Annotated in this window: 54 protein-coding genes (2 of these 54 cut by a window edge); 20 read left to right on the forward strand and 34 right to left on the reverse strand. The window is 61.0% G+C overall.

The features are described 5' to 3' along the window. Positions 1-2,911, reverse strand: partial view of a TonB-dependent receptor gene (locus AC1RTP_RS14460; protein WP_498608316.1) — the 5' portion only. 134 nt of this gene lie to the left of the window's left edge; the window shows 2,911 of its 3,045 coding nt (coding positions 1-2,911); it begins with the start codon at positions 2,909-2,911; its stop codon lies beyond the left edge, outside the window. Between the two features lie 327 nt (positions 2,912-3,238). Between AC1RTP_RS14460 and AC1RTP_RS14465 the strand changes: the two genes are divergently transcribed. Next, positions 3,239-3,769 carry a hypothetical protein gene (locus tag AC1RTP_RS14465; RefSeq protein ID WP_498608317.1) on the forward strand — a complete coding sequence of 177 codons (531 nt, stop codon included), beginning with the start codon at positions 3,239-3,241 and terminating at the stop codon, positions 3,767-3,769. Here the strand turns inward: AC1RTP_RS14465 and AC1RTP_RS14470 are convergent. Then, positions 3,766-6,069 (reverse strand): DNA polymerase II, encoded by a 2,304-nt coding sequence (locus tag AC1RTP_RS14470; RefSeq protein WP_498608318.1) that lies wholly within the window; start codon positions 6,067-6,069, stop codon positions 3,766-3,768. The genes AC1RTP_RS14465 and AC1RTP_RS14470 overlap by 4 nt on opposite strands. A gap of 115 nt (positions 6,070-6,184) precedes the next feature. Between AC1RTP_RS14470 and AC1RTP_RS14475 the strand changes: the two genes are divergently transcribed. Next, complete coding sequence (locus AC1RTP_RS14475) at positions 6,185-6,634, forward strand: outer membrane beta-barrel protein (protein ID WP_498608319.1); 450 nt, start codon at positions 6,185-6,187, stop codon at positions 6,632-6,634. 51 nt (positions 6,635-6,685) lie between these two features. Here the strand turns inward: AC1RTP_RS14475 and AC1RTP_RS14480 are convergent, their stop codons facing one another. Beyond that, the gene (locus AC1RTP_RS14480; RefSeq protein WP_498608320.1) at positions 6,686-8,026 is read right to left on the reverse strand and encodes a S41 family peptidase; all 1,341 of its coding nucleotides are present in this window, start codon (positions 8,024-8,026) and stop codon (positions 6,686-6,688) included. A gap of 152 nt (positions 8,027-8,178) precedes the next feature. Here AC1RTP_RS14480 and AC1RTP_RS14485 point away from each other — a divergent pair, with 152 nt between their 5' ends. Continuing rightward, positions 8,179-10,536, forward strand: coding sequence for a S9 family peptidase (locus tag AC1RTP_RS14485; protein WP_498608321.1), 2,358 nt, complete (start codon positions 8,179-8,181; stop codon positions 10,534-10,536). A gap of 100 nt (positions 10,537-10,636) precedes the next feature. Here AC1RTP_RS14485 and AC1RTP_RS14490 read toward each other — a convergent pair whose 3' ends face one another. Genes AC1RTP_RS14490 through AC1RTP_RS14500 form a run of 3 tightly spaced genes read right to left on the reverse strand, consistent with a single transcriptional unit; the run spans position 10,637 to position 13,531 of the window. Continuing rightward, positions 10,637-11,086, reverse strand: a complete 450-nt coding sequence (locus AC1RTP_RS14490; RefSeq protein WP_498608322.1) for an acyl-CoA thioesterase — start codon at positions 11,084-11,086, stop codon at positions 10,637-10,639. A 10-nt stretch (positions 11,087-11,096) separates the two neighbouring features. Continuing rightward, entirely contained in the window at positions 11,097-12,323 is a 1,227-nt protein-coding gene (locus tag AC1RTP_RS14495) for a M20/M25/M40 family metallo-hydrolase (RefSeq protein ID WP_498608323.1), read from the reverse strand. Continuing rightward, positions 12,323-13,531: a urate hydroxylase PuuD gene (locus AC1RTP_RS14500; protein ID WP_498608324.1), complete on the reverse strand. Its 1,209-nt coding sequence runs from the start codon at positions 13,529-13,531 to the stop codon at positions 12,323-12,325. The genes AC1RTP_RS14495 and AC1RTP_RS14500 overlap by 1 nt, the downstream gene beginning before the upstream one ends. A gap of 113 nt (positions 13,532-13,644) precedes the next feature. Between AC1RTP_RS14500 and AC1RTP_RS14505 the strand changes: the two genes are divergently transcribed. Both AC1RTP_RS14505 and AC1RTP_RS14510 read left to right on the forward strand, forming a co-directional pair. Next, entirely contained in the window at positions 13,645-14,574 is a 930-nt protein-coding gene (locus AC1RTP_RS14505; RefSeq protein ID WP_498608325.1) for a LysR family transcriptional regulator, read from the forward strand. A gap of 162 nt (positions 14,575-14,736) precedes the next feature. After that, positions 14,737-16,494 carry an allantoate amidohydrolase gene (locus AC1RTP_RS14510; protein WP_498608326.1) on the forward strand — a complete coding sequence of 586 codons (1,758 nt, stop codon included), beginning with the start codon at positions 14,737-14,739 and terminating at the stop codon, positions 16,492-16,494. On the opposite strand, the gene AC1RTP_RS14515 is transcribed toward AC1RTP_RS14510, so the two are convergent. From AC1RTP_RS14515 to AC1RTP_RS14540, 6 genes are all read right to left on the reverse strand, one after another. After that, positions 16,478-16,660 (reverse strand): helix-turn-helix transcriptional regulator, encoded by a 183-nt coding sequence (locus AC1RTP_RS14515; RefSeq protein ID WP_498608327.1) that lies wholly within the window; start codon positions 16,658-16,660, stop codon positions 16,478-16,480. The two genes, AC1RTP_RS14510 and AC1RTP_RS14515, sit on opposite strands and share 17 nt — an antisense overlap. A 28-nt stretch (positions 16,661-16,688) precedes the next feature. Continuing rightward, the gene (locus tag AC1RTP_RS14520; protein WP_498608328.1) at positions 16,689-17,087 is read right to left on the reverse strand and encodes a hypothetical protein; all 399 of its coding nucleotides are present in this window, start codon (positions 17,085-17,087) and stop codon (positions 16,689-16,691) included. Between the two features lie 119 nt (positions 17,088-17,206). Continuing rightward, positions 17,207-18,247 carry a CaiB/BaiF CoA transferase family protein gene (locus AC1RTP_RS14525; RefSeq protein WP_498608329.1) on the reverse strand — a complete coding sequence of 347 codons (1,041 nt, stop codon included), beginning with the start codon at positions 18,245-18,247 and terminating at the stop codon, positions 17,207-17,209. A 1-nt stretch (position 18,248) separates the two neighbouring features. Next, positions 18,249-20,381: a 3-hydroxyacyl-CoA dehydrogenase NAD-binding domain-containing protein gene (locus AC1RTP_RS14530; RefSeq protein WP_498608330.1), complete on the reverse strand. Its 2,133-nt coding sequence runs from the start codon at positions 20,379-20,381 to the stop codon at positions 18,249-18,251. A 12-nt stretch (positions 20,382-20,393) separates the two neighbouring features. After that, positions 20,394-21,599: an acetyl-CoA C-acetyltransferase gene (locus AC1RTP_RS14535; protein WP_498608331.1), complete on the reverse strand. Its 1,206-nt coding sequence runs from the start codon at positions 21,597-21,599 to the stop codon at positions 20,394-20,396. Positions 21,600-21,609: 10 nt separating this feature from the next. Continuing rightward, entirely contained in the window at positions 21,610-22,746 is a 1,137-nt protein-coding gene (locus AC1RTP_RS14540; protein WP_498608332.1) for an acyl-CoA dehydrogenase family protein, read from the reverse strand. Between the two features lie 96 nt (positions 22,747-22,842). Here AC1RTP_RS14540 and AC1RTP_RS14545 point away from each other — a divergent pair, with 96 nt between their 5' ends. Further along, positions 22,843-23,478 (forward strand): TetR/AcrR family transcriptional regulator, encoded by a 636-nt coding sequence (locus AC1RTP_RS14545; protein WP_498608333.1) that lies wholly within the window; start codon positions 22,843-22,845, stop codon positions 23,476-23,478. Positions 23,479-23,481: 3 nt separating this feature from the next. On the opposite strand, the gene AC1RTP_RS14550 is transcribed toward AC1RTP_RS14545, so the two are convergent. The 9 genes from AC1RTP_RS14550 to aptA all read right to left on the reverse strand — a co-directional run bounded on the left by AC1RTP_RS14550 (position 23,482) and on the right by aptA (position 35,087). Further along, positions 23,482-24,117 carry a phosphatase PAP2 family protein gene (locus AC1RTP_RS14550; RefSeq protein WP_498608334.1) on the reverse strand — a complete coding sequence of 212 codons (636 nt, stop codon included), beginning with the start codon at positions 24,115-24,117 and terminating at the stop codon, positions 23,482-23,484. An 84-nt stretch (positions 24,118-24,201) separates the two neighbouring features. Further along, the gene (locus AC1RTP_RS14555) at positions 24,202-25,437 is read right to left on the reverse strand and encodes a Zn-dependent hydrolase (RefSeq protein ID WP_498608335.1); all 1,236 of its coding nucleotides are present in this window, start codon (positions 25,435-25,437) and stop codon (positions 24,202-24,204) included. Between the two features lie 13 nt (positions 25,438-25,450). Further along, positions 25,451-26,845: a dihydropyrimidinase gene (gene hydA / locus AC1RTP_RS14560; protein ID WP_498608336.1), complete on the reverse strand. Its 1,395-nt coding sequence runs from the start codon at positions 26,843-26,845 to the stop codon at positions 25,451-25,453. Further along, positions 26,846-28,324 (reverse strand): NCS1 family nucleobase:cation symporter-1, encoded by a 1,479-nt coding sequence (locus AC1RTP_RS14565; protein WP_498608337.1) that lies wholly within the window; start codon positions 28,322-28,324, stop codon positions 26,846-26,848. Continuing rightward, positions 28,321-29,607: an NAD-dependent dihydropyrimidine dehydrogenase subunit PreA gene (preA, locus tag AC1RTP_RS14570; RefSeq protein ID WP_498608338.1), complete on the reverse strand. Its 1,287-nt coding sequence runs from the start codon at positions 29,605-29,607 to the stop codon at positions 28,321-28,323. Before preA ends, AC1RTP_RS14565 begins: the two co-directional genes overlap by 4 nt. Beyond that, positions 29,607-30,974, reverse strand: a complete 1,368-nt coding sequence (locus tag AC1RTP_RS14575) for an NAD(P)-dependent oxidoreductase (RefSeq protein WP_498608339.1) — start codon at positions 30,972-30,974, stop codon at positions 29,607-29,609. The genes preA and AC1RTP_RS14575 overlap by 1 nt, the downstream gene beginning before the upstream one ends. Positions 30,975-30,981: 7 nt before the next feature. Next, the gene (locus tag AC1RTP_RS14580) at positions 30,982-32,484 is read right to left on the reverse strand and encodes a CoA-acylating methylmalonate-semialdehyde dehydrogenase (protein ID WP_498608340.1); all 1,503 of its coding nucleotides are present in this window, start codon (positions 32,482-32,484) and stop codon (positions 30,982-30,984) included. 15 nt (positions 32,485-32,499) lie between these two features. Next, positions 32,500-33,615: an alanine dehydrogenase gene (gene ald, locus AC1RTP_RS14585; RefSeq protein ID WP_498608341.1), complete on the reverse strand. Its 1,116-nt coding sequence runs from the start codon at positions 33,613-33,615 to the stop codon at positions 32,500-32,502. Between the two features lie 155 nt (positions 33,616-33,770). Beyond that, positions 33,771-35,087, reverse strand: coding sequence for an omega-aminotransferase AptA (gene aptA / locus AC1RTP_RS14590; RefSeq protein WP_498608342.1), 1,317 nt, complete (start codon positions 35,085-35,087; stop codon positions 33,771-33,773). Positions 35,088-35,351: 264 nt separating this feature from the next. Here aptA and AC1RTP_RS14595 point away from each other — a divergent pair, with 264 nt between their 5' ends. The 4 genes from AC1RTP_RS14595 (at position 35,352) to AC1RTP_RS14610 (ending at position 39,453) form a co-directional block, all read left to right on the forward strand. After that, the gene (locus AC1RTP_RS14595; RefSeq protein ID WP_498608343.1) at positions 35,352-36,791 is read left to right on the forward strand and encodes an aminotransferase-like domain-containing protein; all 1,440 of its coding nucleotides are present in this window, start codon (positions 35,352-35,354) and stop codon (positions 36,789-36,791) included. After that, positions 36,778-37,413, forward strand: a complete 636-nt coding sequence (locus AC1RTP_RS14600) for a TetR/AcrR family transcriptional regulator (protein WP_498608344.1) — start codon at positions 36,778-36,780, stop codon at positions 37,411-37,413. The genes AC1RTP_RS14595 and AC1RTP_RS14600 overlap by 14 nt, the downstream gene beginning before the upstream one ends. Positions 37,414-37,512: 99 nt before the next feature. Further along, on the forward strand, positions 37,513-38,631 hold the full coding sequence (locus tag AC1RTP_RS14605) for a glycoside hydrolase family 5 protein (protein ID WP_498608345.1): 1,119 nt from the start codon (positions 37,513-37,515) through the stop codon (positions 38,629-38,631). Positions 38,632-38,973: 342 nt separating this feature from the next. After that, the gene (locus AC1RTP_RS14610; RefSeq protein ID WP_498608346.1) at positions 38,974-39,453 is read left to right on the forward strand and encodes a hypothetical protein; all 480 of its coding nucleotides are present in this window, start codon (positions 38,974-38,976) and stop codon (positions 39,451-39,453) included. Positions 39,454-39,661: 208 nt separating this feature from the next. Here AC1RTP_RS14610 and AC1RTP_RS14615 read toward each other — a convergent pair whose 3' ends face one another. The 9 genes from AC1RTP_RS14615 to AC1RTP_RS14655 form a co-directional block, all read right to left on the reverse strand. Continuing rightward, positions 39,662-39,994, reverse strand: coding sequence for a hypothetical protein (locus AC1RTP_RS14615; RefSeq protein WP_498608347.1), 333 nt, complete (start codon positions 39,992-39,994; stop codon positions 39,662-39,664). Between the two features lie 37 nt (positions 39,995-40,031). Continuing rightward, positions 40,032-40,550: a hypothetical protein gene (locus AC1RTP_RS14620; RefSeq protein ID WP_498608348.1), complete on the reverse strand. Its 519-nt coding sequence runs from the start codon at positions 40,548-40,550 to the stop codon at positions 40,032-40,034. Positions 40,551-40,604: 54 nt separating this feature from the next. Beyond that, on the reverse strand, positions 40,605-41,105 hold the full coding sequence (locus tag AC1RTP_RS14625; protein ID WP_498608349.1) for an Imm44 family immunity protein: 501 nt from the start codon (positions 41,103-41,105) through the stop codon (positions 40,605-40,607). A 72-nt stretch (positions 41,106-41,177) separates the two neighbouring features. Beyond that, positions 41,178-41,429, reverse strand: a complete 252-nt coding sequence (locus AC1RTP_RS14630) for a hypothetical protein (protein ID WP_498608350.1) — start codon at positions 41,427-41,429, stop codon at positions 41,178-41,180. Positions 41,430-41,646: 217 nt separating this feature from the next. Beyond that, a complete protein-coding gene (locus AC1RTP_RS14635; RefSeq protein ID WP_498608351.1) occupies positions 41,647-41,892 on the reverse strand; it encodes a hypothetical protein in 246 nt (81 codons plus the stop codon). Between the two features lie 71 nt (positions 41,893-41,963). Continuing rightward, positions 41,964-42,908, reverse strand: coding sequence for a sensor domain-containing diguanylate cyclase (locus tag AC1RTP_RS14640; RefSeq protein ID WP_498608352.1), 945 nt, complete (start codon positions 42,906-42,908; stop codon positions 41,964-41,966). A 3-nt stretch (positions 42,909-42,911) separates the two neighbouring features. Then, a complete protein-coding gene (locus tag AC1RTP_RS14645) occupies positions 42,912-43,343 on the reverse strand; it encodes a nuclear transport factor 2 family protein (RefSeq protein ID WP_498608353.1) in 432 nt (143 codons plus the stop codon). Further along, positions 43,340-44,023, reverse strand: a complete 684-nt coding sequence (locus AC1RTP_RS14650; RefSeq protein WP_498608354.1) for a hypothetical protein — start codon at positions 44,021-44,023, stop codon at positions 43,340-43,342. The genes AC1RTP_RS14645 and AC1RTP_RS14650 overlap by 4 nt, the downstream gene beginning before the upstream one ends. Next, on the reverse strand, positions 44,023-44,394 hold the full coding sequence (locus AC1RTP_RS14655) for a VOC family protein (protein ID WP_498608355.1): 372 nt from the start codon (positions 44,392-44,394) through the stop codon (positions 44,023-44,025). The genes AC1RTP_RS14650 and AC1RTP_RS14655 overlap by 1 nt, the downstream gene beginning before the upstream one ends. Positions 44,395-44,474: 80 nt before the next feature. Here AC1RTP_RS14655 and AC1RTP_RS14660 point away from each other — a divergent pair, with 80 nt between their 5' ends. From AC1RTP_RS14660 to AC1RTP_RS14705, 10 genes are all read left to right on the forward strand, one after another. Beyond that, complete coding sequence (locus AC1RTP_RS14660) at positions 44,475-45,026, forward strand: GNAT family N-acetyltransferase (protein ID WP_498608356.1); 552 nt, start codon at positions 44,475-44,477, stop codon at positions 45,024-45,026. 115 nt (positions 45,027-45,141) lie between these two features. Next, positions 45,142-45,381, forward strand: coding sequence for a hypothetical protein (locus AC1RTP_RS14665; RefSeq protein ID WP_498608357.1), 240 nt, complete (start codon positions 45,142-45,144; stop codon positions 45,379-45,381). Then, positions 45,374-46,270 carry a sensor histidine kinase gene (locus AC1RTP_RS14670; protein WP_498608358.1) on the forward strand — a complete coding sequence of 299 codons (897 nt, stop codon included), beginning with the start codon at positions 45,374-45,376 and terminating at the stop codon, positions 46,268-46,270. Before AC1RTP_RS14665 ends, AC1RTP_RS14670 begins: the two co-directional genes overlap by 8 nt. Before the next feature lie 3 nt (positions 46,271-46,273). Continuing rightward, positions 46,274-47,056, forward strand: coding sequence for a LytR/AlgR family response regulator transcription factor (locus AC1RTP_RS14675; protein ID WP_498608359.1), 783 nt, complete (start codon positions 46,274-46,276; stop codon positions 47,054-47,056). Between the two features lie 78 nt (positions 47,057-47,134). Further along, positions 47,135-47,560, forward strand: a complete 426-nt coding sequence (locus AC1RTP_RS14680; protein WP_498608360.1) for a VOC family protein — start codon at positions 47,135-47,137, stop codon at positions 47,558-47,560. Beyond that, positions 47,560-47,958 (forward strand): VOC family protein, encoded by a 399-nt coding sequence (locus tag AC1RTP_RS14685; protein WP_498608361.1) that lies wholly within the window; start codon positions 47,560-47,562, stop codon positions 47,956-47,958. Before AC1RTP_RS14680 ends, AC1RTP_RS14685 begins: the two co-directional genes overlap by 1 nt. Further along, positions 47,959-48,339 (forward strand): YybH family protein, encoded by a 381-nt coding sequence (locus AC1RTP_RS14690; protein ID WP_498608362.1) that lies wholly within the window; start codon positions 47,959-47,961, stop codon positions 48,337-48,339. 131 nt (positions 48,340-48,470) lie between these two features. After that, positions 48,471-50,444, forward strand: coding sequence for a phosphocholine-specific phospholipase C (locus tag AC1RTP_RS14695; protein WP_498608363.1), 1,974 nt, complete (start codon positions 48,471-48,473; stop codon positions 50,442-50,444). A 2-nt stretch (positions 50,445-50,446) separates the two neighbouring features. Further along, positions 50,447-50,938, forward strand: a complete 492-nt coding sequence (locus tag AC1RTP_RS14700; protein WP_498608364.1) for a hypothetical protein — start codon at positions 50,447-50,449, stop codon at positions 50,936-50,938. Positions 50,939-50,949: 11 nt separating this feature from the next. After that, complete coding sequence (locus AC1RTP_RS14705; RefSeq protein ID WP_498608365.1) at positions 50,950-51,306, forward strand: hypothetical protein; 357 nt, start codon at positions 50,950-50,952, stop codon at positions 51,304-51,306. On the opposite strand, the gene AC1RTP_RS14710 is transcribed toward AC1RTP_RS14705, so the two are convergent. The 4 genes from AC1RTP_RS14710 to AC1RTP_RS14725 form a co-directional block, all read right to left on the reverse strand. Continuing rightward, positions 51,303-52,517, reverse strand: coding sequence for a nucleoside deaminase (locus AC1RTP_RS14710; RefSeq protein ID WP_498608366.1), 1,215 nt, complete (start codon positions 52,515-52,517; stop codon positions 51,303-51,305). The genes AC1RTP_RS14705 and AC1RTP_RS14710 overlap by 4 nt on opposite strands. Positions 52,518-52,528: 11 nt before the next feature. Next, positions 52,529-52,933: a cytidine deaminase gene (locus AC1RTP_RS14715; RefSeq protein WP_498608367.1), complete on the reverse strand. Its 405-nt coding sequence runs from the start codon at positions 52,931-52,933 to the stop codon at positions 52,529-52,531. Positions 52,934-52,995: 62 nt separating this feature from the next. Continuing rightward, positions 52,996-54,318 carry a thymidine phosphorylase gene (gene deoA / locus AC1RTP_RS14720; RefSeq protein ID WP_498608368.1) on the reverse strand — a complete coding sequence of 441 codons (1,323 nt, stop codon included), beginning with the start codon at positions 54,316-54,318 and terminating at the stop codon, positions 52,996-52,998. 127 nt (positions 54,319-54,445) lie between these two features. Continuing rightward, positions 54,446-56,559, reverse strand: partial view of an aldehyde dehydrogenase family protein gene (locus AC1RTP_RS14725; protein WP_498608369.1) — the 3' portion only. The gene runs 274 nt beyond the window's last position; the window shows 2,114 of its 2,388 coding nt (coding positions 275-2,388); the start codon falls outside the window, past its right edge; its stop codon occupies positions 54,446-54,448.

The raw sequence follows: 56,559 nt of genomic DNA on the forward strand, positions 1-56,559 counted from the left end.
TCAATTCCTTGGTGATGTTGTAGGCCACGTTCAGGTCGATCTGGCTGTAAGGCTCTTCATACACGTTCAAGCCGTTGACCAGGCCATCCACCACCACGCCGCGGCGGTTGTAGGAAGCGCGCGCCAGGAAGTCGGCGGTTTCGTAGAACACAGTCAGGTTAGCCTGGTTCTTGGCGCTGCCCACCAGCGGCGACTTGCCGATTTCGGTGCCGTCGGCCAGGCTGATCGCTGCCTGGTTGGTCTTGTTGTACGTGTAGTTGAACTGGAAGCCCACGCCGGACGAGAAGGTGTGCTGCGCATACAGCTCAACGCCCTTCGACACGCCGTCACGGCCGCCGGCAGTGGTCGAGTAGCTCTGCACCACAACGCTCTGGCCACCGACGTCCATGGTCACGTCGCGCACCACAGGCACCGAGAAGTTGCTGACGTTCTTGCGGAAGAAGTCCACACCCAGCACGGAACCGCGCTGGAAGTACCACTCCAGGCCCAGGTCCATCTGCTTGGCCTTGTACGGCTCCAGCTGCTTGTTGCTGCCGGCGCCGAACCAGCCCACCTTGTCGCCGCCACCGATCAGACGGCGGTCGTTGACGTATTCCTGGCTGAAGTTCTGCAGGCCGCCAGGCGAAGCAATATCGCCGTAGCTTGGACGCGCCACCACTTTCGAAGCAGCCGCACGCAGCACCAGGTCCTGGTTCAGGTCATAGGCCAGGTTCAGGCTTGGCAGCACGTCGTTGTAGGTGCGGTCGAGCGAGCTGACCACGAACGACGAGGTGTGCGACAGGCGCTCCGGCAGGCGGGTGAAGCCGCTGGTGCAACCGGAACCGGCTGGTGCGCCTACTGCTGGTGCGCCGCCTGCCTGGCAAGGAGCCGGGCTGCCATTGGCGCCGTTGAAGAAGTAGTCGCTGTAGTAGTCAACCTGGTCGGTCGAATCGGCGTGCTGCTTGGTCTTCACGAAACGCAGGCCAACGTTACCACGCAGGCGGTCTGCCTTGATATTGCCCTGCAGGTAGGCGGCCGAAATCTTCTCGCTGACATTGAAGATAAAGTTGTCTTCGTTACGCGTCTGCATCTGGCCGTATGTCTGGTCCAGGTGCGAGATGTAGGCCGGGTAATTAATCGCAGGGAAGGCGCTGGCATTGATGCCGCCAGCCAGGTTGCCCAGCGATTCGCCGTACAGGAACTGCGACTGGAACTTGTTGGCAGTCGAATCGCAGCCGTTCTGGAAGCGCTGGTCGTAGTTGGACGGATCGGCGCCTTTGCAAACCCAGTAGTTGTTGCCGGTGGCGCGATGGGTGCCGCCATCACGATACTTGGCGCCAAACTGCAGGGAATCCAGCCACTTGGTGTCGGTGTGCCAGGTGAAGTCGGCCTGGCCGTACTTCTGCTGGGTGCTGTTCTTGGTCCACGACGAAGAAGTGGAACCCAGGTCGATCTCGCCGATGCCTTTTGCCAGGTTGTCCATCAGCTGCGGCGAGAAGGTCATGCTCGGCGTGCCTACTGTGTTCCAGGCGCTGGCGTAGTTACCCAGGGTCCAGCTGCCGTCCGCGTTTTGCATGCGTGGCTTGATCGGCATCGTCATCTGCATTTCAGGACCGCCCGAAGCCCAGGTACGTCCCAGCTTGAAGGTCGCGTCCAGGTCCTGGCCCTTCCAGTTTGCTTCGAAGTCGGCGGTCTGCGACAGCGCTTTTTCGCGGTTGTAGCTGCCGGTGATCTGCGGCGTAGGAATGGTGCAGTCGTCAGGACCCCAACCGCCTGGTTGCTGGCCGCCGGCAGCAGCCTGCGCTTCGCTGCAGTAGTAGGTCTTGCCGGCATGCGCGCTGTACTGGGCGCCGGTGACGATGGTCTTGCTTGGGTCGAAGGTCAGGCCGTCGAGCATGCGGCCACCCGGCCAGTTACCGTCGCCGTCATAACGCGCCAGGTTCCACTCAGGGATCTTCAGCGTATTGGTCTGGGAATTCTGCTTCAGGTCAAAGCGGAAGTAGTTGGCAGTCAGGGTCAGGTTGCGCACTGGCTTGAACTGCAGGGTCAACTGGCCGCCCTTGCGCTCGCGCTCTTCGCTCTTCACGTTGAAGTTGACCGAAGTCGGCATCATGAAGTTGGTGTAGTACTTGCCGTTCTGGTCGTGGAAACCAGACTGGCCCCACCAGTAGCTGTCCAGGTTCGACTCTTTGCCATTGACGTCGGTCGCCGGGTGGCCTTTGTAGTCGTCACCGTACCACTGCCAGTTTTCAGTGCTGGCGCCCATGGTGCGGGTGGTGCGCTTTTGCGAGGTCAGGCCGACCAGGACGCCAAAGCGGTTGCTCTCGTCGTGCCAGGCGTATTGGCCGGCAAACTGGCCGTTGGCCTTCTTGGTGGTGTCGGCCCAGGTGCCTTCTGCGGATACAAAACCGCTGCCGGACTTCACGTCCAGCGGACGGCGGGTGTGCAGGATCACGGTGCCGCCGATGCCGCCTTCGTCGATGCGCGCTTCAGGAGACTTGAACAGCTCCGCGCTGGAGAGCATATTCGACGGCATCAGCATGTAGTTGAAGGAACGGGTCGGGTCGCCGTTCGATTCGGCGGTGGCGATGTAGTTGCCATTCAACTGCGTGAGGGTCAACTCCGAGGACAGGCCGCGCACACTGACGTTCTTGCCTTCGCCGCCGCTGCGGTCGATGATCACGCCCGGTACGCGCTGCAGCGCATCGGCCACGTTCTTGTCTGGGAATTTACCGATATCTTCAGCGGTCACCACCTCGATGATCGAGTTGGATTCGCGTTTCTGGTCAAGGCTTTTCTCGATCGAGTAGCGGTAACCGGTCACCACCACCGTATTCGGGTCTTGCGCGGTCTGCGCTTGGGCGTTGGCAAGTGTCAGCAGGGCTGCGCTGACCGCCATGGTGATCGGCGCAAGGTTGGTTCTTAACGTCATATAGGTCTCCTGGTTATGCCCAGCGGCGGGGCTCTATGTGAGACGGCGATTTACTAAACGGCGGGGGTTGTCGCCTGTCTCCTGGTGGGAATCGCATTCCACTAGGGATAGTTAAACAAGGAACCTTGACCACTTCAACAAACTTTCTGCGTTTAGAAGAAGTTTAGTTTTGTTTTAGTAAACAGGAATGAGGCTAATTCGCCACACTTTTAGCGGCCCGATGCCTGCGCTGCACACAGCGTCCACCAGGCCAGTGGCGCGCGCGGCGGCGCCCGGCCAGTGACAGGCGGTGTCCGATTCGTACTACCTTTCTGATAAGACCCCCTCATGCCGAGCCTCCGCCAAAACCTTTTCATGATCCTCACCACGATGATCATGTTCGGCGCGGCGCTGCTGATTAATGAACTCCTGTTCAAGCAGTTCGAATTCGCGGAAGGCATCAACTGGATCTACCTCCCCGCCGGCGTGCGACTGCTGGCTACCCTGCTCTTTGCCGAAGCGGGCGCGGTCGGCTTGCTGCTGATCTCCTGGATTTACTGCTTCTTCCTGCTATTCCCGAATGAACCCGTGCGCGACTTTGCCGGCGGCATCCTGGCCAGCGCGGCGCCTTACCTGGTCTACCTTGGCGCCCGGCGCTGGCTGGACTTGCAAGGCTCGCTGGCCAACCTGGCAGCATGGCAGGTGCTGGCCTGTGCCGTTGCTTATTCGCTGGCCAGCCCCTTCCTGCACCATCTCTGGTTCGCCGTGTATGAAGGCCGCGTCCATTTGCTGAACAGCTTTGCCGTCATGGCGCTGGGCGACTTTGTCGGCACCGTGCTGCTGCTCTTCTTCACAAAATGGCTGATGCCGCGCACCTAAAACAGTGCCTGCTGCGTCGTGGTCAGGGCTGAGAAGCTGTCGTGCAGCGGCAGCAGGATGGCGTCTGCAATGGGCTGCAACTGCTTGTCCAGATAATGCTGGTAGTCGATCGGTGAGCGCTGCACTTCCAGCGGCTCTGGCCCGCTGGTGGTGATCACATAGCTGATACGGCCGCCGTTCTGGTAGCGCAGCGGACGACCCTGCGATTTGTTGAATTCATCGGCCAGGCGCGCGGCCCGCACTTGCGGCGGCACGTTGACCTGGTATTCGTCCAGGCGGTGGCGCAAGCGCTTGCGATAAACCAGCAGATCGTCATGTTCGCCGGACACCGTCTTGCGGGCATATTCACGCACAAAGTCCTGGTATGGCTCGTTGCGGAAAATGCGGGCGAAAAGGCCTTGCTGGAATTGCTGCGCCAGCGGCGTCCAATCGCTGCGCGCAACTTCAAGGCCGCGATAGATGATGTCGCCGTCGCTCGTCAGGCCCGCGTAGCGCTTCTTGCTGCCCATTTCCGTGCCGCGAATGGTGGGCATGAAGAACTTCTGGTAGTAGGTATCGAACTCGATTTCCAGGAAGCTCTCCAGTTTGTATTTGCGCTTAAGCCGATCGCGCCACCACTTGTTGATCTTGGCCACCAGGGCGCGGGCAATGGCCAACGCTTCTTCCGTTTCGTGCGGGCGTTTGAGCCAGATGAAGATGGAATCCGTGTCCCCGTAAATCGCTTCGTAGCCCTCCTTCTCCACCAATTCGCGCGTGAGCTTGAGCAATTCGTGGCCGCGCAGTGTGACGGAAGAAATCAGCTGCGGGTGGTAGAAGCGGCAGTCGGTGGAACCCAGCACGCCGACAAAAGAGTTCATCAGCAGCTTGAGAGCGGTCGACAGAGCATCGTTCTTTTCGCGCTTGGCGCCATCGCGGCCTTGCCATAATTGAGTGGTGATGGCGGGCAGGCAGTGGCGCGTGCGCGAGAACTGGGCTCCGCGCATGCCCGGTACCGGATCATCCTCGACTTCACCTTCGACCATGCCGACCGGGTCGACCAGGAAGGAGCGGATAATCGACGGGTACAGGCTCTTGAAGTCAAGCACCACCACAGAGTCGTACAAGCCGGGGCGCGAGTCCATCACAAAGCCGCCCGGCGAGGCCACGGCGGGAACCTCGCCCACATTCGGCGCCACATAGCCTTCGCGGTGCATGCGCGGCAAGTACTGGTGGCTGAAGGCGGCAATCGATCCGCCCATGTGGTCGGGCACCAGTCCGGTCACGTGCGAACGTTCCAGGATAAAGTCCATCACGCGCGTCTTTTCGAAGATGCGCGTCACCAGTTCGCAGTCTTTCAGGTTGTAGGTGGCCAGGGCCGGCTTGTCCTCGCGGAAGCGGCGCTCGATTTCGGCCATCTTGTCGTAATCGCTGCCGATATCCTTGCCCTCCCCCAACAGCTGCTGCGACACGGTCTCCAGGCTGAAGGAAGGGAAATTCCAGGACGCGGCGCGCAGGGCTTCGATGCCGTCGATCGCAATGCGGCCGGGGATGGAGGCAAACACATAGCCGTCGCGCGCCTGGTGGGTGCGCCAATCGACGGGGCGGCCTTCGCGGCCAAGCAGCAGCGGCACCTTGTACTTCTCGGCGTTCTTTTGCAGTGTTTGCAGGTCGAACTGCACCACGCTCCAGCCGATGATGGCGTCCGGGTCGTGCACGCGGAACCATTCGTTGAGCTTTTCGATCACGCGGCGCGGCGTTGGACAGTATTCCAGGTCGAAGTCGACGTCGGGCGCCACAGCGGGTTGTTCGCCCAGCATATATACCTGACGCTGGCCGCAGCCTTCCAGCGCAATCGAATACAGGTCGCCGAAAGCGCTGGTCTCGATATCCAGCGACACCATGCGCAGGCGCGGACGAAACTCCGGTGCGGGCCGCAGCTTGCCGCCGTCGAACTCAACGCCGGCGGTAATGAAGCGCTCCATCAGGTAGCGCTCCGGCGGTTTGATATCCGCCTCGAACAGGCGGATGCCGCGTTCGCCCAGTTTGCGCTCCAGCGCCAGCAGCTGCTTGTAATGGCTTGCGTAGATGCCGACCACCGGCTCGCGCTGGAAAGTCTTGAGCGCCACTTCCCGGATGTCGATGCCCGGCATGCCGGCAACCAGGGTGGCAATGGTGTCGCGCAGCGAAGCCTCGGCGAAAGCCACCGAGGCTTGCTCCGTCAGGAGGATTTTGCGAGGGCCGTCATCGGTGGCGAGCCAGAACTCGATTTCCGTGCCATCGCGGGCGTCGCGCCAGGCGCGGGTGAGGATAAAACCAGGCATGGCGAAATTATACTGTACGCACGAACAGTGGATTTGCAGTGTTTAAAGGCGTTCGCTAAAATTCAATGTTGCCTTGCATCAAGCAAGTCAATCTAGTTAAAGAATAGGAAACTTAATGATCAAGAAATTCACCGTTGCTGCCCTGCTGGCTGCTACCTCTTTCGCTGCTTCCGCGGCACAAGGCAACTTCTACGTCGGCGGCGACATCGGCTCGACCAAGTTCAAACACTACTCCAGCGACACCAGCGTTGGCGTGTTCGGCGGCTACAACTTCAACCAGAACGTGGCTGTGGAACTGGGCTACCGTGACCTGGGCGATTTCGGCGGCAGCATCAAGCAGACCTCCATCTCCGTACTGGGCTCCATGCCAGTGGCTAACCGCGTTGCCATCTACGGCCGCCTGGGCTTCAACACCCTGAGCGGTTCGGGCGATGACGTCACCCGCGGCCTGTTCGGCGCAGGCGTGAGCTACGAGTTCACCAAACAGGTTACCGGCCGCATTGAACTGCAACGCCCATACAACAACGCCCACAACCTGAGCGTAGGCGTGGCGTACAACTTCTAAGCACTTGCTTGGGAAAGAAAGGCCGCCGGATCAAGGTCCGGCGGCCTTTTTTTATTTCGCCTGCAGCGTGGCCAGGGCGGCTTCCAGCACCTCATCGCGGCCGGCGCGTACGCCATCCACGGTTTGCTTGACGATATGCTGCGGCTGCACGCCAACGCCGACGAAGGCGCGGCCGTCCGGATAGCTATCCTGCTTGGTGCAAATGCGAGCAGTGCCGCCGCCCGGGAGCTTGATGAACAGCGGCTGGCCGGTGCTGCCGCCGGTTGCTTCGCCCACCAGGGCGCCGCGCTGCATGCCGTCGAAGGCGACCGCGAAATCCTCGGCCGCCGAGAAGGTGGCGGCGCTGGTCAGGACCAGCACGGGCTTCTTGTACTGGCGCTTGGGATCCGGTTGCACGGCGTCCGGCGCTTCCGCATACATCGGCTGCTCCTTGCTCCAGGCGCGCCAGGTCGGTTTGTAGTCGCGAGTCGCCCAGCGGCTGGTCAGGAAAGCCTTCTCGTCCAGCGTAGCCAGAATCTTGTAGCCCACGTCGGAATTGCCGCCGCCGTTGCGGCGCACGTCGATCACCAGTGCGGTCGACTTGGCAATTTCGTCGAAGGCGGCCAGCCAGGCATCGGCGGCGCTATTGTCTTCAAAACTGTTCAGGGAAACGTAGGCGACATCGCCAGGCAGCATGCTGAATTCGAACGATGGCGAATTAGCCATGGCGGCCTTGCGCGCCTCGCCATTCACGCGCGGCACCTGCTGCTCGAATTGCTTGCCGGCGGCGTCGCGGAAAGATACGCGCGGAGAGCTGCCGACGGCGCCGCGCAGGAACTGGTAGCCGAAGGTCCGCAGCTCTTCGTCCTGGGGTGTGGAGGCACTCACATACGGCGCAAGCTCGCGTGCAGCGTAAGTCTTCACTTCCACACCATCCACGGCCGTTACTTCGAGGCCCGGCATGACGCCCTTGGCGCGCAGGCCCGGGTCAAGCACCTCGGTCACGATCACGCGGCCTTCTACCGGGCGGGTTTTCAGGAGCGGCAATCCCATCATGCGCTCCGACAGTTCTTGCGGCGGATAGACATTGGTGTGGCCGTCTTTGAGCTTGGCCACCGTCTCGATGAGAACGCGGTAATAGTCTTCGGTGCTGCGGGTAGCGCGCACGCGCGGCAGCGCTTCCAGATACAGCTTGTCCCAATCCAGCTTTTCCAGCGTCGCGGTATCGACGAAGTTGTATTTCACTTCCGACCACAGCTTGGACAGGCCTGCGATTTTTTCGTCCTCGCTGATGTTTTCTTTATAAGACCCGGCCAGGGCCGCGGTCTCCCACTGCATGGCAGTCTGCTGCTGCGCCATCGCGCCGGTGGCCGCCAGGGCCAGGACCAGCGCCGCTACATGGCTTTTTGCCATCTTGTCTCCTGAATGTACTGAATTTACTAAGTTTGCTGAATGAGCGACATTCTAGAGGCCCAACGAAAAGGACGCTACCCTGTTACAAGCCTGATACTTTTTGGGCAGGGGGCGGCTGCTAGAATGTTTGCTCGAATTCTCTTGAGCACTCTATGCGTCGACTATCCCTTCCCGCGCTGGCAGCCCTGCTGGCCGCCCCGGCATTTGCAGCCACCCCAATCACCCTCGACCAGGCCATGGCCAACCCGGACTGGATCGGCACACCCGTGGAAAGCGCGTGGTGGAGCTGGGACAGCAAACAGGTGTTCTATAAACAGAAGCGCGCCGGCTCGTCGCTGCGCGACACCTTCCAGGCAGGCGACAAACCACGCCTGGTGGCCGATTCCGAGCAGGCCAGCCAGGACAGCCCGAACCTGGTGTTCAACCGCGAACGCACCCGCGCCATCTTGCTGCGCAACGGCGACCTGTTCGAGCGCGACATGAAGTCCGGCGCCCTCGTGCAAATCAGCCGCGGCACCGCGAATGCCTCCACGCCGCAGTATTCGGCCGACGGCCACAGCGTGCAATTCAAAGTCGGCAACGACTGGTTCAGCTGGAGCCGCGCCGACCATCTGGTTTCGCCAGTGGCCCTGCCGCGCGCAGCCAAAGACCCTGCCGCAGCACCGGACGAGGACTATCTGCGCGATTTGCAGTTGCGCCTGATCACCACCCTCAAGCGCCAGAAGGATGAACGCGACGAAACACGCGCCCGCGCCAAGGAATTGCGCGACGCCGACGGCACTCGCGCACCGGCGCCGCTCTACTTCGGCGAAAAAGTCTCCATCGATGCCTCCTCGCTGTCGCCGGATGGCCGCTGGCTGCTGGTCGCCACCTCGCCAAAGTCCAGCGACAGTGGCCGGGTCGGAAAAATGCCGCGCTACGTGACCGAATCCGGTTACGAAGAATTCGACGACCAGCGCGCGCGCGTCGGCCGCAACCTCCCGCTGGCCCAGTCCCTGAAACTGGTGGACCTGCGCACGGGCACGATCAAGGACCTGCCGTTCGACACCTTGCCAGGCATCGCTACAGATCCGCTGGCCAGCCTGCGTGAAGCGGCCAAGCAGCCAGCCCTGAAAGGCAACCGCGCCACCCGCCTGGATGATGACGAAGGCGACGGCATCGGCTGGAGCAGCAATGGCGGCAAGCTCGCCGTTATGCTACGCGCGGTGGACAACAAGGACCGCTGGCTTGCGACGGTCGACCTCGAAGGCGCAAAACTGAAGTCCGTGCATCGACTGACGGACAATGCCTGGGTCAATAACAGCTACAACGAATTCGGCTGGCTGCCGGACAACAGCACGCTGTGGTTCATGTCCGAAGAAAGCGGCTACTCCCACCTGTACACGCTCGGCGCGGACGGCAAGCAGCGCACCCTGACCAGCGGCCAATGGGAAGCGACGCAAGTCAAATGGAATGCCGACGGCAGCCTGGCTTATATGCTGTGCAACCGCCGCAATCCCGGCGAATACGAGGTGTGCTCCGCTTCGGCCAAGGATGCGACGGTACGCGAAGTCAGCCATCTCGATGGCGGCGTCGAGCATTTCGCCCTGTCGCCGGACCAGCGCAAGCTGCTGGTGCACTATTCCAGCGCTTACACGCCATCGCAGCTGGCCACTGTGCCTGCTGCCGGAGGCGCTGCAACGAAACTGACTGATACCCGCACCGCCGACTACAAGGCGCGCGAGTGGATACAGCCGCAACTGGTGGCCGTGCCATCGACCCACGGCGCGGGTTTGCCAATCTGGTCCAAGCTGTATCGCCCTGCCACGCTGGAACCCGGCAAGAAGTACCCGATCGTGATGTTCGTGCACGGCGCGGGCTACCTGCAAAACTCGCACAAACGCTTCCCCAACTACTTCCGCGAGCAGATGTTCCACAACCTTCTGGTGGAAAAAGGCTACATCGTGCTGGACATGGACTACCGCGCGTCCAAGGGCTATGGCCGCAACTGGCGCACGGCGATCTACCGCCAGATGGGGCATCCTGAACTGGACGACTATGTCGATGGCGCCAAATGGATGGTGGCGAACCAGCAAGGCGATGGCGACAAGGTCGGCATCTACGGCGGCAGCTACGGCGGCTTCATGACCTTTATGGCGCTGCTGCGCGAGCCGGCGCTGTTCAAGTCCGGTGCGGCTCTGCGGCCGGTGACTGACTGGACTACCTATAACCACGGCTACACCGCCAATATCCTCAACACGCCGGATATCGATCCGGAGGCTTATCGTGTTTCGTCACCGATTGAATATGCGGACAAGCTGCAAGGCCACCTGCTGATTGCGCATGGCATGGTGGATGACAATGTGTTCTTCCAGGATTCGGTGCGCATGGCGCAGCGCTTCATTGAGCTGAAGAAGGATCACTGGGAGCTGGCGGCGTATCCGCTGGAGCGGCATGGGTTTGTGCAGCCGGAGAGCTGGTATGACGAGTATCGCCGGATTTACCAACTGTTTGAGCGGACTTTGAAGTAAAACCGGCACTTCGGTGTCTGACCCGCAGGGTCAGACACCCGGCAAGCGGCCGTCGCGGGACAAGTGTCTGACCCTGCGGGTCAGACACCGTATTACCGGTTCAGGGTTTCGCAATACTACTAGGCAGCACCTGAAAATCATCCGTCTGATACAACGACCGCCAAGCCGCCAGCAACGCCGGCGGCGGCGTCACCAGCTTCCGCACCGTCAGATCCAACCACCCGCCCGAGCTGTTAATCCTCGCCGACAGCTTCCCATCGCTGCGATAAACATCACTCCGCAGCATCCACCGGCTCCCATCCTGCGACATCCCGGCCAGCGCCAGCGTCACAGTAATCTGGTCCATCAGCAGCACTTCCTTGAAATACGCAATATCGTCCTTCATCACAACAGGACCAATATTCAGCCGCTTGAACTCCGCCATCGGAAACCCATGCTCGCCCAGGAACATCATGCGGACATCCCCAGCCTTGTTCAGGTAAGCCGTATTGGCCATATGGCTGTTGAAATCCATATCGCCCCAGCCGGCCAGCATCTTCCTCTCAAACATCACCACTCCCTTATTTGTCCGCGAGGAAGTCCAGCAAAGTCAGGGCCACAATCTTGGTCGCCTTGCGCAAATCTTCCAGCAGCAGTTTCTCATCCGCCTTCTTGGCATTCGATTCGGGCACGCTTCGCGGCCCAGCGCCATATAGTACTGCGGGAATGCCATGCTCGCCATACAGGCGCGCGTCTGCGTAAAGCGGCGTGCCGACGGCCGGAATATCCTCCCCCAGCACCTCGCGCGCATTCTTTTGCAGGTTCGCCACCAGCTGCGCACCAGCCGGCAGCGGACGCAAAGCGTGCGACAGCAGCAGGCGCTTGATCTCAAGGTGGATGCCGGGCACGCCCTGCACCGCATCCTCGATCAGTTTGCGTACCTGCGCCTCCACCGCGACCGGGTCTTCTTCCGGAATCATGCGGCGATCCATCTTCATGACCACTTTGCCCGGCACCACATTGGTATTGGTGCCGCCGTCGATGCGGCCCACCAGCATAGTCGGCGAATCGATGCCAGGTACTTTCGACTTGACCTTCTTCAGCTCCGGCAGCTGGCCATAAATCGCGTTCAGGATCTTCGTCGCCGCCTGCAGCGCATCGTGCCCCGTCTCCGGCATGGCGCCGTGGCCGGATTTACCGTGCACCGTGATCTCCAATTGCAGGCAAGCGTTATGCGCCGTGACGATGTTGTAGCTGAAGCCTGCCGCAATCACAAAATCCGGCTTGGTCAATTTTTCGCGCAGCAGGAAGCCTGGGCCCAGCAGGCCCCCGAATTCCTCGTCATACGTGAAGTGCAGCTCGACGCCGCCTTTCAGCTTCACGCCCAGCGCCTCCAGGGCGCGCACCGCGAAGATGTAGGTCGCAAAGTCGCATTTCGACACGGCGGCCGCGCGGCCATAGATATATCCGTTGTCGATCACGCCGCCATACGGCGGGTAAGTCCAGCCCTCCCCCGGCGGCACCACGTCGCCGTGGGCATTCAGGGCGATGGTCGGGCCGCCCGCCGCATAAGGGCGGCGGATAATCAGGTTGGTGATGGACTCCATGCCATAGTCGCGCACCTCCTGCTCCCGAACGGCATGCTTCTCGGCCGTCCAGCCATAAGCCTTCACCAGTTCCGCCACGGTTTCCGCGTGCGGCGTGTTGTTGCCCGGCGGAGTATCGGTTGGGACGCGCAGCACTTGCTGCATCAGCGCCACTTCTTCGTCGAAGTGCGCATCGATCCATTGGGTCAGTTTCTCGTTCATCACTTTGCTCCTGTGGCGAACCAGGCGCCCAGCTCGGCGCGTTCGGCCTCGGTCATATTGGTCAGGTTCCCGATCGGCATATCCTTCTGCTCCACCGCGCGCTTCTGGATTTGGGCAGCACGCTGGCGTACCTGGTCGGCAGTATCAAACATCACACCTGCCGGTGCTGTCGCAAAACCCGGCTGCGTTGGCGTCGCCGAATGGCAGGCCACGCAGCGGGTTTCAATGATCGCCTTCACCTTCGCAAATTGCGCGGCAGGATCAGCGGCAGGCTTCACGGCAGCAGGCTTGGGCGGCGCGATCGCCACGGCCACCGCCAGCAGCAGCGCCACACCAATCGCCGGATAGCGCCATTCAACGCGGCCCTTATGGCGCAGGTTGAAGAAGTGGCGGATGAAGACACCGGCGGCCATGATGAAGCCCAGCACCAGCCAGGCATACTTGCCCTGGTATGTCATCGCGTAATGGTTGCTGATCATGATGAACAGCACCGGCAACGTGAAGTAGTTGTTATGCACGCTGCGCTGCTTCGCCTTGATACCGTGAATCGGATCCGGCAGGCTGCCAGCCTGCATCGCATCAACCATCTTGCGCTGGCCGGGGATGATCAGCATCGCCACGTTCGCCACCATGATGGTGCCGATCATCGCGCCGATGTGGATGAAGGCAGCGCGACCGCTCAGCAGATGCGTCAACGCATAGGCCGCACCCACCAGCAGCGCGAACACCACTAGGCCCAGCCACTTCTCGCTCTTGCCAAGCGGGGAGCGGCACAGGGCGTCGTACACAACCCAGCCCGCGACCAGGAACCCGATGCCGATGCCCACGGCCTGCAGGCTGGAGAGGTCGGCCACCTGCTTATCCACCATCATCGCCTGCGCGTTGAAGTAATAGGCGATGGTCAGCAAGGCGATACCGGACAGCCAGGTGGTGTAAGCCTCCCATTTAAACCAATGCAGCTCCTTCGGCAGTTCGGCTGGCGCCACGAGATACTTCTGCGGGTTATAGAAACCGCCGCCATGCACCGCCCACAGTTCACCGGAGACGCCCTTCTTCGCCAAGTCAGAACCCGGTGCAGGAGGGCGAATCGAATTATCCAGCCACACGAAATAGAACGAAGCGCCGATCCAGGCAATGCCCGTGATGATGTGCAGCCAGCGCACCAGCAGGTTTGCCCATTCCAGGCCGTAGGGCAGCAGGTATTCCATGTAAATCCTTGAGTTGAAGAAGTGGCAATCTATCGAAGATACGCGCTTTCGAGCCCCAGCAACATGAAATATGTCGTATATTCAAGATATTCGAATTCATATACGTACGCAAGATGTCCGGCCTGCCGCAACACCTCGATATTCACCTCATTCGCATTCTCTACCTGCTGCTGGTGGAGAAGAACGTGTCGCGCGTGGCGCTCAAGCTCAATCAGCCGCAACCCTCAATCTCCGCCTCGCTGCGCAAGCTGCGCGAACTGACTGGCGATCCCCTGCTGGTACGCGGCGCGCGCGGCATGGTGCCGACCCAACATGGCGAAAGCCTGCTCAAGCCTGCCAAACGCATCCTGGACGAGACGGAATCGCTGTTTGTGAAAAAGACGCCTTTCGTGGCGCAGGAAGAAGCACGCACCTTCAACATCGCCGCACCGGATTACCTGGACAGCCAGTTCCTGCCGAATGTGGTGGCAATGCTGCGCCGCGGCTCGCCGAAAAGCCGCGTGGTGATCCACTCGATCGGCCCCGGCACCGACTACCTGCGATTGCTGTCGGATGGTGACATGGACCTGGTGATCGCCAACTGGGACGAACCGCCGCAGCACCTGCATATTTCCAAGCTGTTCGAAGACCCGATCATCTGCGCCATGCACGCCGGCAGCCCATACGCCAAGCGCACCGCCAGCGATGCCATGTCGCTGGACGACTACCTCACATTGCCCCATGTCGCGCCCTCGCAAATGGTGCCCGGCTATGGCGGCGTGATCGACGCCTTCCTCGAACGCCAGGGAATGCGCCGCAACGTCGCGGTGGAATCTGCCTATTTCAGCCTGATTCCTTATATGCTGGCGCAGACCGACCTGGTGCTGACCACCGGCCGCCAATTCCTGCGCTTCTACGAAAATTCGCTGCCGCTGAAGTTCTTTACCCCGCCGGTGAAATTCCCGCCGATGCGCTTCTACCAGCTATGGCACGAACGCGTGCACCAGGCCCCCGAGCACAAATGGCTACGCGACCAGGTCACCGCCGCCGCCAAACTGCTGTAAATGTCCACTTCGGGGTCAGGAACGAAAGTGGACATTTCTGCAGGGAATGTCCACTTGGGTTCCTGACCCCGAAGTGGACATTTGATGACGGGTATATAGTGGCGCTTATGGCGCGCTGCTTTGGGCGGGATATGATCGACGATCTATTTTGGGACACCTGCAATGACGACGACTCTCTCCGAACTGAATTCCTGCGACCTGTCTGCATTTGTTGACCGCTTGCGCGGCATTTACGAACATTCGCCGTGGATTCCGGAACGGGCTGCGGCGCGGCGGCCGTTCACCACACTGGCGTCGCTGAAGCAGTCCTTGCAGGGCGTGGTCGCCAACGCTACGGAAGCCGAGCAGCTTAACTTGGTGCGCGCCCACCCGGAATTGGCGGGCAAAGCGGCCATCGCCGGCGAACTGACTGCGGAATCGACCAGCGAGCAGGCCCGGTCTGGCCTGAACCTGTGCAGCGCCGAGGAATTCGCCACCCTGCACAAACTGAATGCGGACTACAACGCCAAATTCAGCTTCCCCTTCATCCTTGCCGTAAAAGGCCCGACAGGGCAAGGCCTGACGCGAGAAGCCGTCATCGCCACCTTTGCGCGCCGCCTGAAAAACCAGCGTGCCGATGAAATGGCCGAGTGCCTGCGCCAGATCCACCGCATCGCAGAAATTCGCCTGAACGACCTGCTGGGCGTGCAGCTGCAATTCGGCCCGCAAATCATGCAGTGGTCGGAAGACTTGGCGCAATGGAGCGACGATGAAGGCGCCCTCACCTGCGCCTATATGACCACCGCGCACCGTGCCACCGCAGCACAACTGGCGGCGTGGATGCGCGAGGCCGGCATGCAGGTGGAAATCGACGCCGTCGGCAATGTGGTCGGCCGCCACTTGTCCGACGCGCCAGGCGCGAAGACGGTCATGACCGGCTCCCACTACGACACGGTGCGCAACGGCGGCAAGTACGACGGCCGTCTTGGCATCCTGCTGCCGATCGCCATCGTGCGGCATTTGCGCGACATGGGCGAGAAGCTGCCCTTCCATTTCGAGATAATCGGCTTTGCGGAAGAAGAAGGCGTCCGCTTCCGCAGCACCTTCCTCGGCAGTAATGCCGTTACCGGAAAATTTGACATGGCCCTGCTGGACGCTGTCGACACCGACGGCATCAAGATGCGCGATGCGCTGGCCGCCGCTGGCCACGATGCGGCAGCGATTCCGTCCATCGCCCGCCGCCGCGAAGACATCGCAGCCTATGTGGAAGTCCATATTGAGCAAGGCCCGGTATTGCTGGAACACGGCCTGCCTGTCGGCGTTGTCACGGCGATTGCCGGCAGCTCGCGCTTCCTCATCGAGCTGAAAGGCGTTGCAAGCCATGCCGGCACCACGCCTATGCATATGCGCAAGGATGCCGCCGCGGCAGCCGCCGAAATTGTGCTGCTGGTCGAACAGCGCTGCGCGCAAGGCGAGGCGCTGGTCGGCACCGTGGGGCAGTTGCAGGTGCCGGGCGGTTCGGTGAACGTGATCCCCGGCGCATGCAAACTGTCGCTCGACATCCGCGCGGCCGACGATGCGGTGCGCGAGGCGGCGGTACGCGATGTGATGGACGGCATAGCCGCGATTTGCGCCCGCCGCAACATCGAATTCAAGTCCGAAAAAATCGTGGAAGCCAAGGCCGCACCATGCGCGCCCTGGCTGATGCAGCAGTTGGGCGACGCCGTCGAGCGCAGCGGCCTGCCGCGCTTCGACCTGCTATCCGGCGCGGGCCATGATGCGATGGCGATTGCCGCGCTGACCGATGTGGCCATGCTCTTCACCCGCTGCGGCAACGGCGGCATCAGCCACAACCCGCTGGAAACCATGACGGCCGATGATGCGGAAATCGCCGCGCAAGTCCTGCTGGATTTCCTGCGCAGCTTCAGCCCTCAAGCTTAAACAACGCCTCCACCGTCACGCCCAGCGCGCGCGCCAGCTTGAGCGCGAGCACGGTGGATGGCACCATCCGTCCCGCCTCAATGGCGTTGATCGACTTGCGCGTCACCCCCACCAATTGCGCCAAGTCTTCCTGGGTCAGGTCGTGCGTCGCGCGATGAGTCTTCATCGTCGTAAGAAGTTGCTCGGACATCGCTTCACCTGTCGTGATACAGGACGCTGGCCAGCATCGTTGCTACGCCTACCGTGACAACCACCACCATGATGACGGCCGGCGCTTTCTCCAGTCCTTCCAGCGAGACGACGAGCGAAGCGGCCACCGTTGTCACCAGCGTGGCGAAAAAGCCGTTGCGATAACCTTTGGACAGCGCCAGCTGGCGCAATTCATCATCCATCACGGCGCGCATTTGCGGCGAAGTGGCGCAATTGGCTTTGCCCGACTTCGTGAGAATGGCGCCAAAAGCGATGGCATTAAAGACGGGAAGCAGAACCAGAGCCCAGCGCGCCCGTGCGGCCGTTTCCGGATCGCCCAGCATCATCACCAGGATTGCGGCGCCAACGTAAAGGATTGTCCCCAGCAAAACCCAAAGACTCATGTGGGATATCCGCACCAGCACATCAGAATTCATTTTTTCTTGCGTCATGACAGTCACCTCAAAGTAGTTGTCCTGTCATGCAATGTAACACAAACTTCTCAAAATGGAACCTATAGGTTTCATTTTGTGGGAATTTTGCCGGCCACGGACGGAGTTTCGGAAAAACGCGGGGCGGGGTTCGCCTGCAGCACGCCGTCGACTTTCGCGTACGTGCCGCGGGCCTCCAGGTGCGGATGGCGGGCAGCTTCTGAGGGCGACAGCACCGGCGCGAAGCAGGCATCCGTCCCCTCCAGCAGTGCGCACCACTCATCGCGCGTGCGCATCGCAAACAAGTCCGCCATCGCCCCGCGTTGCAGCGGCCATTGGCCTGCCGCATGCTGGGCGGCGAAACGGCGGTCATCGGCCAGGCCGAGTTTTTCCAGCAGCAGCTTGTAGAACTTGCCCTCCAGCGCGCCGACCGTGATATCGCGGCCATCCTTGCAGCGATATGTGTTGAACCAGTGCGGACCATCCAGAACCGATGTGCCGCGCTGCTCGCGCATCAGGCCCGTTGCTGACAGGTCGAGCAGGAGGTTCATCATATGCGCCGAACCATCGACAATTGCGGCATCGATCACCTGCCCCTTGCCGCCGCCGCGCGCATGAAGGATGGCAGACACGATGCCCAGCGCGAGATACAAGGCGCCGCCGCCAAGATCACCCACCAGCGTAGGCGGCGTAACCGGCGGAACATCGCCCGCGCCTGCGTAATGCAGGGCGCCGGACAAGGCGATGTAGTTGTTGTCGTGGCCTGCGGCCTGCGCCAGCGGGCCGTCCTGCCCCCAGCCAGTCATGCGTCCATAGGCAAGGCGCGGGTTACGCGCCAGGCACACATCGGGGCCAAGGCCAAGGCGCTCCATGGCGCCGGGGCGCATGCCTTCAATCAGTCCATCGGCATCCTCGATCAGATCCAGCACGGTGTCGATGGCGCCGGGATCTTTCAGGTCCAGTTCCATCACGCGTTTGCCACGGCGCAGGATGCCTGCGGTAGGGATCTCCGCCGGACCGGGACGTTCAACCAGGATCACTTCCGCGCCCATGTCCGCCAGCAGCATGCCGCAGAACGGACCCGGGCCGATGCCCGCAATCTCGATAATCCTGACACCGGACAACACACCCATTTCAACGCTCCGTGTAGTAAGTGGCGCCGCTTGCAGCCATCGCCTTCAACTGCGCAGGCGGCGCGAATCGCTCGCCGAGCGCAGCGGCCAGGCGTTCGCATTGGGCCACAAAGGCTGCCGAACCGGCATTGTCGATCATGCTCAATGGGCCGCCGCGGAATGGCGGGAAGCCCCACGCGAGGATAGCACCGACATCGGCATCGCGTGCGCAGCGCAGCACGCCTTCGTCCATGCAGCGTGCGGTTTCCACGGCCTGCACCACGGTCAGGCGCTCTACTACCGCCGACACGTCCGGCTGCATAGCGGCGCGCGGGAACAGCTCCGCCAGGCCGGCCCACAGCGATTTCTTGCCGCCTTCCGGATAGTCGTAGAAGCCCTTGCCCGCCTTTTTGCCGATGCGGCCAAGTTCCACCATGCGTGCAGCCACCTCGTGCCCGGGACGGCCTTTGTAAGCATCGCCCAGGTCAAGGCGGGTCTGGCGGTCAATCCTCCAGATCAATTCAGAGGACACTTCATCGGTCAAGGCAAGCGGACCGACCGGCATGCCGGCTTGCAGCCCGGCGTTCTCGATCAGTGCCGGAGCCACGCCTTCCGCCAGCAGCGCCAGGCCTTCCAGCACATAGGTCGAGAACACGCGGCTGGTGTAGAAGCCGCGCGAGTCGTTGACCACGATTGGCGTCATGCCCAAAGCTCGCACCAGGTCCATGGAACGGGCCAGCGTGGCGTCCGAAGTCTGCTTGCCGACGATGATTTCCACAATCGCCATGCGGTCCACCGGCGAGAAGAAATGCATGCCGATGAAATTGGCCGGTCGCGCGCTGGCTTCGGCCAGTCCGCTGATTGGCAGCGTGGACGTGTTGGATGCGAAGATCGCGTCACCGCCCAGTACTGCTTCCACACGGCGCGTCACGTCGGCCTTGATAGCGCGGTCTTCGAACACGGCCTCCACCACCACGTCCGCACCTGCCAGAAGGGTAAAGTCGGTCGTCGGCTTGATGCGCGCCAATAGCGCTTCGGCCTTGTCTGCCGAAACCTGGCCGCGTTGCTGCTGCTTGGCGAGAAGGCCAGCCGAATACGACTTGCCCTTCTCCGCCGCTGCTTGTGCGGTATCGACCAGCACGACTTCGATCCCGGCTTTGGCCGCGACGTAGGCGATGCCCGCGCCCATCATGCCCGCGCCCAGCACGCCGATCTTGCTGTACTTCTGCGTTGGCACGCCTTGCGGGCGTGCAGCCAGCTTGTTCGCCTCATTCATGCTGAAGAACAGGGTGCGGATCATGTTCTTCGCTTCCGGCGAGAGCACGGTTTGCACAAAGTAGCGCGCTTCCGTCATCAGGCCGGTGTCGAGGTCCGTAATCAGGCCTTCGTATACACAGGACAGGATATTGCGCGGCGCCGGGTAATTGCCGTAGGTCTTGGCGCGCAGCATGGCGTTGGCAGCCATGAACACTTGCTGCACTGCCGGCGACGATACTGCGCCGCCAGGAATCTTGAAACCCTTTGCGTCCCAAGGCTGCTGCGCGCCGCCGGCAGCGATGGCGCCAAGCAGCCAAGCGTGAGCAGCGGCGGACTCGCTGCCCGCCGGGACGACTTCGTTCAATATGCCCAGCTCGCGCGCCGCAGCGGCAGTAAGGCGTTTGCCTTCCAACAGCAGCGGCAGCGATTTCTGGATGCCGACCATGCGCGGCAAACGTTGCGTGCCGCCGCCTCCCGGCAGCAGGCCAAGCGTCACTTCCGGCAGGCCGAATCGGGCCTTCGGATTATCGGCCGCCACTCGGTAATGGCCGCACAGCGCCACTTCCAGCCCGCCGCCCAGCGTAGTTCCAGGCAATGCCATGGCGACAGGCTTGCCGCAGGTCTCCAGCTTGCGCAGGGCGCGGTCGAGTCGCACCACACGCTCAAACAAGGCTTCCGCAGTCTTTGCAGACAGCAGCCATTCCAGGTCGCCACCGGCGATGAAGTCCGGCTTGGCGGACGTCATCAGGACGCCCTTTACAGCGGTGTCGTTCACCGCGCGCTCAACCAGTTCGCACAGCGCGGCGCAGCTCTCTTCGTTCAGCACATTCTGGCTGCGCCCCGGCATATTCCAGCTCAAGGTCGCGATGCCGTAGGAATCCAGGCTGTAATCAATCATTGTCTGTCTCCCTTAAATGCGCTCGATGATGATGGCGGTGCCCATGCCCGCGCCGACGCACAGCGTGGCCAGGCCGGTTTGCAGGTTGCGGCGTTCCAGTTCGTCCAGCAGGATGCCCAGGATCATGGCGCCGGTCGCGCCGAGAGGGTGGCCCATGGCGATTGCGCCGCCGTTGACGTTGATCTTGTCATGCGGGACGTTCAGCACGTCCATGAAGCGCAGCACCACAGAGGCGAAGGCTTCATTCAGCTCATACAAGTCGATGTCAGCGGCCTTCATGCCGGCGCGCTTCAAGGCCTTTTCAGCTGCGTAGCTTGGTCCGGTCAGCATGATCGACGGTTCGCTGCCGATGGAGGCAAAGGAACGGATGCGCGCGCGGGGCTTCAGTCCTGCACGTTCGCCGGCTTCACGGGTTCCGATCAGTACCGCCGCTGCGCCGTCCACGATGCCGGAGCTATTGCCAGCGTGATGGACGTGCTGCATCTGTTCGATCTCCGGGTAGCGCTGCGTGATCACGGAATCGAAGCCGAAGTTCGCGCCCATTTCGGAAAACGAAGCTTTGAGCGCGCCAAGCGATTCGACCGTTGTTTCAGGGCGCACCAGTTCATCGCGCGCCAGCATGGTCAGGCCGTTGTGGTCTACCACCGGCACCACGGAACGTGCAAAGCGGCCTTCATTCCAGGCGCGGTGGGCGCGCTGCTGCGATTCAACGGCGTACGAGTCCACGTCGCGGCGGCTATAGCTCCAGATCGTCGCGATCGCATCGGCGGAAATCCCCTGCGGGACGAAATAGGAATCGAATGCGCTTTGCGGATCGACCGGCCAGGCGCCGCCCGAAGAGCCCATCGGCACGCGCGACATCGCTTCCACACCGCCGCCAACCACCATATCGGACTGGCCGGACATGACTTGCGCCGCCGCCATATTGCAGGCCTCCAGGCCCGACGCGCAGAAGCGGTTGATCTGTACACCCGCCACCGATTCGGCATAGCCGGACGCCAGCGCCGCCACGCGTCCAATGCAAGCGCCCTGCTCGCCCACCGGCTCCACGCAGCCCAGCACCACGTCGTCAATCAGCGCGCTGTCGAAATTGTTGCGGCTGACCAGCGCACGCAGCGCAGTCTCTGCAAGGCGCAACGGCGTTACGCCGTGCAGCGAACCGTCTTTCTTGCCTTTGCCGCGCGGCGTGCGCACGGCGTCAAAGATATAAGCTTCCAAGCTGGTCTCCTTAGAGCGAACGGCTGATCAGTTCTTTCATGATTTCGTTGGTGCCGCCGTACACGCGCTGCACGCGGGCGTCGGCCCAGGCGCGGGTGATCGGGTATTCCCACATATAGCCATAACCGCCGTGAAGCTGCACGCATTTATCGAGCACGCGGAACTGCATTTCGGTGGTCCTGTACTTGGCCATGGAAGCGGTGGCCGCATCCAGCTTATCTTCCAGCAGCAGTTCCACGCAGCGGTCGACGAAGACCCGGCACATCTGCACTTCAGTCTTGATTTCGGCCAGGGTGTGGGCGATGGTCTGGAATTCGGCGATCGGGCGCTTGAAGGCCTTGCGGTCGCGCGTGTATTGCACGGTCCATTCCAGGCCGGATTCGGCGGCTTGCACGGCCATGATGGCGATCTGCATACGCTCCCACGGCAGTTCCTGCATCAGGTATTTAAAGCCTGCGCCCTCTTCGCCCAGCAGGTTCTGCGCCGGCACGCGCACATTTTCGAAGAACAGCTCGGAAGTGTCCTGCGCTTTCATGCCGGCCTTTTTCAGGCGCTTGCCTTTGCTGAAGCCAGCCATCGAGGTATCGACCACGAACAGGCTGATGCCCTTGGCGCCGGCAGTCGGATCGGTCTTCGCAACCACGATCACGCAGTCCGCATTCCAGCCATTGGTGATGAAGGTCTTGGAGCCGTTCAGGATGTAGTGGTCACCATCGCGGATGGCGGTGGTAGCCACGCCTTGCAGGTCGGAGCCCGTGCCTGGTTCGGTCATCGCAATGGCGCCGATCATTTCGCCGGTGGCCAGCGTGGGGATGTAATGCGATTTCAGGTACTCGCTGCCGTAATGCAGGATGTAGGGCGCCACGATTTCCGAGTGCAGCATGAAGCCAGGGCCGGAAGCGCCGATGCGGGCCTGCTCTTCGATCAGCACCATGCTGTAGCGGCGGTCCACGCCCACGCCGCCGTATTCCTCGGGCATGGTCGGGCAGAGGAAGCCCGCAGCGCCGGCCTTCATCCACGCTTCGCGGTCGACATAACCCTGCTCTTCCCAGCGCTCATGGTGCGGGGCGATTTCGGTTTCCATGAAGCGGCGCGCGGATTCGCGCAGCATGTCGTGTTCTTCGGTGAATAAGGTGCGGGGGATCATGGGGCAAAAGTCTCCGGATAGTGTTATAGGTCAGCTGACCGAAATAGTATCGGTCGGTTGACCTATTTGTCAATCAGCGGGCATAATTCGTCCCCTATGCGGAAAAAATCAGACACGCCCTTGCAGGCAAAGGAATCGAATACGACCTCAAAAGGATTTGAGCGCGCCAGCGCCATCCTGGAGGCGGCGCGCTTGCTGCTGGCGCACGAAGGCTACGCCGCCCTGGCCATGCGCAGCGTGGCGCAGCAAGTTGGCGTGAGCCTGTCGACTGTGCAGCATTACTACCCGAGCCGTGATGCACTGATCGAAGCGCTGCTGGAGCAGACCTTCGCCCGCTACCAGGCCGGCATCGACGAACGCGTCGCCGCCGCCGGTACCGGGCCGCGTGTGGAATTGTTTGAATCGATCATCGACTACTTCCTGGCCGACTTGCGCGACCAGGTATCGAGCGGCTTGTTCTTCGAGATCTCCGCGCTGGCCAACCGCCACCCGGTAGCGGCCAAACTGTTCGACACCATGATGAGCCGCGCCCGCAAAACGCTGCGCAACCTGATTCACGAAATCGATCCCGAACTCCCGATGGCCCAATGCGAGATTCGCGGCGCCCTGATCGTGGCGCAGATGCTGGGCACCATGCTGTTCATCTCCGAAACCCGCCCCCAGCATAAAGAACTGGAAAACCTGGCCCACGAAGCGACGGTCGCCATCACCCGCATCGCCTTCGGCCGCTAAGCGCTACCAGCGGGTGTGGTAGCCCACCTGTATGCCATGCGGCAGAACGGACAATGTGAATGAGTTGCCGCGATTGTGCGTGTAGTAGCCGAAGGCCGAACCGATTGCTATGCCGGCGATGACGTCGGTCTGCCAGTGCCCGCGCGTCTTCATGCGCGCAATGCCGTCGTACACCGGCAGCGCGGCCAGCGCGTAAACCCAGGGATGCTCCTCGTGGTACTCGAGGATAAATGGCGTCACCACAGCAGCAAACGAAGCCGCCTCGCCGCTGGGGAAACTACGGTCGCGCGAGCTGCCGAACCACTGGTTGGGATCGTCCGTGCTGTTTGGACGCTTGCGGCGGAAAGTGCGCTTCATGACTTCCGTCGTAACAGACGTAAACAGCATGGCGTCAATCGCCTGCCAGTCGGTGCGTCCCAGGCGCGTTTCGCCGCCTTCCCACAGGCCCAGGCAAATTGTGCCTGCGACAAGCGCGCCCAGCATGATGTGCTGCTGGCTGCGGCCCCAGATGCCGTCGTTGTCCTCATTGAGCCGGTGGTCGATGCCCAAAGGCCCGCCATCGGCATGTGCAGCTGACAAAACAAAGGCACAAGCCAGCACCGTGCCGCCCGCAAGGCGGCTCAAGGTATTCGCGCTCATTTCAGGCCCCCATCGAAAGGGATGTTTTCCTTACGATAGGCGCTGCTTCGTTAGCCCAGCGTTAAGCCTGCGTCAAATCTGCGCTTATACAACGCCTGCGCGCTCCAGCATGGCGTGCAGCAGCACGTTGCAGCCCGCTTCCAGGTGCTCCTGCTTGGCGTCCTCGATTTCGTTGTGGCTGATGCCGTCCTTGCAGGGGACGAAAATCATGCCTGCCGGTGCGACGCGGGCTGCGTAGATGGCGTCGTGGCCGGCGCCGGAAACCACATCCATCGTGGAGTAGCCCAGCGCGCTGGTCGCCTTGCGTACCGCGCCCACGCAGTCCGGGTGGAACGGGCATGGCGGGTAGTAGGACACGCGTTCGATCTTGACTGGCAGCCCGGTTTCGGCGGAGATCTTGTCGACGAAGGCAAGCATCTCTTCGTGCATCTTGTTCAGCAGCTCGTCGTTCACGTTGCGCAGGTCGATACTGAATTTGACCTGGCCCGGAATCACGTTGCGGCTGTTAGGGAATACCTGCATCATGCCGACCGTGCCGCGTCCATATGGCGGATAACGGTTTGCGATGGCGACCACTTCGGGAATGATTTGTGCGGCGACCTGCATGGCGTCTTTACGCAGGTGCATCGGGGTCGGGCCGGCGTGGGCTTCCATGCCGGTGACAGTGCAGTCGTACCAGGAAAGGCCCATCACAGCGGGCACCACGCCGATCACCTTGTCGGCATCTTCCAGCACAGGGCCTTGCTCGATGTGCGTTTCGAAATAGGCGCCGATAGGGTGTTGGCCTGGAACTTCGTCACCCTTGTAGCCGATGCGTTCCAGCTCCTCGCCGACGGTCTTGCCCTCGGTATCTTTGGCGGCGTAGGCATGTTCCAGCGTAAAGGCGCCGCAGAAGACGCCGGAACCCATCATCACGGGCACGAAGCGCGAGCCCTCCTCGTTGGTCCAAAAGGCGACTTCGATTGGGGCCTTCGTGCGAATGCCGCGGTCGTTCAGGGTGCGTACGACTTCCAGGCCTGCGAGCACGCCGTAGTTGCCGTCGAATTTACCGCCGGTCGGCTGGGTGTCGATATGGCTGCCGGTCATGATCGGCGGCAGCGTGTTGTCCTCGCCGTCGCGGCGCATGAAGACGTTGCCAATCTGGTCGACCGTGATCGACAGGCCGGCATCGCGCGCCCAGCCGGTGACCAGGTCGCGGCCTTGTTTGTCGAAGTCCGTCAGGGTCAGGCGTTTGACACCGCCTTTGGGTGTGGCGCCAATCTTCGCCAGCTCCATCAGCGAGTCCCACAGGCGGTCGCTGTTGATACGTAGGTCGCTCATGATTATCTACTCCTTAGCGCGCCGACACAGGCGCAAAAGCGGGACGGTCGATATGGCGACCTGCGCCCTCCACCGCCCGCAAATCGCCACGATGGAATACGACCTTCCCGGCCGCCACTGTGGTGCTTGGAATCCCTTTGACAGTACGTCCCTCGAAGACATTGAAGCCGCCCTTTGCGAACTGGGTCTTTGCTGAAATAGTGCGGCTGCCTTCCGGGTCCCACACCACAATGTCCGCGTCCGATCCAGCTGCGATCAGGCCCTTGCGCGGATAGATATTGAAGATCTGCGCCGCATTGGCCGACGTCACGCGCACGAATTCGGATGGGGTAAGCTTGCCGCTATTGACGCCCTCGTCCCAGATCACGGCCATGCGGTCTTCCACGCCGCCGCAGCCGTTCGGAATCTTGGTAAAGTCGTCGCGCCCTGCCGCTTTCTGCTCGGCGCAAAAAGTGCAGTGGTCGGTGGCGGTGGTGTGCAGGTTACCGCCCTGAAGGCCTTGCCACAGCGCCTTCTGGTGCTCGCGGCTGCGGAATGGCGGGCTCATCACGTGGCCGGCAGCGAATTCGAAGTCCGGGTGGTCGTACACGCTGTCATCCACGATCAGGTGACCGGCCAATGCCTCGCCGTACACGCGCTGGCCCGAGGCGCGGGCACGCGTGATCGCATCCAGCGATTCCTTGCACGACACGTGCACGATGTAGAGCGGCGTATTCAACACGTTGGCGATGGCGATCGCGCGGTTGGCTGCTTCCGCCTCTACTGCCGGTGGGCGCGAAAGCGGATGGGCGCGCGGCCCGGTAATCCCCTGGCGCAGCAAGTCCTGCTGCAACTGGTACACCAGCTCGCCGTTTTCGGCATGCACAGTGGGGATGGCGCCCAGCTCCAAAGCGCGGCGGAAGCTTTTCACCAGCGTTTCGTCGTCGGCCATGATGGCGTTCTTGTACGCCATGAAGTGCTTGAAGCTGTTCACACCATGGTTGCGCACCAGCGTGCCCATATCCTCATGCACCTGGTCCGACCACCAGGTGATCGCCACGTGGAAGCTGTAGTCGCCAGCGGCCTTCTCCGCCCAGCCGCGCCATTGATGGTAAGCGTCGAGCAGCGGCTGCTTCGGGCTGGGGATGACAAAATCGATGATGGTCGTGTTGCCGCCTGATAGGCCGGCTGCGGTGCCGGTAAAGAAATCGTCTTGCGTGACGGTTCCCATGAACGGCAGGTTCATATGGGTGTGCGGGTCGATCCCGCCAGGCATGACGTACTGGCCGCCTGCGTCGATAATCTCGGCGCCGGCCGGTGCGGCCAGACCCGGACCCACAGCCACAATCTTGTCGCCCTCACACAGCACGTCCGCGCGAAAGGCGCGGTCCGCGTTCACTACGGTACCGCCACGAATCAGGGTTGCCATTTATGCTTTCTCCGGAATTGGAGGCGGAACGGCTTTGGCCGACCTGCCCTTCATCAAGATGCCATACACCAGCGCCGCAATCGCGATGCCGACGAACCACGCATAGGTATAAATCAGCTTGAATCCCGCGCCGACATCGCCAAACGATGCGGGGAAGGCTGCATTCAGGAAGCCCGGCACATTCGGCGCCACGCCAAAAGCAAAGGCGAGCAACGCGGCCGAATTCCAGCCGTTGGTGTAACTGTATTCGCCGTTCTCGACGTACAGCGCACCGACGTTCAGCTCCGTCTTGCGGATCAGGTAGTAGTCCACAATCAGCACGCCCGCGATCGGGCCAAGCAGCGCGGAATAGCCAATCAGCCAGGTGAAGATATAGCCTTGTGTGGTTTCGAGCAGTTTCCACGGCATCATCGCCAGCGCGATGCCCGCCGTGATATAGCCACCGGTGCGATAGGAAATATGCTTCGGCGCCAGCGCGGAAAAGTCATAGGCCGGGCCCACCAGGTTTGCGGCCAGGTTGACCGACACCGTATCAATCAGCAGGATCACCAGCGCCACCAGCACCGCCGCGCCGGTCATACGGCTGGCCAGGTCGACCGGATCCCAGATCGCCTTACCATACAAAACCACCGTGGCGGAAGTCACGATCACCGCCAGCGCAGCCAGCAAACCCATTGGCACAGGCAAGCCCACCGACTGGCCCAGCACCTGGTCGCGCTGCGTCTTGGCGAAGCGGGTGAAGTCCGGAATATTCAGCGCCAGCGTGGCCCAGAAGCCGATCATCGCCGTCAACGAAGGCCAGAACGTAGGCCAGAACTGGCCGGCCTTCTTGCCGCCTTCAACGAACTGCGAAGGCTGGTCGAGCAAGGTTCCAAAGCCGCCTGCCTTCTGGTACACCCAGCCAAGCAGCACGAAGCAGATGATGATTTTCAGCGGAGCGGTATAAGTCTCCAGTTTGCGGATCGCATCCATGCCGTGCACGATGTACCAGAACTGGATGGCCCAGAACGCGACAAAGCAAAGCAGCTGCGCGCCATTGATGCCAAGGCCGGCGATCTTTGCGCCGCCGATCTCTCCGCCCATCATCACACCCAGCAGGGTGTAGATCATCTGCCCGCCGAACCAGGTCTGGATGCCGTACCAGCCGCAGGCCACAATAGCCCGCATCAAAGCCGGCAGCCGCGCGCCGGATGTGCCGAACGATGCACGCGCCAGCACCGCGTAAGGTATGCCATATTTGGTGCCGGCATGGCCGATCAACAGCATCGGCAGCAGCACAATCGTATTCGCCAGGAAGACCGTGAGCACCGCCTGCCCGGCCGACATGCCGCCTTCAATCAGGCTGGCCGCCAGCGTGTAGGCGGGAATGCACATGACCATCCCGACCCAGAGTGCAGCGAAGTGATACCAGCGCCAGGTGCGCTGCGATTCATTGGTTGGGGCCAGGTCTTCGTTCCACAACTGGGAATTTTCGCTCATGCAGTCTCCTTGATTTCGGCACGAGGATTGCGCGGATCCTGTGTCCAGTTCATATAAGGTTTGCCCGTTGGGACTGCGACCATCGTAATACAACCTTGTACCGGACAGGTGATTTCGCACAGATTGCAGCCGACGCATTCGTCGTCATTGACCTTGTAGGTGCGCGTGCCCGTCGCCTCGTCCACCAATTGGAAGATCGACTGGTGCGAGGTATCTTCACAGGCCACGTAGCAGCGGCCGCACTTGATACAGTCGTCCTGGTTGATGTGGGCGATGGACTTGAAGTTCATGTCCAGGAATTTCCAGTCGGTGGTGTTCTGCACCGCCTTGCCCATGAAATCGTCCAGCGTCTTGTAGCCTTTGGAATCCATCCAGCGTTCCAGGCCATCCTTCATTTCCTGCACTATGCGGAATCCGTGCAGCATGGCGGCGGTGCAAACCTGTACGCAGCCCGCGCCCAGCGCGATGAATTCGGCCGCATCCTTCCAGTTGCCGATACCGCCGATGCCGGAGATCGGCAGGCCGTGCGTTTCCGGATCGCGCGCAATTTCGGCCACCATGTTCAGCGCCACCGGTTTCACGGCAGGGCCGCAATAGCCGCCGTGGGTGCTGGCGCCGCCCACGTTCGGGTAGGCGACCATCTTGTCCAAATCAAGTGACGTGATCGAGTTGATGGTGTTGATCAGCGAAACCGCATCGGCGCCGCCCGCCTTGGCTGCACGCGCAGGGCGGCGGATGTCGGTGATGTTCGGCGTCAGCTTAACTATCACCGGCAGCTTGGTGTGTTTCTTGCACCATGCGGTGACCTGCTCAACGTACTCCGGCACCTGGCCGACAGCGGAACCCATGCCGCGCTCTGGCATACCATGCGGGCAACCAAAATTCAGTTCGATGCCATCGGCGCCGGTGGCTTCGACTTTCGGCAGGATGTCGGCCCAGGCCTGCTCCTCGCAAGGCAGCATCAGCGAAACCACGATGGCGCGGTCAGGCCAGGCCTTTTTCACTTCGGTAATTTCCTGCAGGTTCAGTTCCAGCGAACGGTCGGTAATCAGCTCGATATTGTTGAAGCCAATGACTTCGCGGTTCTTGCCGTAGATGGCGGAGTAGCGCGAAGACACGTTGACCGGCGGCGGATCTTCGCCAAGTGTCTTCCAGACCACGCCGCCCCACCCTGCTTCAAATGCGCGGATGACGTTGTATGCCTTGTCGGTCGGCGGTGCGGAGGCGAGCCAGAATGGATTCGGCGCCTTAATGCCGCAGAAATTGATGCTCAGGTCGGCCATTATGCTGCTCCCTTCTTCGCCTGGATATCGGAATGGATCGCCATGGCGGCCTGCTTGCCATGCTCCACGGCCTGCACGGTCAGGTCCTGGCCGAGCGAGACGCAGTCCCCGCCGGCGTAAATGCCCGGCAGGATGGTGCGGAAGCCATCATCCACATGAATCTTGTCGCCATCACGCTTCAACATGGCCGCCAGCGGGTCGGCCAGCGCGGCCGATTCCATCGCCTGTCCGATGGCTTTGAAGATGGCGTCGGCCGGAAGTTCGAAAGTGATGCCGGTGCCGACCATGCGCGTGCCATCCAGCGCGGTGCGTTCGAAACGCATGCCGCGCACACGGCCCGCTTCGTCCAGCAGCACCTGTTGCGGCTGCGCCCAGGTCAGCATGCGCACTTGGTTGGCTTTGGCGATGTCCTGCTCGTGGTGGGTCGCGCTCATGGCGTCGAAGCCGCGGCGATACACCATCGTCACTTCTTCCGCGCCCAGGCGCTGGATCTGCACCGCCATGTCGATGGCGGTGTTGCCGGCGCCGATCACGATGGCGCGACGCGGCACGGGCAGCTTGCTCAGGTCATCCGCCTGGCGCAGTTCCGCGATATATTCCACCGCCGCCATCAAGCCAGGCGCATCCTCGCCGGTCAGGCCCAGCGCGCGGCTGGCGCCCAGGCCCAGGCCCAAGAAGACGGCATCATATTGCGCGTGCAGTTCTTTCAGATGCACGTTATCGCCCAGTTTCTGGCCGTGGCGCACCTCGATGCCGCCGATTCCCAGTAGGAAATCGACTTCCTTCTGCGCGAAGTTGTCGGTCAGCTTGTACTTGGCGATACCGTATTCATTCAGTCCGCCTGATTTTTCGTGGGCTTCAAAGATCACCACATCATTACCTAGCATCGCCAGGCGGTGGGCACAGGAGAGTCCCGCAGGCCCTGCTCCGACCACGGCGATCTTCTTGCCGGTCGATGCGGCGCGCTTGAACGGGTGGCCGTCCAGCGTGGCGTTATCGAGCGCAAAGCGCTGCAGCAGGCCAATCTTGACCGGCTGGCCTTCAGCGTCGTGATTGCGCACGCAGGCGTCCTCGCACAGGACTTCGGTCGGACAGACGCGCGAGCAGCTGCCGCCGAGGATATTCTGCTGAAGGATCGTGACGGCAGCGCCGTTCACATTCTTCTCATGGATATTGCGGATGAAGCTCGCGACGTCGATGCTGGTCGGGCAGATGCGCGTACACGGCGCGTCGTAGCAATACAAACAGCGCGAGCTTTCAATGGCAGCCTGGCGTGCGTTGAGCGCTGGCGCCAGGTCGGTGAAATGACCGGCCAACTCCTCGTTCGTGGCTTTTGGCTGCGGTATGTATTTGAGTGACTCGATCATTGATGCCTCACTTCATTTGAGGAAATGCGAACTGTGCGCCGGCGCTAGCGGTATTCGGCCAGCGCTCCATCACAGCCTTGTGACGGGTGTAGAAACGCACACCCTCCGGTCCATATGCATGGTGGTCGCCGAACATGCTGCGCTTCCACCCGCCGAAACTGTTGAAGGCCATCGGCACCGGTAGCGGCACGTTGACGCCAACCATGCCGACCTGTATCTGGCGCACGAACTCGCGCGCCACGCCGCCGTCGCGGGTGAAGACTGCGACACCGTTGCCGTACTCGTTCTTGTTAATCAGCTCAACCGCAGACGCCACGTCAGGCAGGCGCACCACGCACAGCACCGGGCCGAAGATTTCTTCCTTGTAGATGCTCATATCCGGCGTGACATGGTCGAACAGCGTGCCGCCGATGAAGAAGCCGTTCGGGCGGTCTGCTACTTTGAAATTGCGGCCATCGACCACTAGGGTCGCGCCCTGCTCCACGCCTTCGCCAATCAGGCGCTCGATGCGCTGCTTGGCGGCGGCGGTTACCACCGGTCCCATTTCCGCTTCGGCAGCCATGCCATCACGCACCTTGAGCGCGGCAGTGCGTTCTTTCAGGGCGACCATCAGTTTGTCGGCTGCATCGCCCACGGCAGCGACCACAGAGATCGCCATGCAGCGCTCACCGGCGGAACCGAAGGCCGCGCCCATCAGCGCATCGACCGCCATATCCATGTCGGCATCCGGCATCACCACCATATGGTTCTTGGCGCCGCCCAGTGCCTGAACGCGCTTACCATGGTGCGAGCCACGCGAGTAAATGTATTCCGCAATCGGCGTCGATCCAACGAAGCTGACCGCCTGTACGACCGGGTGATCGAGCAGTGCATCAACCGCCACCTTATCGCCCTGCACCACGTTGAACACACCGTCCGGCAGGCCGGCTTCCTTCAGCAAGCGCGCATGCAGCAGCGACGGAGAAGGATCGCGTTCGGAAGGCTTGAGGATGAAGGTATTGCCGCAGGCGATAGCGATGGGGAACATCCACATTGGCACCATCACCGGGAAGTTGAACGGCGTGATGCCGGCCACCACGCCCAGCGGCATGCGCATGGACCAGGCATCGATACCGCGCGCGATCTGGTCGGTATATTCGCCCTTCATCATCTGCGGGATGCCGACAGCGAATTCCACCATCTCGATACCACGCGCCACTTCACCCTTGGCATCCGCGAACGTCTTACCATGTTCGCGGGTCAGCATCGCGGCGAATTCCTCGGTGTGCTGGTGGCACAGTTCCAGGTACTTGAACAGAACGCGCGCCCGGGTCAGCGGCGGCGTGTTGGACCAGGCCGGGAAAGCTGCTTCGGCGGCACGCACGGCGGCGTCGACTTCTTCCACCGTGCCGAGTGCCACGCGCGACACGGGCTCGCCCAGCGCAGGATTGAAGACGTCGCCATAGCGCCCGCCGGTCGTGTCGACTTTGGCGCCATTGATAAAGTGGGTGATGGTATCGAGATTGCTCATAGAAGGCTCTAAGGTTTACGCCAGCAGTGATTCCGCCGGCACATAGGGATAACCAAGGTCGTGCGCCACTGCTTCATAGGTGACCTGGCCCTGGCAGACATTAAGTCCATTGCGCAAATGCGGGTTGGCCTTCATGGCCTTGGCCCAGCCCTTGTCGGCCAGCGCAACGGCGTGTCCGATGGTGGCGTTATTCAGCGCAAAGGTGGAGGTACGCGCAACGGCGCCCGGCATGTTAGCGACGCAGTAGTGCACGACGCCATCAACAACGAAGGTCGGGTTCTCGTGCGTGGTGGCGTGCGAGGTTTCGAAGCAGCCGCCCTGGTCGATGGCCACATCGACCACCACCGAGCCTTGCTTCATGCGCGACACCATGCTGCGCGTGACCAGCTTCGGAGCGGCAGCGCCAGGCACCAGCACGCCGCCGATCACCAGGTCTGCCTCAGTCACGGCATCGTCGATGGTGTGCGCGTTTGAGTACATGGTCTGGATGCGGTTGCCGAAGATCAGGTCAAGCTGGCGCAGACGGTCGACATTCTTGTCCAGCACCGTGACGCGCGCGCCCATGCCGACGGCAATCTGGAGCGCATTGGTGCCGACCACGCCGGCGCCGATAATCGCCACCTGGCCCGGCGCCACGCCCGGCACGCCGCCCAGCAGCAGGCCCATGCCGCCTTTGGATTTCTCAAGATGGGCAGCGCCGGCCTGGATGGCCATACGGCCTGCCACTTCGCTCATTGGCGCCAGCAGCGGCAGGCCGCCGTTTGGACCAGTGATGGTTTCATACGCAATGCAGACCGCGCCGGACTTCACCAGCGCCTTGGTCTGCTCGGGATCGGGAGCCAGGTGCAGGTAGGTGTATAGAATCTGGTTCGCGCGCAGCATGGCGCATTCCTGCGGCTGCGGCTCTTTCACTTTCACGATCATTTCCGCCTTGGCGAAGATTTCTTCCGCCGTGGGGACGATCGTGGCGCCGGAGCCAACATACATCTCGTCGGTCAGACCGATTGCAGCGCCCGCGTTGTGTTGCACCATCACCTGGTGCCCGCGGAGTGTCAGTTCCTTGACGCTGGCCGGGGTAAGGCCAACGCGCGATTCCTGATTCTTAATTTCCTTCGGTACGCCTACCAACATGGTTCGTCTCCTCTCTGGTTTTTAGAACCGGTAAACCGGGGTCCGACCCGCAGGGTCAGACCCCTTCTGCTCGTCCGCCACGGATCTCAAAACCAACCCCGCGGCGCTCGCGCATCGGGGTCCGACCCTGCGGGTCGTACCCCGGTTTACCGGTTTTACTCAAGCGTCTTCAACACCTTTCCGAGCTTCCCGAACAATTCGTCGATGTGCTTCTTTTCAAAGGTGAGAGGTGGCGACAGCGCGATGATGTCGCCGGTCGTGCGGATCAACAGCCCATCCGCGAAAGCTTTCTTGAACGCTGCATAAGCGCGCGCTCCAGGCGCACCGGGGCGCGACGCCAGCTCAATGCCGGCAACCAGGCCAATGGTGCGGATGTCGATCACATGCTGCATGCCTTTCAGCGAATGCACCGCATCTTCCCAGTACGGCTGGATTTCCTTGGCGTGCTCCAGCAGCTTCTGTTCCTTGAAGATTTCGAGCGTAGCCAGCGAGGCGGCGCAGGCAACCGGGTGGCCGGTGTAGGTGTAGCCGTGGAAAAGCTCAATGCCGGCCGGTGCGTCCATGAAGGCGTCGTGGATGAACTTCTTGCTGAACACCGCGCCCATTGGAATCGTGCCGTTGGTCAGGCCCTTGGCGGCGGTCATCATGTCCGGTTCGACGTCGAAGTAGTCGGTGGCGAATGGCGTGGTCAGACGGCCAAAGCCGGTAATCACTTCATCGAAGATCAGCAGGATGCCGTGTTTGGTGCACAGCTCGCGCAGGCGTTTCAGGTAGCCTTTCGGCGGTACCAGCACGCCGGTTGAACCAGCCACCGGCTCCACGATCACGGCGGCAATGGTGGAAGCGTCATGCAGCGCGACGATGCGCTCCAGTTCGTCGGCCAGGTTGGCGCCGTATTCAGGTTCGCCGCGCGAGTAGGCGTTCTTTTCAAGATTGTGCGTGTGCGGCAGGTGATCCACGCCTGGCAGCAGCGTGCCGTAGGGCTTGCGGTTGCCGGCAATGCCGCCGACCGAGATGCCGCCGAAGCCCACGCCGTGATAGGCGCGTTCGCGGCCGATCAGGCGGGTGCGGGATGCTTCACCGCGCGCCTTGTGGTAGGCCAGCGCGATCTTCAGTGCCGTGTCCACTGCCTCGGAACCGGAGTTGGTGTAGAAGACGTGGCCGAAGCGATGGCTGGTGAACTCCATCAGCTTTTCCGCGAGGTCGAAAGCAGCCGGGTGGCCCATCTGGAAGGTCGGCGCGAAATCGAGCTGGCTGACCATTTCGCTGACTGCCGCCACGATTTTCGGCTGGCGGTGACCGCAAGGCACGCACCACAGACCAGCGGTACCGTCCAGCACCTGGTTGCCGTCGACGTCTTTGTAATACACGCCTTCGGCCGAGACCAGCAGCCGAGGGCTCGCTTTGAAGTCGCGATTATTCGTGAACGGCATCCAGAAGGACGCCATGGATTGCGGCCGGGCTTCGTTCATTTGCTATCTCCCTGTTAATAAAACCGGTAAACCGTTGCCTGACCCGCAGGGTCAGGCACCTGGCCTGCGACCGCCGCGTATCAGTGTCTGACCCTGCGGGTCTGACACTGGGTTGCCGGTTTTTTTACGATGCTCAAAATACTTTACCAGTTGGCAAAATCATGATGCAATAATAGACAGCAAGTTAACTATGGCACATATACACACACAGAGAAACACCCCAACCGTACAGGCAACAAAAACTGTACAGTTCCAGAGGCCCACATGCCAAACAACACCTGGCCAGAATTGCCAATCGAGCGCACCAAGAAAGGCAGCCTGGTAGAAAAAATCGTTGACGCCATCAGCGCGATGGCGGCCAGCCGCGAGTTACGCGTGGGCACAAAAATGCCCTCCGTCAGGCAATTCGCGAAGTGTAATGGCATCAGCACCTTCACAGTTGTCGAAGCCTACGACCGTCTGGTGACCCTGGGACTGTTGTCATCACGCCGCGGTTCCGGCTATTACGTTGCCAGGCAGGAAGCTCCCGCCCATACCGCGCCGGCCACGATGCTCGCCACGCCCGCCGCCGTCGACGCCCTCACCCCCGAACTGTATTCCGGCGCCTCCGAAGCGCTGCCCGTCGGCGCCGGCTGGCTGCCTCCCGAGTGGTATGGTGAAGACACCATCCTCGACGCCGTGCGCCACGCAATGCGCATTCCCGCCAACCGACTGCGCGGCTACGGCCACCCGCTCGGATTCCCCGGCCTGCGCCAATACATGGCCACTACGCTTAGCGACGAACTATTCGCCGTCGAAGCCGAGCAAATCCTGCTCACGCACGGCGCAACGCACGCCTTCGACCTGATCCTGCGTACACTCACAAAACCGGGCGACACCGTCTTCGTAGAAGACCCGGTGTACAGCAACCTGCTGTCGCTGATACGCCACCACGGCTGCCACGCCATCGGCATCCCACGCGACGAGAATGGCCTGGACATGGACTTCCTTGCAGCGCAAGCGAAAGAAAACCAGCCCAAGCTCATGTTCGTCAACACCGTGCTGCAGAATCCCCTTGGCACCAGCCTCACACAGGCGCAGGCCCACCGCCTGCTGGGCTTTGCAGAGCAGTTCGACTTCTGGCTGGTGGAGGACGATATCTACCGCGAGCTCACGGCGCGCGGCGAAGCTTCGCTAGCGGCGATGGACGGCTTGCGCCGCGTGATCCGCGTCGGCAGTTTCTCCAAGACGCTGTCGCCCGTACTGCGCGTTGGCTCGATCTGCGCGTCCGCATCGCTGCTGCCGGAACTCGTGCGCGTGAAGATGCTGGCCGGCCTCACCACATCGGAAGTGAACGAACGCGCCGCCTACCACGCCATCACCGCGCGTCCCTACAAGCGCATGGTCGATCGCCTGGTCACCCAATTGGCGGAAGGGCGCGAGCGCACCACCGAACTTCTGGCACTGGCCGGCATGGAACCAATCGCAAAACCGCGCGGCGGGATGTTCGTCAGCGCCGGCTGGTCGCAGCCGCCGTCGCCCGAATGCAACGGCAAGCAAATCGCCGAACAGGCGCTCAAATCCGGCATCCTGCTCGCACCGGGCGAATTCTTCCAGCTGCGGCAACCGCCATCGATCTGGTTCCGCTTCAACGTCGCTTATTCAGACAGCCCACAACTGCGGAACTTCCTGCAGGCCATGAGGAGAGAATATGGCATCAGCTAAATTGCGCCGCGTGCTCAATCGCGACCGGTTGGAAGCGGACATCGTCGCCGAAGCCGTGCGCGTATTCGCCGAATCCGGCTACGAAGGCGCCTCCGTCGCCACCATCGCGGAGAACGTCGGACTGTCGAAGCAAAACCTGATGTACTACTTCCCCACCAAGCAGGTGCTCTACCAGCGCGTGCTGGACGACGTTCTGGACAACTGGCTGGAGCGCATGGCCAACCTCGCCGCCCCCGATGGCGAACCGGGCGAAGTGCTACGCGCCTACATCAAAGCCAAGTTGGATTTCTCGCGCGAGCATCCACTGGCTTCGCGCGTCTACGCAATGGAAGTAATCAGCGGCGCGCCGATGTACGGCGCCCAAATTCGCGAGCGCGTCGTACCGCTGGTGCACAAGGACATCGAAGTGTTCGAACGCTGGATCGCCGAAGGCCGCATCGCTCCCGTCAACGCCACCCACCTGCTGTTTTCCATTTGGGCCATGACGCAATCCTACGCAGACTTCGCAGCGCAAATGCACCTGGTGCTGGGCGCACGCGAGTTGACTGCGACTGATTTCGCCGAAGCCGAAGAAACCATCTGCAAACTGGTGATCGCGGCCCTTGTACCGAGCGCACGCTAACAAATTGTTACGCCTTCCGTTTTGCGGCGGGAGTTTAATGGAGTCCATCCAACGATGGAGAACAACATGGACTTCTCGCCCGGCCGCAGGTCAGCTTTGATGTCACTACTCGGTGCCGCCTTATTAGCTGCCTGCGGAGGCAGCGGATCAGGCGGCACCGCCACCACACCCGTCCCGCCATCACCACCTCCCGCCACGCCCACCCGCCTGACGCTGAACGGCTCGTCGATGAAACTGCCCAGCGGCGCCAGCGTCACGCTGCGCGGCATGAACGAAGGCACGTGGGGCGAGATGCAGCAGAAAGATGCAGCCGATATCGCCGCACAAGGCGGAAAGGTGGTGCGCGTACTGATACGCTGGTGGGGCCTGTACGGAACACCGGATGTCGAAAGCCGCGCCGACAGTTCGCCCGGCCACTTCGACCCGGCCCATGTTCAGCGCTTCCTCAGCGAGATCCAGTGGTGCCTCGATGCAGGCCTGTGGGTCATTCCCGCCATCGATTCCAACTGCGGCCAGAACGGCCTGCAGGACACAAACATGGTCGCTTACTGCGATCCCCGCGGCGCCTACCCCGGCGGGCATAATTTCTGGACCGACCTCGCCATGCGCCAGAAATTCAAGGAGGCCTGGCTATACCTGGCCGGCATCCTCAAGGACTACAACAACATCGCATTCTACGAACTACTGCCGGAACCCCTTGGCGGCACCGGACCTGACCAAGCCATGCAAGTCTCCGCCTTCTACCAAGAGCTGATGGCCGCCATCGACGGCATCGACAAACGCACGCCCTTCCTGGTCGGGGCACGCGACTCCTACAACATCAACTTGTGCGACGAAGCCTATATCAGCGATCCGCGCTGGGCCAACCGCGTCGTCTACACCGGCAACCTGTTCCTGCGCACCGGGAAGACGCAAGCAGAGAACATCGCCAACCTGGATAGCCGCCTTGGCGCCCTGGTCGCCATGCGCAACACCCGCAACGTTCCCGTCTTCATCCAGCAATTCGGCGTGCGAACCGGCGACGATCCCGGCAACTTCTACCTTGACGCAGGCCTGTCGCGCATGAACGCAGCCGACGTCGGATACACCGGCTGGCAATGGCGCCAGAACATCACCAATATGGATGAATACGCGATAGTGGTCGAAGACCCGGTCACAGGTCAGGACAGGGTCAAACAGGACGTGCTTGCGGTCTATAGCAAATACTGGAGGGCTTGATTCTTACGTGAGCTGGTTCGGTCAGGTACTTGCATCGACCGATTGAATCCGCACCCCTTCTCGGACCTTCGCATTCATTGCTGCGTCTGCCCGTTCGGTCCACATTCGCGATACGGGGGAGGAGATACCTTGGGTGTTCTTAAACCGCCCTAGGTCCAATTCGGTCTAATCGGAACCTTTCGGGTCTAATTCGGTATAGGCGTCGGAGTGAGATGTCTAAAGCAGCCCAAGAATTTCTGAGCCAAGTCCAATTCAATCCAATCTTTCGAAGCCAAAGTCTAAAGGGAACCATTTTTCCGTTCCGTGGTCCAACGTTTAGACCATTTTCGAGAGGACTGAATCATGACCTACGAAGCGAAACAAGCTGTTTACCTGCCCGTGACCGATTATTTTCAACTGGAGTTCTTCCTGATGGACACGCGTCCGGGCGTCAAGCCGGACGCCTTTGTCACGGACCTTGTGAATCGTTGGCTCGCAGTGGAAATGGAGCGGCTCTCGTTGCGGGAGCGAGGCCATGCAATGCACGGTTTCCAGTGGAAAAATGTTTTCCTCCCCGAAGGAACTGCTCTGCGAACCAGTTATTGCAGCAGCATTGAATTTGCCAAAGTCGTCGGCGACCAGGTCGTCGCCGACGACGGCATGAAGCTGACGCCATCGCAGTTTGCAAATCGTCACGCCAAAGGACGCAATGCTTGGCGCTTCGTCTGGTTACGTTTTCCGGGAAATGATTACTGGGTACGAGCGGGCACATGCAGAATGCGGCATCATGAGCGGCAGTCTAACCAGTCTAAAAGCGAAATCGAACTGTCTAACGCGGTCTAGCCCTGAGTGGCCAAGAGTCTAAACCGGTCCACGTGTTTCTTTGCGGGGTCGAATTCGGTCGAAAGAGCCGGACACTCCCCGCATTTCTAGCCCTCCTTAGACCAAACTATCGCGATTTAGGGCGAATTAGACCGCCCCTCGAAAAAAGATACCGCGACCCTGTGCCCAGGCGTTTTCCGATTCTTGTCGCATGACCGCTTGTGGCAGACTACTGTTGATAGATCGCAATCCGTTCAACCAACTCATCGAGCAGGATACTTTCATCAGTACCGTCCCATGCTTCCATCAGCTCGGAGAGCGAAGTGAGCTTCCAAGCATTCGTCTGCACCGAAATGCTTTTCATCTTGCTCAATAGGTTGGCCTTCGAGAGCTCGCCGAAGTCTTGTTTTAATTCCAGAAGGAAGGGCTCGACCGAGACTAAATTGTAAGTAGGCCAATCGGTAATCGCAGCGGCCAATGCTGCGCTGATCCGACGCACTTCAGGAGGCATCGCCATATCGTCCGCTAGCTCTTCTAGTCTTTCCAAGTCAATCAAATTCATACCCTACCTCATGCCCACCACCGTCGGCTTCTGGCAGCTATCGACCCTGTTCTTCGTAGGTTTCGCTCCAGGCGAACTGCTCTTCAAGCATTTCGTCCAGCTCCGATGCATCAAGATTCGAAAGCATGGCGCCCAATTTCAACTCGCCCTTTACTAAAGCCACCACGCTGAGAATGGCCTGGACGGTCGTGCTGTCGGTTTCCAATCCGAGATCAGTCAAAGCCAATGCAGAAGTTTGCACCCAGGCGCTATCGTAATCTGCCTTCAACCATGCGGGCAAAGCAGGATTACTTTTGCGATGACGCTCAACCTCGATGGTCGCCAATAGCCCATAAAAATTCCAATCACGAGTAATCGCAGTGGCAGCGATGCTGACGATTTGTGGAACTGCTGCGTAAGAGGCGACACCGACATCGCCTTGATGATGGAGTTCACTCCAAAGCTCATCCCACACGTCGACGCCATCTCTCATCGACTTCAGGGCTATCGAGATGTCATAAGGAATTCTATAGCCACCGTGGAGCTCCTTCCAAATCGCATCGTCAAGGCTCAGCATATGTTCATTTATCCATTTATCGTTTTTGACTAGCCGTTCTCAGCCGACTACAGCCTACGAGCTTGCTAATACTTCCAGATCATCGACCGGACACTGCGCCAGCAATCGTGCGACATCTTTCGAGAACGCAGCTGAATCAAACCCCTTTGGTTTTCGTTTCATCTCAGCTACACGTTCAATTGCAGCGAGCAGAATCTCAGAGAATCTTTGAAATTGCTCCCTAGCCGCAAGATCTTTCACATCGGGCCAATTAAGCTGCCCCACTGAGACCAGCGCTTTGATCTTTGGGCGGTAGCTAGTGTAGCGGCTCATCGAAGTGAAGAATTCGTCCCAGCCTTCCAACTCCCCAATCTCAAACCCGAGGACAAAGGTTTCCACAGAGTCGCCATACGTGTAATTCTTCAAGGCCGCATCAAAATAGTCTTCGATCCTTGCTATGCTCAGCTTCCATATTCCTGTCTCAGGGGGCGGACCGCCGTAATAGACTAGTCCGCTTTGCGATGCGCCCGCCCATTTCACTTCGTCGCCACACGTAACCTTAATTTTCAACTGCACTTACGGACACTCCCTGTTGAACGAACAAACCGCCACATTCCAAGTTCTGCATTTGGCGATTATCGGTTACGCCTATGACTCAATCCAAATTGTCGCGCCTGGATGATGTTCACGTACTGTTTGAATCGCATCAGCGAGGACATCATCGGGTTCGTTCTCTAATGCATATGAAAAGCGCGAAATATTGGCACCCAAGTTTTGGCTAAACTCCTGCTCTGTCATTGCATCGGCACCGCACCAAACGGTTGCACCCGAACCGGCAACGGCCACAAGTACATCTCGAAGGCCTTTGGCAGTAATCGCTAAATAGATCATCGTTTTCAATTACGTTTGGAATGACTGTTTCTGGCCAACTGGCACAAGCCTCAGGAATCTAGATCGACTTTTACGACGATCTTAGCAGAGGTAATTAGCAGCATCTAAATAGCCCTGCGAATGGCGACGGAGATAGTCGCCTTGCGTAGGAGCCTGATGTTCGCGTAGGGTCGCGCGAATTAGCCCGCGCCAGCGAAAATCAGATGTGGGAATGCCCCGGTGCTTCTTACCTGGCGCTCTTTAACCAGTCGAGGCCTCTTTCGTCCAAAGCCGCAGTGATGACTTCTGGAGGCAAACTGTACACGGTGGCCCAGGTCGCGCGGCCATCGGCGGCGGTGGATGGAAAACTGATGGTTTCAATCGGCCAGTGGTATTTGCGTTTCAGCGCTTTTACGATTGCGGCAAGTGTTACTCGCCCTCGTAGCGGCTCTTTACCAGTTTGGTCTGCGTTCGAAAGAAGTACCGCGAGCACGGCGCCTCGCATAGTACGGGGGCCGGGGAAAATTGGAGGTTTGGATGACATCCCTGCATTGTAAGCGCGAATTAATCAGACTTCCGCGCCATGGCAACCAACTCGGAAATGGCCTTACTGTCTTCGGGGAAGAGCGAACTGCCAAAGTGCATCGTCGGCTCTACCTTCGCGCCATCCGGCAGCTGCACCGGTGCCGACGTCGCGGCTTGCCGGAAGCGCAGCACCTGGCTCTCGACAACACTGCGGCGCCCCGCCACGCTCAGGATCACGCCGAATTCATCGACACTCAGCCTGCCCAGTACATCGCCATCGCGGCATTCCCTTGCGAGACGCTGGGCCAATTCCACCATCACCTCTTGGCGGTAGGGATTGACGCGCGCGAGCATCACGCCAACATGGCCACGCTGCGCGATCGCATCGTCGGTGCGCAGGCGCAGTTGCTCGTAGAAGGATGAACGGTTCGCCAGCCCCGTCGCCGGATCGTGCGTCACCTTGCGCTGCAGGACTTGCGCACCTTCTTGCGAGGCGTGGTACATCATGGCGGCCGTCATATCGGCAATCGCCTGCCCTATCGGCACCTCGTCCTGGTCGAATGGACGCGGCTCGCGCCAGGCCAGTTTCAGCACACCGCCCGATTGATCGCCAAACAGCAAGGGCAAGATCGCCATTGAACGTAAGCCCACGCGACGGCAGGCCTCCCGGTTCACCCGATCGTCGGTCTCGGAATCGGTACAGGTGGCAGCCTGGCGCGACGTCAGCACCAGGCCTGACAGGCTGCCCTTGATCGGCATGCGCAAGCCGAGCTGCGCTTCCGCCAGGCCGCGTGCGGCGCGGTACACCACTTCGCTGCCTTCGAGCAGTTCGATGACGGCGCCGTCCGCACCAGTCAACTGCATGGCTTTCGCGGCGGCGCAATCCATCACAGGACCAAAGGATTGTCCCAGCCGCGCCAGTTCAAGCTGGGCGTCGATAATGGCGACCAGCTTTGATGGAGGAAGATCCAGCCGGTCGCTCATCGCTTACTCCTTTATTTCCGTGATCTGAACACTGGACACGCGCCACTGCCCGTCCTTGCGCACATAGACGTCGACGTAGCGGTAATGGCTGCCGAAAGGCTTTCCGTCCCAGCTTCCCGTCATGCGGGTACGGCCGCTGACCAGGGCCACGTCGCCGTAGAAACGCACATCCATATCTTCCACCGAATAGGGATTGATGACCAGCCTCGGCGAGGTAATCGCGTCAAGGAAGGCAGCCTTGCCCGCCACGTCGCCGCGCGCGCTGATCTGGCGGAAGTCCTCGGCCATATTGGCGGCGATGGCAGCAGCGTCCTTGCGGATGATAGCCTTGTCCCAGGCGTACGCCTGCTGCACCAGTTGTTCGGTGGGCGTTGCCGCCAGCGCGCTGAAGGACATTGCCAGCGCAGCCCCTATGAATGCGATCCGTGTCTTCATTTTCCGCAAAGTTTCAGGTTATGGAAGGTAGCCTTGGCCGTGCCGGCATAGGCCTCGTAATCGACCGGCGGCAAACTTTCTTCAACCGCCTTGATCGTCTTCATTTCCGCAGCATAGGTCCTGGCCAGCGTATCCATGCAGGCTTCGGGCTGTTTCATATGATACTGCGCCAGCGCCAGGTCGTTACGGGCGCGGTCAGCCTCCATCCAGTGAAGCAGGTGCGAGCACTGGCCCAGCCATCCGTTCAGTGTTTCAAAGGCAAACTGGTAGTTCTTCGCCTTGTACTGCACCAGGAAAGCGTCCTTGGTCGCCTTGCTGGCAGCCGGCATGCAGGCAGCTGGCGGCAGGAAGTATTTTCCTTCGAATGTGGCGCGCACGCCGCATACTCCCGAGCAGGCATCCGGCGTCTGGGTCGTCACCTCGATCAAGTCGCCCTTTTGCGCAAAGGTGATGCGGCATTCGGCCTGGCCCGGCTCATTGTCGTACAGCGTGCCCTGGGTGCCCTTGATATTGCCGCCCAATTCACAGGTGTGGGCGTTGGCGCCGAAGGTGGAAAGGCCGAACTTCTTCATGCCCTTGCCGGCAGGGGTGATTGTCAGCGTGCCGGTGCCGCCTTCGCGTTCGTATTCAACCGGCTGGGCCACCGCCACCGCCAGTGCGAACAGGAGTGCCGTCGCCATCAAATGTGCTGGTCGATCAGGATAGGATTGCCGTCCGGGTCGACGGCGATGATATAAGCAGGACCTGTGGTGTTTTCGTCCGCACGTGCCGACAAGGTGATGCCGCTTTCCTCAAGCTGGCGTTGCAGCTGGCGCACGTCGGTGAAGCCCGGCACAACCTGGGCATTGCTGTCCCAGCCCGGATTGAAAGTCAGCGTGTTTTTTTCGATCATGCCCTGGAACAGTCCGATTACCTGCTCTCCGTTCTTCATGATCAGCCAGTTTTGCGCGATATTGCCGCCAAAATCCTTGAAGCCCAGCTTCTCGTAGAACTCGCGTGAGGCTTTGATGTCCTTGACGTTGAGGCTGATGGAAAAGACGCCGAGTTGCATTCCGTACTCCCAGGGTAAAGGATAGACATTGGAAATCTAACATTTGCTAGAATGAAAATCCACTTCCTGATGAAACAGACATGCCCGCCTTTGCACCGTTCACACTGTCCGCCCCGCGCCTGCAACTGCGTTTCCTGAGTTCAGCCGACGTACCGGCCCTGTACCGCATGTATTCCGATGCCGACGCCACGCGCTACTGGAGCAGCGGGCCATGGGAGGATATGCAGCAGGCTGAAGCCTATTTTGCCGCCGGCCAGGCCGGTTATGAAAGCGGCGAGATGCTGCGCATGGGGGTCGAAATCGACGGCACCCTGGCCGGCGTCGTCAACTTATACAGCTTCAACCGCCAGAATCGCCGCTGCGATGTCGGCTATATGCTGGACCGTGCATATTGGGGCAAAGGTTATATGCAGGAGGCCATGACCGCCATGATCGATTACGCCTTCCGTGTTTTGCGCCTGCACCGCATAGAAGCCGACATCGATCCGCGCAATACCGCCTCCTCCAAGCTGCTGAAAAGCTTGCATTTTGTGCATGAAGGCCGCCTGCGCGAGCGCTGGATCATCAATGGCGAGATCTGCGATACCGACTTTTTCGGTCTCCTGCGCTCCGATTGGCAGGCCGCCCGCTAGCAGCTTATCGGCCTCCGCAGCAGGTCATCCGCCCCTCCTTGCAGTTCGTCGGATAGCCCAACATTGTTGCCAGCGGCAGGGGTACAGTTGCATCATCGAAAACAAGGAGGAAGTGATGAAAACCATCAACAAAAGCGCTAAAGAAACCGTCAAAGAAGTCTGGCAAGCCTTCATCGGCATCGGCCGCCACTTTGTACGCACCCTGGACCATATGTCCTGGCCTGCCATCGTCGGCATGTGCATCGTGATCGCCCTGTTCCTGACCATCCTGCCGCTGGTCATCACCTTGTTCGTCGGCGTGCTGATCGCCAAGCTGGCCATCAACGTATTCTCCGACAAGAAACAACATGGTTAATCGTGCACGCGGCGTGCTCTCCTTCGTTGGCGAGGTTGGCGAAACCGCCAGCGCCATGTGGTGGAGCTTTTTCGACTGGCTGGCACAAGTGCCACTGCGTCAGCTGGTCGTTACCTGGATTCTGGCTTTCCTGCTGGCGTGTACGCCGGCACTGCATCCGGAGCAAGCCGTGTTCTTCCTGCTGTTGTCGGCAGGCCTGAAAATTCTCGCCGGCGGCAAGCGCAAGGCGGAAATTGAAGCACGCAAGGCTGCCGTGCAAGCCGGTAGCGAAAGCCTGGAGCGCCGCCTGGTCGAAGCCCAGATGTCGGCCCTGCAAGCGCAAGTCGAGCCTCACTTTTTATTCAACACCCTGGCCCTGATCGGCCAGTTGATCGAAACCGATCCGCCGGAAGCGGCCAAGATCCACACGCACCTGATCGAATACCTGCGCGCCACCCTGCCCCAAATGCGTTCTCGCGGCAACGGCACGCTGGGCCGCCAGATCCAGATGGCGCGCTCCTACCTCGCCATCATGCAAGCGCGCATGAAGTCGCGCCTTGCCGTCTCGCTGGATGTGCCGCCCGAACTGGAAAGCGCCACCTTCCCGCCAATGATGCTGCAAATCCTGATCGAGAACTCGATCAAGCACGGCCTGGAGCCGAAGGTGGAAGGCGGCCGCATCGACATCCGCGCCAGCGTCAACGGCAACGTTCTGCAAGTGGACGTGCAGGACGACGGCATCGGCTTCAACGCTTATGCCGGCGATGGCGTAGGCCTGACCAATGTGCGCGAACGCCTCAAGCTGATGTACGGCACCCGCGCCCAGCTGCTGATCGAGCAGCCAATGGATGGCGGCTGCCGCGCCTCCATCTGCATTCCCTTCGCACCGGATATTTTCGCCAAGCCTTAAACCATGACCCAGCCCAAAGCCACCGCCATCATTGCCGACGATGAAGAACCGATGCGCGACATGCTGCGCAAGCGCCTGCATGAAGCCTGGCCCGAACTGGAAATTGTGGCGGAAGCCGCCAACGGTATCGAGGCCATCGCCCTCGCTGGCCAGCACCAGCCCGACATCGTCTTCCTCGATATCCGCATGCCCGGACTGACCGGCATTGAAGCCGCGCGCATGTTGTTCAACCGCTGCCACATCGTCTTTATCACCGCCTACGACCAGTATGCGATTGAAGCTTTCGAGCAGGGCGCGCTGGATTACCTGCTCAAGCCTGTCAACCTGGATCGCCTGAAAACCACCTGCGGCCGCCTGCAATCGCGCCTGGGCAAAGCCCCCAACAATATTGAGCGCCAGCTGACCCAGTTGCTGCAGCAAACCGGCCGCAGTCCTGCCGGCGCCGCCGCACCGCAACCGGAGTACCTGCACTGGATCCAGGCCCAGGTCGGCAACAGCTTGCGCATGATCTCGACCAAGGAAGTGTTGTTCTTTCGCGCCGATGAAAAATATACGCGCGTGCAAACGGCGCAGGGCGAGTTCCTGATCCGCAAGACGCTGAAGGAACTGGAAGACGAAGTGGACCCGAACGAGTTCTGGCGCATTCACCGCTCCACCCTCGTACGCGTCGATGCCATCGCCGAAGTGACGCGCGACCTGCGCGGCCGCCAGATGGTTCGCGTGCGCAATTCACCGGAAGAACTCGAAGTTAGCCGCGGCAACACCCATTTATTCCAGCAAATGTAAGGCCCCCACGTTCGCTTGCTCCCCGTACGGTGCTAGTCTATATTGTTCTTTCCATGCAGCGTTTTCAGGGAGAGAGTGATGACGATTCCAAAGGCTACGCGCGCGACCATCATGCCTTGCCTGCGTTACCGCGATGCGCCCGCCGCGATTGACTGGCTCTGCAAAACGTTGGGCTTCAAGGCCGCACTTGTGGTCCCCAACGAAGACGGCACCATCGCCCATGCCCAGCTTTCTTATGGCAACGGCATGATCATGCTAAGCTCCATCTTTGATACCGACTATGGCCGCCTGTTGAAGCAGCCCTCCCAAATCGGGATGGCTGTCACGCAAAGCGCCTACCTCGTGGTCAACGACGCCGACGAAGTGCATGCGCGCTGCGTGCAAGCCGGGGCGCCAATCGAGATGCCCTTGCAGGATGAAGATTACGGCGGCCGTGGTTTTACCTGCCGCGATCCCGAAGGGCATGTGTGGAGCATAGGCACTTATGACCCTTGGGAGCACTGATGGGACGCACAGTTCACTTTGAAATCCAGGCCAGCGAGCCACAAGCCCTGATCGACTTTTACGGCAAGATGTTCGACTGGAGCTTTTCCAAATGGGAAGGCGGCGAGTACTGGCTCGTCGGCACTGGCGAGGTCGGCGCGCCAGGCATCAACGGTGGCTTGCTGCCTCGCCGCGGCCCGCGTCCGGATGACGGCGCCTCCGTCAACGCCTTCGTCTGTACCGTCGACGTGGAAGACCTCGACCAGTCGCTGGCCCGCCTGAAAGAACTCAAAGGCACTGTCGCCGTGCCGCGCATGCCGATTCCCGGCGTCGGCTGGCTGGCCTACGCCAAGGACCCGGACGGCAATATCTTCGGCATGATGCAGACCGACGCCAGCGCTTCCTTCGATGGGGCCTGAATGAGCGACGAACAAGCCATCCGCGACCTGGTCGCAGAATGGACGCGTGCTACGCTGGCTGCCGAAGTTGACCGCATCCTTCCGCTGATGACGGAGGACGTGGAATTCTACGTCCCCGGCCAGCCCAGCATGCGCGGCCGCGACGCTTTCGAGAAAGGCGTGCGCGCGGTGCTGGCATCGCATCGCGTTGAATCGCACGCCGATGTGAAGCAGGTGGAAGTCAGCGGCAACCTGGCGTATTGCACTACCCACCTGCGCGTGGTGATCACGCCGCTCGCGGGCGGCGAGGCCATGCGCAAGGAAGGCAATGTGCTGTCGGTCTATCGCAAGAACGCCGCCGGCAAATGGCAGCTGGCGCGCGACGCCAATATGCTCAGCTGATCAAACGAAAGCCCATCCAAGCCGCACTTTCGAAAGTTACGAAAGTGCGGCTTTTGTTTATTTTCCTGCGCGTCACAAAACCGTCATATCGGCTTCCTAAGATGGGCTGCCTTCCAATCTTAGAACCCACTATGAACCCACCTACCCGCAGAAAATTCCTGAAAGGCTCGATGGCCGCCGTAGGCACGACCATGCTCCCGCCCGCGCTGCAAAGCGCGCTGGCCGCACCGGCCGTCTCGGGCACGCTTGGCTCCATCGGCCACGTCGTCATCCTGTGCCAGGAGAACCGCTCCTACGATCACTACTTCGGCTCCCTCAAAGGCGGCCGCGGTTTCAATGACGACCACGCAGCGACCATCCAGGCCACCTCGCGCAATGTCTTCTCACAGGCCAACTCTTCGGGCTCCTTGTACACGCCGTGGCGCCTCGACTCCAGCACCACGGCGGCCCAATGGCTGTCGGACGTGCCGCACGACCTGAATAGCGGCACCGCCGCCTGGAACAAGGGTCGCAGCGATAAATGGCTGCCAAACAAAGGCATGAACTCGCACGGCTACCTGACGCGCTCGGACATCCCTTTCCATTACGCCCTGGCCGACGCCTTTACCCTGTGCGACAACTATTTCTGCTCGGCGCGCACGTCGACCAATCCGAACCGCTTGTTCCTGATGACCGGCACCATCGACCCGCAAGGTTTGCACGGCGGGCCATGCACGACCAATGGCTTTGCCTACGGTTCGCTGACCTGGCAGACCTATCCCGAAGCGTTGCAGGCGGCCGGCATCTCGTGGCGCACCTACCAGGAAGTCGATAACTACGATGATGACGCGCTGGCCTGGTTCAAGCAGTTCCAGAACTTGCCGGTTGATTCTCCGCTGTACATCAATGGCGTGAAGAAGCGCGTGCTGGCCGACTTCCAGGCCGACGTGATGAATGACACTTTGCCTGCGGTGTCCTGGATCATTGCGCCCGCCGCAAAGTCCGAACATCCGAATGGTTCGCCGAATGTCGGCGGCGACTACGTCAACCAGTACCTGCAAGCGTTGGCCGCCAACCCTGCGGTGTGGGCAAAGACCGCGTTCATCCTCACCTACGACGAAAACGGCGGCTTCTTCGACCACGTCACTACGCCTACCCCTCCGCCGGGCACTCCCGATGAATTCGTGGCCGGCGTGCCGATCGGCCTGGGCTCGCGCGTGCCCACCATCGTCTGTTCGCCATGGAGCCGCGGCGGCTGGATCGCCAGCGAAGTCTTCGACCACACCTCCATCATCCAGTTCCTGGAAAAGTGGACCGGCGTCACCTGCCCGAACATCAGCGCCTGGCGCCGTTCCGTGTGTGGCGATATGACCTCCTGTTTCGATTTCAGCGTCAGCAACAGCGCCATGCCTGCCCTTCCCAACACCGCTGCCCTCGCCGCGCAGGCATTACAGCAAAAGACCTACCCTGCACCTACCCCGCCTGCGCCGAACACCGTGATGCCGGCCTACGAGGCGGGCCAGAAACCGCAGCGCGTGCAGCCATACCAACTGAATGGCTGGCTGACCCAGGACATGACGGCCAAGCGCGTCTGGACCAACTGGAGCAACAGCGGCAGCAAGGGCGCGCCGCTGCAGATCAACCTGAATGCCTACCGCAGCGACAATCCTTGGCAGTACACAATGGCCGCCAACAATACCTCGCGCGACTATTGGAGCGTGATCAGTTACGGCAATGGTTTCTACGACCTGGAGATGATCGGTCCAAACCAGTTCTACCGCCGCTTCAAGGGCTACCTGAATGCAGCTGCGTGGAACGGCCAAATGGAACCGCAAGTCCAGCTGACTGTCGATGGAGCCACACAATCGATCAGCATTCTGTTCGATAACCGGGGCACCACAAACACGGCGGTATTCACGCTGCTGGATCGCATCACCAGCGGCGCGGGCAGCTCGACCGCTGTCTCGGTCGGGCCAGGCCAAAGCAAGACCATCGCCTATGCCGCGACGAATGGCTGGTACGACTTGAAGATCACGCTGGCAGGCAGCAACAACTTCCTGCAATCGATGGTGGGCCACGTCGAAGGCGTGCCCGGACTGACACGTCCGCCTGTGCTACGCTGGTAGTCATGAGCCGAGCCACGTCCCTGATACAGTCAGCACTGCTGCTTGCCGCTGCCGTGGCAGGGGCTGGCGTGGTGCTGGCCAGCCGCATGACAGACGAGGACGCGGCGCCAGTGCCCGCCGCACCGCGCGCAGTGTCCGCCGCGGCGATAAGCACCCCGGCTCAAGCCGTCCCCACCACATCTGTCACGCTGTCGCCTGCCGCGCCAGCCTGCGGCAACGCGCGCAGCATGGCGGAGTGGGAGCTGCTCAGCTCAGGCGTGGGCGGCTACCGGGAAACCGGATTCGCCGTACTGCATCACGCGCAGCGCGGCACTGTCACGGTGACCGAAGGCGTGGACTTCGACCATGGCGTAGTCCTGCAACGAGTGACGGCGGACGGCGTACAGCTGCGTTGCGGCGCCGACGTGCGCAGCCTGGCTACAACAACAGCAGTCGGCGCGACGCCCACCATGCGCTCCGCACTGCCTGATCCGGAACGTTCGGCAAGCAATTGAAAGGAGTCGCAATGAAAGAATGGATTTTCGCCCTGGCTGCATCATTGTGTTGCCTGGCCGCCGCCGGCGCACCCGCTTGCGCTGACCTGCGTGATGCTGCGGCCCTGAACCAATGCCTGGAAGGTGAGCTTGACCAAAAGAGCCGCCTCGCAGAGCAACTCGCCCACCGCGCTGCCGACGCCAAACCCTCGTTCGAAGGCCGTCAGCTCATGGAAGAATTTGCGGAATGGAGAAAGTCCTCCCTGCTGGCGTGCTCGATCGAGAGCCAGATCCAGGGCGATGCCTTGATACGCGAAATACAGCGCAAGAACTGCCTGATCGCTCGCACCGGCGAGCGCATTTACGCGAGCAGCAAGCCGCTGCCTTAAGCCAGGGCTGCGATCAGCGCTGCGTCGGCGACTTGCGTTGGGCGGATCTTGATCAGGTTGCGATAAAGCGGCGGCAGGTGACTGCAGATTTCGTGCAGTGCCTGTTCCGGCATCGCGGAGCGGACGTACTGGAACTGCGTCGGATTATTGTGCGGCAGCGCGCCCTCCATCGTCGAACCATAAGCTCCCAGCGTCATGAAACTCAACGCGCTTCCGTCCGGGCCATTGGCGAAGACGAAGGTGCCGTCTTTTGGGTGTCCAAGGTAATGACGCACTTCCGCCTGGGTCGCCGCATCGGCGCCCTCCATCAGCTTGTAACGCAACTGGGCATAAGCCCGCGTGCATTCCATGAAGGCGGTGCGGATTGCAGAGGTTTGCTGGCGTCCATGGCTGCACAGCAGCAGGTTGCCAAAGGAATCCAGCAGCGCCACCGCATCGCCATTGCCGCCTTGCGCCTTATCTCGCGCCATGGCTTGTTGCAGGTACGGCGCCAGGCCGGCATCCGGCGTGCGCGGATCGCAGCGGTAGGTCAATGCATCGGGGAAGGCGCGCTTGAGGGCGCGGACGATGAAATGGTCTTCCGGCAGCGAGGCGGGATCTTTCAGGTCCTGCTGCGGCGGATCGATATTGAACAAATCCATCACGGTGGCCGAAGTAGCCTCGAACACCAAGGAGCATAAGGCTTGCGTCGGTTCCGAAATGGTTTTCCCGATGAAGAAAGACTTCGGCACCACCCCTGCCCCGCGCCGCGAATAGGACGAAGTCCCCAGCACGGCGGGATAGGAGAACGTCCTTTCCGCTTGCGGGCGCAATGCAACAGGCAGCGACGGGTAGAACGCGGAACCGTTGTAGTTGATGCCGGCCTTGCCGTCCGGCGCCGCCGCAACCACGTTGAAGCCAGCTGCCAGGATGGCGCCCGTACACATGCAGCACGGGTCCAGCGATGTCACGATGGTGCATTCTTCGGGCGGCGGCAATTCGCGGCCCTTGGCGCGTTCGGCGAAATACCAGTCGATCAGCTGGCGCTCGCTGTGCGCGGTGGGATCGTAAATCAGGCCAAGCTTGATGACGTTATTGTGCAGCGCTTTGAGCACGGTTCCGCTGGCGTCGAGCAGGACGCCGCCGACACCGAACGTGCCCTGGCTCTTTGCTGCAATCGCTTCAGACGCCGCAATGGCGACCGCTGTTTGAACGTCGATGGCCTTCTTCACTCTTTGCTTCTTTACTTCTTAAGGTCCCAGCCACCAAAGGCTTCCGGCAGCAATTCTGCCGCAGTTGTCTCGCGGGTGTCGCCCTTCAGGTTGGCCAGCACCACGGGCAGCTGGTTGCCGCCTAGTTCCAGCGTGACCTGGCGGCAGGCGCCGCATGGGGCGATGGGGTTGTCGGTTTCGCCGACTACGGCCAGTTTGTCGAAGTCGCCTGGTTTGTAGCCTTGGGCAACGGCACTGAAGAAAGCGGTGCGTTCGGCGCAGTTGCACAAGCCATAGCTGGCATTTTCCACGTTACAGCCGTGGAAGATCTTGCCGTCTTTCGTCAGCAGCGCTGCACCTACTTTGAAGTTGGAGTATGGCGTGTAGGCTTTCAGGCGCGCGGCCTTGGCTTCTTCGATGAGTTTTTCGTTGTTCATGCATTCTCCAAAACCGGTAAATCAGTGTCTGACCCTGCGGGTCAGACACCGATTTACCGGGTTTAAGGCCGAATAGTGCGGTAGACGATCGGATTCGCCGCCGGCGCCGCATCCGCAATAGTGTACGCCGCCTGCACCTCACGTACCGCCTGCTCCGCAGCTTCCTTGGTACGCGCATGCACCATCGCCAGCGGCTGGCCCGCCTGCAACGGCTGCCCCAGCTCCGCCAAATCAGTCAAACCAACAGCAAAATCAATCGCATCAGTCGGACGGCGACGCCCGCCACCCAGCGACACCACAGCCAGCCCGATATCGCGGCAGACGGTGGACGCAGCATAACCAGCACGCGGCGCCGGAACCGGCACAACGATCGGCGCCTTCTCCAGGTGTTTATCCATGTTCTCCACCAGGTCGGCCGGGCCGCCCAGCGCCTTCACCATGCGCGAGAAGCGTTCCGCCGCCTCGCCGGAATCCAGTGCGTGCTGCAACTTGGCGCGCGCTTCGGTTTCGTTCGCAGCCAGTTTGCCCAGAACCAGCATCTCGGCGCACAGCGCCATGGTGACTTCGTGCAGGCGTGCGGGACGGAACTTGCCGGTCAGGTAATCGATCGCGCCGCGTACTTCCAGCGCATTGCCGGCCCATGGGGACAGCGATTCGTTCATATCGGTCAGCAGCGCCGAAGTCAGCGTGCCCGCGCCATTGCCTACCTTGACGATGGATTCGGCCAGTTCGACCGATTTCTCATAAGTCGGCATGAAGGCGCCGGAACCAGCCTTCACGTCCATTGCCAGCACGTCCAGGCCTGCCGCCAGTTTCTTCGACAGGATGGAGCCGGTGATCATGGCGACCGATTCCACGGTCGCGGTGACGTCGCGGATCGAGTAGAAGCGTTTGTCCGACGGGGCAAGGCTCGCGGTCTGGCCGATGATGGCGACACCGACGTCCTTCACCACTTCACGGAACTTGTCGTTGGTCGGGACGGTGGAGTAGCCGGGAATGGAATCGAACTTGTCCAGCGTGCCGCCGGTGTGGCCCAGGCCACGGCCGGAGATCATCGGGACGAAGCCGCCGCAGGCCGCGATCATCGGGCCGAGCATCAGCGATACCACGTCGCCGACGCCGCCGGTGGAGTGCTTGTCCATCACCGGACCTGGCAGGTTCAGGGATTTCCAGTCCAGCACTTCGCCGGAGTCGCGCATGGCCAGGGTGAACGCGACGCGCTCGTCCATGGACATGTCGTTGAAGAAGACTGCCATCGCCAGCGCGGCGATCTGGCCTTCGCTGACGCTGTTGTCGGTGATGCCTTTGACGAAGAATTGGATTTCTTCTTTGGACAGCACGCCACCGTCGCGTTTTTTACGGATGATTTCCTGGGGGAGGAACATTTTTTTCTCTTTTCTTTTTTACTTCCAAACCGGCAAACCAGTGTCAGACCCGCAGGGTCTGACACTCGCCAAGCGGTCTTCGCGTATCAGTGTCTGACCCTGCGGGTCAGACACTGGGGTACCGGTTTTAAACTCCGTAAGGAATCCAGATATTCTTAACCTGCGAAGCATGCGCCAGCACAACGCGCCCGCCTGCCTGCGCAGTCGAGAACCAGTCACGCCCCTTGGCGCCGCCAGTCCAGGTACGCTTCAGGGAGCCAGCCGACAGCTTCTCCACTTCCGCGCAGCCAGCAGCCGAACCATCGTGACGCCACACAGCATCCACATCCGAGTGCGAAGCCAGGGTACGCGCCAGTTCATCAGCCGAACCGGTCACGATATTCACCACGCCACCCGGCAGGTCCGACGTATCGAACACCTGGTACAAATCAGTCGCCGACAGCGGATACGCCTCCGAAGGCACAGCTACCACGCGGTTACCCACAGCGATAGCCGGCGCCACCAGCGAGATAAAGCCCAGCAGCGGATTCTCATTTGGACAGACGACACCAATCACGCCAATCGCTTCATTCAGCGCCACGGTGATACCGTGCATCGGAGGCTGGTGCGCCAGGCCGTCGTATTTGTCAGCCCAAGCCGCCCAGTAGAACAGGCGCTCGATCGAAGCCTGAACTTCCTTCTCAGCGTTCTTGGTGCCGGTCTGCGCAGCGATGCGCTCCGCGAACTCGGAACCGCGAGCCGCCAGGTTTTCAGCGATGTAGTACAGAACCTGTGCGCGGTTATGCGCAGTCGCCTTGGTCCAGCCGGTTGCCTTGTGCGCCGCTTCAACGGCGTTACGGATGTCCTTGCGGTTACCCTCGCCCACTTCGCCGAGGAACTTGCCGTCGGCGCCGTGGATGGCGCGCGAATAGGCGCCGTCAGGGCGCGCCTGCTTGCCGCCGATATACAGCTTGGCAGTGCGGTCGACTGCGAACGGATCGGTCGACGGAACGTGCTCGGTATCTGGTTTGGCAGGCTTCTTGAACGTTGGCGCTGCGGGACGTGCATCTTCCGACACCGGCACCAGATACTCGAACATGCCTTCGCGGCCGCCTTCACGGCCATAGCCCGATTCCTTGTAACCGCCGAAGCCGCAAGAGGCGTCGAACTGGTTGGCGGTATTGATCCAAACCACGCCAGCCTTGATCTGCGGCGCCATATCCAGCGCCAGCGAGATGTTTTCGGTCCAAACGCAGGAAGCCAGGCCGTACACGGTGTTGTTCGCCAACTGAACTGCTTCTGCCGGAGTACGGAAACTCATCGCCACCAATACAGGGCCGAAGATTTCAGCCTGCGCCACGGCTGCGGAAGTCGACGCGCCGGTGATCAGGGTTGGCGGGAACCACGAGCCGGTGGCAGGCAGTTCGCAGCCGGCAGGCTGGTACACCTCGCAACCTTCGGCACGGGCGGAATCCACTAGGCCGGCGATCCGCTGCTGCTGGATCGGATCGACCAGGGCGCCGATGTCCATCGATTTATCCAGCGGGGAACCGAGGCGCAGGTTGTCCATGCGCGCCTTCAGCTTTTTCAGGAAACGGTCCTGCACGGATTCCTGAACCAGCAGGCGGGAACCAGCGCAGCAAACCTGGCCCTGGTTGAACCAGATCGAATCGACCAGGCCTTCAACCGCAGCATCCAGGTCCGCGTCCTCGAAGACGATGAACGGCGACTTGCCGCCCAGTTCCAGCGACAGCTTCTTGCCGGTACCGGCGGTGGCTTCGCGGATGATGCGGCCAACTTCGGTGGAACCGGTGAAGGCCAGCTTGTCGATGCCCTGGTGGCCGACGATGGCTTCACCAGTGCGGCCGTCGCCGGTCACGATGTTCACGACGCCGGCTGGCACGCCGGCTTGCTGGCAGATGTCGGCGAACAGCATCGCGGTCAGCGGCGTGAATTCAGCCGGCTTGAAGACGATGGTGTTACCGGCTGCCATTGCAGGAGCGATCTTCCACGCCAGCATCAGCAGAGGGAAATTCCACGGCACGATCTGGCCGACAACGCCCACGGCGCGGTGGCCCGGGAATTCTTCGTCCAACAGTTGCGCCCAGCCGGCGTGGTAGTAGAAATGGCGCGCCACCAGCGGCAAGTCGGCGTCGCGGGTTTCGCGGATGGTCTTGCCGTTGTCCAAAGTTTCCAGCACAGCGAACAGGCGAGCGTGCTTTTGCATCAGGCGTGCGATTGCGTACATCACTTTCGCACGGC

The sequence above is a fragment of the Pseudoduganella sp. GW821-FHT11H04 genome, from assembly GCF_058807935.1.

Coding starts and splice junctions, on each gene's coding strand:
- AC1RTP_RS14690 (WP_498608362.1), top strand. CDS start 47,959: ATGAGCGACGAACAAGCCATCCGCGACCTGGTCGCAGAATGGACGCGT.
- deoA (WP_498608368.1), bottom strand. CDS start 54,318: ATGTTCCTCCCCCAGGAAATCATCCGTAAAAAACGCGACGGTGGCGTG.
- AC1RTP_RS14680 (WP_498608360.1), top strand. CDS start 47,135: ATGACGATTCCAAAGGCTACGCGCGCGACCATCATGCCTTGCCTGCGT.
- AC1RTP_RS14605 (WP_498608345.1), top strand. CDS start 37,513: ATGTCACTACTCGGTGCCGCCTTATTAGCTGCCTGCGGAGGCAGCGGA.
- AC1RTP_RS14530 (WP_498608330.1), bottom strand. CDS start 20,381: ATGATTGATTACAGCCTGGATTCCTACGGCATCGCGACCTTGAGCTGG.
- AC1RTP_RS14520 (WP_498608328.1), bottom strand. CDS start 17,087: ATGAGTCTTTGGGTTTTGCTGGGGACAATCCTTTACGTTGGCGCCGCA.
- AC1RTP_RS14510 (WP_498608326.1), top strand. CDS start 14,737: ATGACGACGACTCTCTCCGAACTGAATTCCTGCGACCTGTCTGCATTT.
- AC1RTP_RS14675 (WP_498608359.1), top strand. CDS start 46,274: ATGACCCAGCCCAAAGCCACCGCCATCATTGCCGACGATGAAGAACCG.
- AC1RTP_RS14490 (WP_498608322.1), bottom strand. CDS start 11,086: ATGTTTGAGAGGAAGATGCTGGCCGGCTGGGGCGATATGGATTTCAAC.
- AC1RTP_RS14715 (WP_498608367.1), bottom strand. CDS start 52,933: ATGAACAACGAAAAACTCATCGAAGAAGCCAAGGCCGCGCGCCTGAAA.
- AC1RTP_RS14595 (WP_498608343.1), top strand. CDS start 35,352: ATGCCAAACAACACCTGGCCAGAATTGCCAATCGAGCGCACCAAGAAA.
- AC1RTP_RS14500 (WP_498608324.1), bottom strand. CDS start 13,531: ATGGAATACCTGCTGCCCTACGGCCTGGAATGGGCAAACCTGCTGGTG.
- AC1RTP_RS14515 (WP_498608327.1), bottom strand. CDS start 16,660: ATGAAGACTCATCGCGCGACGCACGACCTGACCCAGGAAGACTTGGCG.
- AC1RTP_RS14470 (WP_498608318.1), bottom strand. CDS start 6,069: ATGCCTGGTTTTATCCTCACCCGCGCCTGGCGCGACGCCCGCGATGGC.
- AC1RTP_RS14480 (WP_498608320.1), bottom strand. CDS start 8,026: ATGGCAAAAAGCCATGTAGCGGCGCTGGTCCTGGCCCTGGCGGCCACC.
- AC1RTP_RS14700 (WP_498608364.1), top strand. CDS start 50,447: ATGAGCCGAGCCACGTCCCTGATACAGTCAGCACTGCTGCTTGCCGCT.
- AC1RTP_RS14645 (WP_498608353.1), bottom strand. CDS start 43,343: ATGAAGACACGGATCGCATTCATAGGGGCTGCGCTGGCAATGTCCTTC.
- AC1RTP_RS14650 (WP_498608354.1), bottom strand. CDS start 44,023: ATGGCGACGGCACTCCTGTTCGCACTGGCGGTGGCGGTGGCCCAGCCG.
- AC1RTP_RS14475 (WP_498608319.1), top strand. CDS start 6,185: ATGATCAAGAAATTCACCGTTGCTGCCCTGCTGGCTGCTACCTCTTTC.
- AC1RTP_RS14615 (WP_498608347.1), bottom strand. CDS start 39,994: ATGAATTTGATTGACTTGGAAAGACTAGAAGAGCTAGCGGACGATATG.
- AC1RTP_RS14640 (WP_498608352.1), bottom strand. CDS start 42,908: ATGAGCGACCGGCTGGATCTTCCTCCATCAAAGCTGGTCGCCATTATC.
- AC1RTP_RS14565 (WP_498608337.1), bottom strand. CDS start 28,324: ATGAGCGAAAATTCCCAGTTGTGGAACGAAGACCTGGCCCCAACCAAT.
- AC1RTP_RS14600 (WP_498608344.1), top strand. CDS start 36,778: ATGGCATCAGCTAAATTGCGCCGCGTGCTCAATCGCGACCGGTTGGAA.
- AC1RTP_RS14660 (WP_498608356.1), top strand. CDS start 44,475: ATGCCCGCCTTTGCACCGTTCACACTGTCCGCCCCGCGCCTGCAACTG.
- AC1RTP_RS14665 (WP_498608357.1), top strand. CDS start 45,142: ATGAAAACCATCAACAAAAGCGCTAAAGAAACCGTCAAAGAAGTCTGG.
- ald (WP_498608341.1), bottom strand. CDS start 33,615: ATGTTGGTAGGCGTACCGAAGGAAATTAAGAATCAGGAATCGCGCGTT.
- AC1RTP_RS14695 (WP_498608363.1), top strand. CDS start 48,471: ATGAACCCACCTACCCGCAGAAAATTCCTGAAAGGCTCGATGGCCGCC.
- hydA (WP_498608336.1), bottom strand. CDS start 26,845: ATGGCAACCCTGATTCGTGGCGGTACCGTAGTGAACGCGGACCGCGCC.
- AC1RTP_RS14580 (WP_498608340.1), bottom strand. CDS start 32,484: ATGAGCAATCTCGATACCATCACCCACTTTATCAATGGCGCCAAAGTC.
- AC1RTP_RS14495 (WP_498608323.1), bottom strand. CDS start 12,323: ATGAACGAGAAACTGACCCAATGGATCGATGCGCACTTCGACGAAGAA.
- AC1RTP_RS14550 (WP_498608334.1), bottom strand. CDS start 24,117: ATGAGCGCGAATACCTTGAGCCGCCTTGCGGGCGGCACGGTGCTGGCT.
- AC1RTP_RS14540 (WP_498608332.1), bottom strand. CDS start 22,746: ATGATCCCCCGCACCTTATTCACCGAAGAACACGACATGCTGCGCGAA.
- AC1RTP_RS14670 (WP_498608358.1), top strand. CDS start 45,374: ATGGTTAATCGTGCACGCGGCGTGCTCTCCTTCGTTGGCGAGGTTGGC.
- AC1RTP_RS14545 (WP_498608333.1), top strand. CDS start 22,843: ATGCGGAAAAAATCAGACACGCCCTTGCAGGCAAAGGAATCGAATACG.
- AC1RTP_RS14685 (WP_498608361.1), top strand. CDS start 47,560: ATGGGACGCACAGTTCACTTTGAAATCCAGGCCAGCGAGCCACAAGCC.
- AC1RTP_RS14610 (WP_498608346.1), top strand. CDS start 38,974: ATGACCTACGAAGCGAAACAAGCTGTTTACCTGCCCGTGACCGATTAT.
- AC1RTP_RS14505 (WP_498608325.1), top strand. CDS start 13,645: ATGTCCGGCCTGCCGCAACACCTCGATATTCACCTCATTCGCATTCTC.
- aptA (WP_498608342.1), bottom strand. CDS start 35,087: ATGAACGAAGCCCGGCCGCAATCCATGGCGTCCTTCTGGATGCCGTTC.
- AC1RTP_RS14485 (WP_498608321.1), top strand. CDS start 8,179: ATGCGTCGACTATCCCTTCCCGCGCTGGCAGCCCTGCTGGCCGCCCCG.
- AC1RTP_RS14465 (WP_498608317.1), top strand. CDS start 3,239: ATGCCGAGCCTCCGCCAAAACCTTTTCATGATCCTCACCACGATGATC.
- preA (WP_498608338.1), bottom strand. CDS start 29,607: ATGGCCGACCTGAGCATCAATTTCTGCGGCATTAAGGCGCCGAATCCA.
- AC1RTP_RS14705 (WP_498608365.1), top strand. CDS start 50,950: ATGAAAGAATGGATTTTCGCCCTGGCTGCATCATTGTGTTGCCTGGCC.
- AC1RTP_RS14655 (WP_498608355.1), bottom strand. CDS start 44,394: ATGCAACTCGGCGTCTTTTCCATCAGCCTCAACGTCAAGGACATCAAA.
- AC1RTP_RS14575 (WP_498608339.1), bottom strand. CDS start 30,974: ATGATCGAGTCACTCAAATACATACCGCAGCCAAAAGCCACGAACGAG.
- AC1RTP_RS14525 (WP_498608329.1), bottom strand. CDS start 18,247: ATGGGTGTGTTGTCCGGTGTCAGGATTATCGAGATTGCGGGCATCGGC.
- AC1RTP_RS14555 (WP_498608335.1), bottom strand. CDS start 25,437: ATGAGCGACCTACGTATCAACAGCGACCGCCTGTGGGACTCGCTGATG.
- AC1RTP_RS14620 (WP_498608348.1), bottom strand. CDS start 40,550: ATGCTGAGCCTTGACGATGCGATTTGGAAGGAGCTCCACGGTGGCTAT.